General features: G+C 62.0%; 45 protein-coding genes, 1 tRNA gene and 1 pseudogene. 23 read left to right on the top strand and 24 right to left on the bottom strand.

All coding sequences use genetic code 11. The annotated features are described in order from the left end of the window. Positions 1 to 101: 101 nt before the first annotated feature. From araD1 to chvE, 4 genes are all read right to left on the bottom strand, one after another. Positions 102 to 1,094: an AraD1 family protein gene (gene araD1 / locus AC0L3N_RS13740; protein WP_473548065.1), complete on the bottom strand. Its 993-nt coding sequence runs from the start codon at positions 1,092 to 1,094 to the stop codon at positions 102 to 104. Positions 1,095 to 1,381: 287 nt separating this feature from the next. Further along, positions 1,382 to 2,674, bottom strand: coding sequence for a multiple monosaccharide ABC transporter permease (mmsB, locus tag AC0L3N_RS13735; RefSeq protein WP_123146578.1), 1,293 nt, complete (start codon positions 2,672 to 2,674; stop codon positions 1,382 to 1,384). Beyond that, entirely contained in the window at positions 2,671 to 4,203 is a 1,533-nt protein-coding gene (mmsA, locus tag AC0L3N_RS13730; RefSeq protein ID WP_123146579.1) for a multiple monosaccharide ABC transporter ATP-binding protein, read from the bottom strand. The genes mmsB and mmsA overlap by 4 nt, the downstream gene beginning before the upstream one ends. A gap of 100 nt (positions 4,204 to 4,303) precedes the next feature. Further along, entirely contained in the window at positions 4,304 to 5,368 is a 1,065-nt protein-coding gene (gene chvE, locus AC0L3N_RS13725; protein WP_473548063.1) for a multiple monosaccharide ABC transporter substrate-binding protein, read from the bottom strand. A gap of 316 nt (positions 5,369 to 5,684) precedes the next feature. On the opposite strand from chvE, the gene AC0L3N_RS13720 reads away from it, so the two are divergent. From AC0L3N_RS13720 to AC0L3N_RS13710, 3 genes are all read left to right on the top strand, one after another. Next, positions 5,685 to 6,674 (top strand): LysR family transcriptional regulator, encoded by a 990-nt coding sequence (locus AC0L3N_RS13720; RefSeq protein ID WP_473548061.1) that lies wholly within the window; start codon positions 5,685 to 5,687, stop codon positions 6,672 to 6,674. A 162-nt stretch (positions 6,675 to 6,836) separates the two neighbouring features. After that, complete coding sequence (locus tag AC0L3N_RS13715) at positions 6,837 to 7,841, top strand: L,D-transpeptidase family protein (protein ID WP_473548060.1); 1,005 nt, start codon at positions 6,837 to 6,839, stop codon at positions 7,839 to 7,841. Positions 7,842 to 8,069: 228 nt separating this feature from the next. Next, the gene (locus AC0L3N_RS13710) at positions 8,070 to 8,516 is read left to right on the top strand and encodes a lipocalin-like domain-containing protein (RefSeq protein WP_473548058.1); all 447 of its coding nucleotides are present in this window, start codon (positions 8,070 to 8,072) and stop codon (positions 8,514 to 8,516) included. 242 nt (positions 8,517 to 8,758) lie between these two features. On the opposite strand, the gene AC0L3N_RS13705 is transcribed toward AC0L3N_RS13710, so the two are convergent. After that, positions 8,759 to 8,832 (bottom strand) — tRNA-Gly (locus tag AC0L3N_RS13705). A 79-nt stretch (positions 8,833 to 8,911) separates the two neighbouring features. Then, entirely contained in the window at positions 8,912 to 10,783 is a 1,872-nt protein-coding gene (locus tag AC0L3N_RS13700; RefSeq protein ID WP_473548057.1) for an acyltransferase family protein, read from the bottom strand. 260 nt (positions 10,784 to 11,043) lie between these two features. Between AC0L3N_RS13700 and AC0L3N_RS13695 the strand changes: the two genes are divergently transcribed. From AC0L3N_RS13695 to AC0L3N_RS13680, 4 genes are all read left to right on the top strand, one after another. Beyond that, positions 11,044 to 11,307, top strand: coding sequence for a DUF6460 domain-containing protein (locus tag AC0L3N_RS13695; protein ID WP_473548056.1), 264 nt, complete (start codon positions 11,044 to 11,046; stop codon positions 11,305 to 11,307). Between the two features lie 179 nt (positions 11,308 to 11,486). Next, on the top strand, positions 11,487 to 11,804 hold the full coding sequence (locus AC0L3N_RS13690) for an ArsR/SmtB family transcription factor (protein WP_292191413.1): 318 nt from the start codon (positions 11,487 to 11,489) through the stop codon (positions 11,802 to 11,804). Next, positions 11,801 to 12,286, top strand: coding sequence for an SRPBCC family protein (locus AC0L3N_RS13685; RefSeq protein ID WP_473548055.1), 486 nt, complete (start codon positions 11,801 to 11,803; stop codon positions 12,284 to 12,286). Before AC0L3N_RS13690 ends, AC0L3N_RS13685 begins: the two co-directional genes overlap by 4 nt. A gap of 96 nt (positions 12,287 to 12,382) precedes the next feature. Continuing rightward, positions 12,383 to 12,796 carry an MAPEG family protein gene (locus AC0L3N_RS13680; protein ID WP_123146586.1) on the top strand — a complete coding sequence of 138 codons (414 nt, stop codon included), beginning with the start codon at positions 12,383 to 12,385 and terminating at the stop codon, positions 12,794 to 12,796. A gap of 100 nt (positions 12,797 to 12,896) precedes the next feature. On the opposite strand, the gene AC0L3N_RS13675 is transcribed toward AC0L3N_RS13680, so the two are convergent. After that, complete coding sequence (locus tag AC0L3N_RS13675; RefSeq protein ID WP_123146587.1) at positions 12,897 to 13,799, bottom strand: histone deacetylase family protein; 903 nt, start codon at positions 13,797 to 13,799, stop codon at positions 12,897 to 12,899. Between the two features lie 128 nt (positions 13,800 to 13,927). Between AC0L3N_RS13675 and AC0L3N_RS13670 the strand changes: the two genes are divergently transcribed. After that, a complete protein-coding gene (locus AC0L3N_RS13670) occupies positions 13,928 to 15,256 on the top strand; it encodes an MATE family efflux transporter (protein ID WP_473548053.1) in 1,329 nt (442 codons plus the stop codon). A 12-nt stretch (positions 15,257 to 15,268) separates the two neighbouring features. On the opposite strand, the gene AC0L3N_RS13665 is transcribed toward AC0L3N_RS13670, so the two are convergent. Both AC0L3N_RS13665 and AC0L3N_RS13660 read right to left on the bottom strand, forming a co-directional pair. Then, a complete protein-coding gene (locus AC0L3N_RS13665) occupies positions 15,269 to 16,345 on the bottom strand; it encodes a quinone-dependent dihydroorotate dehydrogenase (protein ID WP_123146588.1) in 1,077 nt (358 codons plus the stop codon). Then, entirely contained in the window at positions 16,342 to 16,692 is a 351-nt protein-coding gene (locus AC0L3N_RS13660; RefSeq protein WP_123147403.1) for a DUF952 domain-containing protein, read from the bottom strand. Before AC0L3N_RS13660 ends, AC0L3N_RS13665 begins: the two co-directional genes overlap by 4 nt. Before the next feature lie 110 nt (positions 16,693 to 16,802). Here AC0L3N_RS13660 and AC0L3N_RS13655 point away from each other — a divergent pair, with 110 nt between their 5' ends. Together AC0L3N_RS13655 and AC0L3N_RS13650 are read left to right on the top strand one after the other, a co-directional pair. Beyond that, the gene (locus AC0L3N_RS13655; RefSeq protein ID WP_123147404.1) at positions 16,803 to 17,240 is read left to right on the top strand and encodes a hypothetical protein; all 438 of its coding nucleotides are present in this window, start codon (positions 16,803 to 16,805) and stop codon (positions 17,238 to 17,240) included. A 126-nt stretch (positions 17,241 to 17,366) separates the two neighbouring features. Continuing rightward, positions 17,367 to 18,026, top strand: a complete 660-nt coding sequence (locus AC0L3N_RS13650; RefSeq protein ID WP_123146589.1) for a response regulator transcription factor — start codon at positions 17,367 to 17,369, stop codon at positions 18,024 to 18,026. 12 nt (positions 18,027 to 18,038) lie between these two features. Here AC0L3N_RS13650 and AC0L3N_RS13645 read toward each other — a convergent pair whose 3' ends face one another. Next, the gene (locus AC0L3N_RS13645) at positions 18,039 to 21,527 is read right to left on the bottom strand and encodes a PAS domain-containing hybrid sensor histidine kinase/response regulator (protein ID WP_123146590.1); all 3,489 of its coding nucleotides are present in this window, start codon (positions 21,525 to 21,527) and stop codon (positions 18,039 to 18,041) included. A 233-nt stretch (positions 21,528 to 21,760) separates the two neighbouring features. On the opposite strand from AC0L3N_RS13645, the gene mscL reads away from it, so the two are divergent. Both mscL and AC0L3N_RS13635 read left to right on the top strand, forming a co-directional pair. Next, complete coding sequence (gene mscL / locus AC0L3N_RS13640) at positions 21,761 to 22,180, top strand: large conductance mechanosensitive channel protein MscL (RefSeq protein WP_123146591.1); 420 nt, start codon at positions 21,761 to 21,763, stop codon at positions 22,178 to 22,180. Between the two features lie 110 nt (positions 22,181 to 22,290). Beyond that, positions 22,291 to 23,457: a pyridoxal phosphate-dependent aminotransferase gene (locus AC0L3N_RS13635; RefSeq protein WP_473548052.1), complete on the top strand. Its 1,167-nt coding sequence runs from the start codon at positions 22,291 to 22,293 to the stop codon at positions 23,455 to 23,457. A gap of 24 nt (positions 23,458 to 23,481) precedes the next feature. On the opposite strand, the gene hemA is transcribed toward AC0L3N_RS13635, so the two are convergent. Continuing rightward, positions 23,482 to 24,759 (bottom strand): 5-aminolevulinate synthase, encoded by a 1,278-nt coding sequence (gene hemA / locus AC0L3N_RS13630; protein ID WP_473548051.1) that lies wholly within the window; start codon positions 24,757 to 24,759, stop codon positions 23,482 to 23,484. A gap of 276 nt (positions 24,760 to 25,035) precedes the next feature. Between hemA and galE the strand changes: the two genes are divergently transcribed. The 3 genes from galE (at position 25,036) to AC0L3N_RS13615 (ending at position 29,221) form a co-directional block, all read left to right on the top strand. Further along, on the top strand, positions 25,036 to 26,031 hold the full coding sequence (gene galE, locus AC0L3N_RS13625) for a UDP-glucose 4-epimerase GalE (protein WP_473548050.1): 996 nt from the start codon (positions 25,036 to 25,038) through the stop codon (positions 26,029 to 26,031). A gap of 109 nt (positions 26,032 to 26,140) precedes the next feature. Continuing rightward, positions 26,141 to 27,391, top strand: coding sequence for a D-amino acid dehydrogenase (locus AC0L3N_RS13620; protein ID WP_473548049.1), 1,251 nt, complete (start codon positions 26,141 to 26,143; stop codon positions 27,389 to 27,391). 3 nt (positions 27,392 to 27,394) lie between these two features. Beyond that, a complete protein-coding gene (locus AC0L3N_RS13615; protein WP_473548047.1) occupies positions 27,395 to 29,221 on the top strand; it encodes an alanine racemase in 1,827 nt (608 codons plus the stop codon). Here the strand turns inward: AC0L3N_RS13615 and AC0L3N_RS13610 are convergent, their stop codons facing one another. The 7 genes from AC0L3N_RS13610 to AC0L3N_RS13580 form a co-directional block, all read right to left on the bottom strand. After that, positions 29,222 to 30,592 carry an FGGY-family carbohydrate kinase gene (locus AC0L3N_RS13610; protein WP_473548046.1) on the bottom strand — a complete coding sequence of 457 codons (1,371 nt, stop codon included), beginning with the start codon at positions 30,590 to 30,592 and terminating at the stop codon, positions 29,222 to 29,224. It abuts the gene before it with no gap. Continuing rightward, complete coding sequence (gene rhaM / locus AC0L3N_RS13605; protein ID WP_123146597.1) at positions 30,589 to 30,906, bottom strand: L-rhamnose mutarotase; 318 nt, start codon at positions 30,904 to 30,906, stop codon at positions 30,589 to 30,591. Before rhaM ends, AC0L3N_RS13610 begins: the two co-directional genes overlap by 4 nt. Beyond that, complete coding sequence (locus AC0L3N_RS13600) at positions 30,906 to 31,907, bottom strand: ABC transporter permease (protein WP_123146598.1); 1,002 nt, start codon at positions 31,905 to 31,907, stop codon at positions 30,906 to 30,908. The genes rhaM and AC0L3N_RS13600 overlap by 1 nt, the downstream gene beginning before the upstream one ends. Continuing rightward, positions 31,904 to 32,881, bottom strand: coding sequence for an ABC transporter permease (locus tag AC0L3N_RS13595; RefSeq protein ID WP_123146599.1), 978 nt, complete (start codon positions 32,879 to 32,881; stop codon positions 31,904 to 31,906). The genes AC0L3N_RS13600 and AC0L3N_RS13595 overlap by 4 nt, the downstream gene beginning before the upstream one ends. Then, entirely contained in the window at positions 32,878 to 34,419 is a 1,542-nt protein-coding gene (locus AC0L3N_RS13590; RefSeq protein ID WP_123146600.1) for a sugar ABC transporter ATP-binding protein, read from the bottom strand. Before AC0L3N_RS13590 ends, AC0L3N_RS13595 begins: the two co-directional genes overlap by 4 nt. Before the next feature lie 83 nt (positions 34,420 to 34,502). After that, complete coding sequence (rhaS, locus tag AC0L3N_RS13585; RefSeq protein WP_473548044.1) at positions 34,503 to 35,498, bottom strand: rhamnose ABC transporter substrate-binding protein; 996 nt, start codon at positions 35,496 to 35,498, stop codon at positions 34,503 to 34,505. Positions 35,499 to 35,547: 49 nt separating this feature from the next. Next, positions 35,548 to 36,357: a DeoR/GlpR family DNA-binding transcription regulator gene (locus tag AC0L3N_RS13580; protein ID WP_123146601.1), complete on the bottom strand. Its 810-nt coding sequence runs from the start codon at positions 36,355 to 36,357 to the stop codon at positions 35,548 to 35,550. Positions 36,358 to 36,549: 192 nt separating this feature from the next. On the opposite strand from AC0L3N_RS13580, the gene AC0L3N_RS13575 reads away from it, so the two are divergent. From AC0L3N_RS13575 to AC0L3N_RS13560, 4 genes are all read left to right on the top strand, one after another. Then, on the top strand, positions 36,550 to 38,652 hold the full coding sequence (locus tag AC0L3N_RS13575; RefSeq protein WP_473548042.1) for a bifunctional rhamnulose-1-phosphate aldolase/short-chain dehydrogenase: 2,103 nt from the start codon (positions 36,550 to 36,552) through the stop codon (positions 38,650 to 38,652). 168 nt (positions 38,653 to 38,820) lie between these two features. After that, positions 38,821 to 40,113, top strand: a complete 1,293-nt coding sequence (rhaI, locus tag AC0L3N_RS13570; protein WP_473548040.1) for an L-rhamnose catabolism isomerase — start codon at positions 38,821 to 38,823, stop codon at positions 40,111 to 40,113. A gap of 489 nt (positions 40,114 to 40,602) precedes the next feature. Next, on the top strand, positions 40,603 to 42,336 hold the full coding sequence (gene ggt, locus AC0L3N_RS13565; RefSeq protein WP_473548038.1) for a gamma-glutamyltransferase: 1,734 nt from the start codon (positions 40,603 to 40,605) through the stop codon (positions 42,334 to 42,336). 415 nt (positions 42,337 to 42,751) lie between these two features. Continuing rightward, the gene (locus AC0L3N_RS13560) at positions 42,752 to 43,474 is read left to right on the top strand and encodes a phytochelatin synthase family protein (RefSeq protein WP_473548036.1); all 723 of its coding nucleotides are present in this window, start codon (positions 42,752 to 42,754) and stop codon (positions 43,472 to 43,474) included. A gap of 69 nt (positions 43,475 to 43,543) precedes the next feature. On the opposite strand, the gene AC0L3N_RS13555 is transcribed toward AC0L3N_RS13560, so the two are convergent. Continuing rightward, a complete protein-coding gene (locus AC0L3N_RS13555) occupies positions 43,544 to 44,077 on the bottom strand; it encodes a recombinase family protein (RefSeq protein ID WP_473548082.1) in 534 nt (177 codons plus the stop codon). 14 nt (positions 44,078 to 44,091) lie between these two features. Between AC0L3N_RS13555 and AC0L3N_RS13550 the strand changes: the two are divergent. After that, positions 44,092 to 44,742, top strand: a pseudogene (locus tag AC0L3N_RS13550) (gamma-glutamyltransferase); the annotation flags it as partial. 144 nt (positions 44,743 to 44,886) lie between these two features. Here the strand turns inward: AC0L3N_RS13550 and AC0L3N_RS13545 are convergent. Then, entirely contained in the window at positions 44,887 to 45,231 is a 345-nt protein-coding gene (locus tag AC0L3N_RS13545) for a hypothetical protein (protein WP_036267505.1), read from the bottom strand. On the opposite strand from AC0L3N_RS13545, the gene AC0L3N_RS13540 reads away from it, so the two are divergent. Beyond that, on the top strand, positions 45,208 to 45,429 hold the full coding sequence (locus AC0L3N_RS13540; protein ID WP_473548035.1) for a hypothetical protein: 222 nt from the start codon (positions 45,208 to 45,210) through the stop codon (positions 45,427 to 45,429). The two genes, AC0L3N_RS13545 and AC0L3N_RS13540, sit on opposite strands and share 24 nt — an antisense overlap. A 511-nt stretch (positions 45,430 to 45,940) precedes the next feature. Here AC0L3N_RS13540 and AC0L3N_RS13535 read toward each other — a convergent pair. The 4 genes from AC0L3N_RS13535 to AC0L3N_RS13520 all read right to left on the bottom strand — a co-directional run bounded on the left by AC0L3N_RS13535 (position 45,941) and on the right by AC0L3N_RS13520 (position 49,393). After that, positions 45,941 to 46,381 carry a hypothetical protein gene (locus tag AC0L3N_RS13535; RefSeq protein WP_473548034.1) on the bottom strand — a complete coding sequence of 147 codons (441 nt, stop codon included), beginning with the start codon at positions 46,379 to 46,381 and terminating at the stop codon, positions 45,941 to 45,943. Positions 46,382 to 46,538: 157 nt separating this feature from the next. Beyond that, on the bottom strand, positions 46,539 to 46,835 hold the full coding sequence (locus AC0L3N_RS13530; protein WP_287307752.1) for a hypothetical protein: 297 nt from the start codon (positions 46,833 to 46,835) through the stop codon (positions 46,539 to 46,541). 753 nt (positions 46,836 to 47,588) lie between these two features. After that, positions 47,589 to 48,410: a hypothetical protein gene (locus tag AC0L3N_RS13525; protein WP_473548033.1), complete on the bottom strand. Its 822-nt coding sequence runs from the start codon at positions 48,408 to 48,410 to the stop codon at positions 47,589 to 47,591. Positions 48,411 to 48,862: 452 nt separating this feature from the next. Next, the gene (locus AC0L3N_RS13520) at positions 48,863 to 49,393 is read right to left on the bottom strand and encodes a class I SAM-dependent methyltransferase (RefSeq protein WP_133254699.1); all 531 of its coding nucleotides are present in this window, start codon (positions 49,391 to 49,393) and stop codon (positions 48,863 to 48,865) included. Between the two features lie 733 nt (positions 49,394 to 50,126). On the opposite strand from AC0L3N_RS13520, the gene AC0L3N_RS13515 reads away from it, so the two are divergent. After that, entirely contained in the window at positions 50,127 to 50,771 is a 645-nt protein-coding gene (locus AC0L3N_RS13515; protein ID WP_473548032.1) for a patatin-like phospholipase domain-containing protein, read from the top strand. Between the two features lie 152 nt (positions 50,772 to 50,923). Further along, entirely contained in the window at positions 50,924 to 51,208 is a 285-nt protein-coding gene (locus tag AC0L3N_RS13510) for a hypothetical protein (protein ID WP_473548031.1), read from the top strand. The last annotated feature ends 174 nt before the right edge of the window (positions 51,209 to 51,382 follow it).

The following is a 51,382-nucleotide window of genomic DNA, read 5'->3' as shown; positions in this document are numbered from 1 at the left end:
GAACCCCCTCGCGCACAATGCGCAAAACTGTTCGCGATGTCCTCGCACACCTGTTCGCGATGTCCCCAGTCCAAACAAAGGGGAGAAGGAGAGGTGCCACCTTACAGCGCCTTCACCGCCACCTTCACCGGCTGCTCGATTTCAAGCGGGTTGCGTAGCGGCAGGCCGAAATCCTTGGCCTCGATCTCGAACACGTCGCCGGCCTCGGTCCTGACGCCGTCGGCGAAGGACAGCGTTGCCGTGCCGAACATGTGCACATGCACGTCGCCCGGCTGGCGGAAGGCCGAATATTTGAAGTGGTGATGTTCGAGATTGGCGATGGTATGCGACATGTTCGCCTCGCCCGACAGGAATGGCTTTTCCCACAGCAGCTTGCCGTCGCGGACGATGCGCGAGGTACCCCTGACGTCGGACGGCAGTTCGCCGATCAGGATCTCCGGCCCGAACGAAGCGTTGCGCAGCTTGGAATGCGCGAGGAAAAGATAGTTCACGCGCTCGGTGACATGGTCGGAAAACTCGTTTGACAGCGTGAAGCCGACGCGGAAAGGGGCGCCGTCGTCGCCGATGACATAGATGCCGGCGACTTCCGGCTCCTCGCCGGCATCCTCGGCGAAGGCGGGCGACAGAAGTGCCGCACCGGGCGCCACCGACATGGTGCCGTTGCCCTTGTAGAACCATTCCGGCTGCACGCCCGTCTGGCCCTTGGCCGGCTTGCCACCTTCCAGCCCCATGCGGAACATCTTCATGGAATCGGTGAGCTGCTCCTCGCCGTCGGTGCTGAGCTTCTTGTGCATGGAATCGCGGGTCGCGGCGGAGCCGAGATGTGTCAGCCCGGTGCCGGTGAGGTGGAGATGCGCCGGGTCGGGATGGTTGATTGGCGACAACAGCCGCCCCTTCTTGTAGGCGGCATCGAGGTCGACCGCTTCACCGAAGCCCTTGCGTTCGATGAGGGCGACAAGTCCGGTGCCTGTGCGCGCGGCCTCCATCGCCAGCGAATAGACGCTGCGGGCGCCGTTGATGATACGGGTCTTGCCGCCGTTGCGGGCAACGACGCGGATGGTCTCTGCGTCGTCGAGGATCTGGGAGATCAGCATGATGTACCCTCTCTCAATTGCCTTTGGCCTGGCTGCCGGGTTGGCAAACCTTGACCAGCGCGGCTCGGATAGTATCCGCGCCACTGGTGAACTGTTCGTCCGGATTGCGCTCGCGGGCCCGGTCCCTGAGGGACTTCTTTGCGCCGCCCGGCAGCGCCGCGATGTGACCCGTGCCTCCTAAACGCGCGCCGCGTTTGAAAGGCGGCCCGCTTTAATCCTTGTTTTTATGCATGTCGTTGTCCCAACACGCTGCACACGTTTGGCGACCTGCATGAGTTCCCTCGCCCTCAAGCCTTGTTCTTGTTGTAGACGTCGAAGACCACGGCGCCGAGCAGCACCAGGCCTTTGACCACCTGTTGCCAATCGACATTGACGCCCATGATCGACATGCCGTTGTTCATGACGCCCATGATGAAACCGCCGACCACCGCGCCAATAACCTGACCGACGCCGCCCATCGCCGAAGCGCCGCCGATGAACACGGCGGCGATGACGTCGAGCTCGCTGCCGAGGCCGGCCGCCGGCACCGCCTGGCCAAGGCGCGCCGCAATGATCAGCCCGCCGAGCGCCGAGAGCACGCCCATATTGATGAACACCATCAGGGTCAGCCGCTCGGTCTTGATACCCGATAGCTGCGCCGCCTTGGCATTGCCGCCCATTGCGTAGATACGGCGGCCGACCGTCATGCGTTTGGTGACGAAGACGAACAGCGCGATCAGCACGCCCATCACCACGAGAACGATTGGCAGACCTCTGTAGGTGGCGAATTGGTAGACCAGAAACAGCGCCAGAGCGCTGGTCACCAGGGTCTTGACGACGAACAGCGTGAAGGGTTCGGCTTGGTAGCCATGCCGCTCGCGGCTGCGCCGTGCCCTGAGTCCGAAATAGGCATAGGCGAGCACGGCAACGAGGCCGATCACGATCGTCGTCATGTGCAGCGTCAGCCCGCTGCCGACGATGGTCTTGCCGGCGGCGTTCACGACCGGCGGGATCAGCGTCAACGAGCCGATCACGTCCGGAATGAAGCCGGAACTGAGCGCCTTGAAGCCGGCTGGAAGCGGCCCCACGGAAGACCCGCCACCCAGCAGCGCCTGGCAGATGCCGCGAAAGATCAGCATCCCCGCCAGCGTGACGATGAAGCTCGGTATTCGGTGATAGGCGATCCAGTAGCCTTGTCCCGCGCCGATCGCGCCGCCGATGATCAGGCAGATGATCGACACCACCAGCGGATTGCTGAAAGGGCCGAGAGGCCAGATGACCATCATCATCGCCGCCAGCGCGCCGATGAAACCGGCGACGGACCCGACGCTGAGATCGATATGGCCGGAGACGATCACCAGCAGCATGCCCAGCGCCATCACGATGATGAAGCTGTTCTGCTGCACCAGGTTACTCAAGTTCACCGGCTTGAACAGCGTTCCGGACGTCGTGTACTGGAAGAATACCATGATGGCGATAAGCGCCAGGATCAGGCCGTATTCGCGCAGGTTGGTGACCAGCGCCGAGACGGCAACGCGCGGGCCCTGCTGCACATCTTCGGCGACGCCGCTTTTCGGGACGGGAGCGCTTTCGGTGCTCATGATGCTTTTCCTTCTCCGCGAACGATGGCGCGCATGATCTTTTCCTGGCTGGCATCGCTCGCCGCCATTTCGCCGACGATACGTCCTTCGTTCATGACATAGATGCGGTCGGTGATGCCGAGCAGTTCGGGCATCTCCGACGAGATGACGATGATCGCCTTACCCTCCGAGGCGAGACGCGCGATGATCGTGTAGATTTCATACTTGGCACCAACGTCGATGCCGCGCGTCGGCTCGTCGAGGATCAGCACCTCCGGATTGGCGAACAGCCACTTCGACAGCACCACCTTCTGTTGATTGCCGCCCGATAGATTGCCGGTCATCTGATAAACGCTGGACGAGCGGATGTTGGTTTTGGCCTTGTAGTCGTTGGCGACGGCGAGCTCGCGCATGTCGTCGATCACGCTATGGCGCGACACGCCGGGAAGATTGGCCAGCGTGATGTTGTGCTTGATGTGATCGATCAGGTTGAGACCGTAGGTCTTGCGGTCCTCGGTGACGTAAGCAATGCCGTGTTCCACTGCCTTGCTGACAGAGGAGACATCGATGGGCCTGCCCTTGAGCAGCACCTCGCCCGTGATGCGGCGGCCATAGGAGCTGCCGAACAGGCTCATCGCGAATTCGGTGCGTCCGGCGCCCATCAGCCCGGCGATACCCACCACCTCGCCCTTGCGGACGTCGATGTCGATGCCCTTGATCACTTGCCGCTCGGCATGGATCGGGTGATAGACCGACCAGTTCCTCACCTGGAGCACGATCTCACCGATCTCGGGCTCGCGCGACGGATAACGGTCGTCTAGCGAGCGGCCGACCATCGAGGTGATGATGCGGTCTTCCGAAATGTCTTTCTTAGGCAGCGTCTCGATGGTCCGCCCGTCGCGGATGATCGTGACCTTGTCGGCGACCCGGTTGATCTCGTTGAGCTTGTGTGAGATCAGGATCGAGGTGATGCCCTGCCGCTTGAATTCGAGCAGCAGGTCGAGCAGCGCCTGGCTGTCCTTTTCGGACAGGCTCGCCGTCGGTTCGTCGAGGATCAGCAGCTGCACTTCCTTGCTGAGCGCCTTGGCGATCTCGACCAACTGCTGCTTGCCGACACCGATATTGGTAATCAGCGTCTTGGGGTCTTCCTTAAGGCCCACCTTCTTGAGCAGAGCGCTGGTGCGCGTCTCGTTGGCGTTCCAGTCGATGACACCGTATCTGGCGTGCTCGTTGCCGAGAAAGATGTTTTCGGCGATCGACAGCATCGGAACCAGCGCGAGTTCCTGGTGGATGATGACGATGCCGCGGCGCTCGCTGTCGTGGATGCCCTTGAAATGGCACTCATCGCCGCGATAGATGATTTCGCCGTCATAAGTGCCGGATGGATACACGCCCGACAGCACCTTCATCAGCGTCGACTTGCCGGCGCCGTTCTCGCCGACAACGGCGTGGATCTCGCCTTCCTCGACGCTGAGGTTGACATTCGACAGCGCCTTGACGCCGGGAAACGTCTTGGTGATGTCACGCATCTCCAAAATCGTCGAGGCCATCAGGAATACCACTCCTCCGAGGTCCGCAAACAATACCGGTGTCGCTCGCTAACGAAAAGGGGTCCTGCGCTGCGCAGGACCCCGGTTTTTACAACTGCGGTTACTTCAGCTCTTCGGCCTTGATGTAGCCGGAATCGACCACCAGCGCCTGGTAGTTCGACTTGTCGACCTCATGCGGCGTCAGCAGGATCGAGGGGACGACCTTGACGTCGTTGTTGTAGGTCGTGGTGTCGAGGCCTTCCGGCTTGCCGCCCGAGAGCACCTTGTCGACGAGTTCGACCGTCGCCTTGGCGAGTTCGCGGGTGTCCTTGAACACCGTCGAGTACTGCTCGCCGGCGATGATCGCCTTGACCGAAGCGGTTTCGGCGTCCTGGCCGGTGACGATTGGCCAGCGCTGATCGGCCGTGCCGTAACCGACGGCGCGCAGCGAGGCGATGATACCGCGCGACAGACCGTCATACGGCGAGAGCACGCCATCGACGCGGCTGCCATCCGAGTAGTTGGCGGAGAGCAGATTGTCCATGCGGGCCTGGGCGGTCGCTGCCAGCCAGCGGAGCGTGCCGACCTTGTCCATGCCCATCTGGCCGGACTTCACCACGAGGGTCTTGTCGTCGATCAGCGGCTGCAGAACGGACATCGCGCCGTCGTAGAAGAAGAAGGCGTTGTTGTCGTCCGGCGAACCGCCGAACAGCTCGATATTGAATGGACCCTTGTTTTCGGGATAGCCGAGGCCCTTGAGCAGCGATTTCGCCTGGATGACGCCGACGCCGAAATTGTCGAACGTGGTGTAGTAGTCGACATTCGCGGTCTTCTTGATCAGCCGGTCATAGGCGACGACGACGACGCCGGCGTCAGCCGCTTTCTGCAGCGCGTCCGACATCGTGGTGCCGTCGATCGAGGCGATGATCAGTGCCTTCGGGCCCTTGGTGATTTCATTTTCCAGCTGGCTGAGCTGATTGGGGATATCGTCCTGCGCATATTGCAGGTCGACAGTGTAGCCCAGAGCCTCGAGCTGGGACTTGACGGCGTCGCCGTCGTTGATCCAGCGCTGCGAGGTCTTGGTCGGCATCAGCACGCCGATGAGGCCTTCGCCTGCCTGCACTGGGACCGTCATGGCCGCGATGCTAAGGGCCGCGACGGCGGCCAGTGTCTTGATGATCTTCACATTAACTCTCCCTGGTTGATGGACGCGCACCCTGGGTTTCGTGGGCCGCGCGATCGTGCAGGAGCGCCAAAACGCGCCGCTGCCGCCATATCGATCTCCGGTATCCTCCCAATCGGCCCTGAGACTCTGCTTCCAGTCGATGCGATTTTTCTCGCTCGCGGCGGTCAAGCCTCAGGACGCGCCAAGGGTGTGGCTCTTTGCCATAACTGTCAAATGCGATCTTTGGTGGTTGCTATACCCAAACTGATATACTGAAAGTGGACAAAAGATCTGGCCGGATTGCCGGCCGGCCACGAGCGAGGAGCAAACGGAGATCATGGCGGCGCTACGGGATCCTACTGGACTTTCAGATGGTTATGGCGAAAGTCCCGGCAGGAGTGAGACCCTACTGCGCAGCGGCCTCAGTCTTCGCCACATGCGTATGATCGCAGCCCTCGATGACCATGGCCGGGTCAGCGCGGCAGCCCAGGTCATGAACATTTCCCAGCCCGCCGCCTCGCGGATGATCGCCGAGATGGAGGCGGTGCTCGATGTCAAGCTGTGCGAAAGGCTGCCGCGCGGCATCACGCTGACGCCCTACGGCAAGGCGTTGGCGAGGCGCGCGCGTTCGATCCTGCTCGAGATGCGTGAAGTCGACCGTGAGATATCCGAGCTCAAGGCTGGCAAGGGCGGCTCGGTGTTCCTCGGCGCGGTGACGGCCCCTGCGATCGAGCTTGCCGTGCCGGCGATCCGCGAAATCCGGCGCATCTATCCACGTATCGAGATCACCATGCAGGTCGAGACCTCCAATGTGCTGGCGCGCGAGCTGATCGCCACACGTCACGATTTTATCATCGCGCGCATCCCCGACGACCTTAATCCACGGCTGTTCGAGGCCCGCGTCATCGGCGTCGAAAAAGCCTGCCTGATCGTGCGCCGCGGCCACCCGCTGGCTAAGGGCAAGGCGGTGCGGCTCGAGGAGACCGCCACCTACGACTGGGTTTTCCAGTCGGGCGGCTCGCCGCTGCGCCAGGCGATGGAGAGCAATTTCCTGAACCGCAACATCGCGCTGCCGGACCGCATCCTCAACACCAGCTCGCTGCTCCTGACCCTGGTCATGGTCGCGCAGTCGGACGCCATCGCGCCGGTGTCGATCCAGGTGGCGAAATTCATTCAGAACCCCGAGGGGCTGGCCGGCGCCATCGACGTCGTCCAGACCGAGTTCGACATCGAGGTCAGGCCTTACAGCCTGATCACCGTAAAAAATCGCGCGCTGTCGCCGGCAGCCAAGATGCTGCACGACTTCATTTTGAGAGAGGTAGGCTGACAGCGTTGAATCAAGCAATCCATTGCAGATCCACTGCATAGCTATCGCACGGCTCTTCGGTCATGTCGCTTCAATTCAGAATATCGCTCGAGCGAAGGAACCACACAGGGCGGTGCCGCGTCATAGAAGCGGGCTCCTGTTGCAGCCCCAGCGAGGCTATCGATGATCAGGCTCCTCCTCGTTTTCGCCGCGGTGCTAGCCCTGGCATGCGGCGGGGCGCGGGCGGCCAAGCTGGACCTAACCACCGTCAATCAAGCCCAGTTCGCCGCCGGCGAACCGAAGGGTGTCGATCCGACCGTGCTGAAGGCGCAGATTCTTTTGGATCGCGCCCGCTTCTCGCCGGGCCTGATTGACGGTCGCCTTTCAGCGAACTTCGCCAAGGCGGTCGGCGCCTTTCAGCTGGCGAACGGACTCCCATCCGATGGCAAGCTCACTCCGGAGACCTGGAGCAAGCTCACGGCAACCTCCGCCGAGCCGGTGCTGGTCACCTATGAGGTGACGCGCAAGGATGTGCGCGGACCCTTCACCAGGCGTATCCCTGCTCGGATGGAGAGGATGGCCCGTCTGCGGCGGCTCGGCTATCGCACCGCGGCGGAGAAGCTGGCGGAGCGCTTCCATATCAGCGAACAGTTGCTCAGGATGCTCAATCCGGGCATCGGCTTCAGGAAGGCCGGCACGACCCTGGTGGTGCCTGATGTTGGCCGGGGCGATCCTCCCGCTGGCGTAGCCCGCATCGAGGTCGACAAGGGCGCTCGCCTGGTGCGCGTGCTCGATTCTTCCGGCAAATGGCTCGCAGTCTACCCCGCCTCGATTGGCAGCGATGAAAACCCGGCGCCAAGCGGCATGGCGGAGGTCAAGCGCGTGGTGCGCAACCCCACCTATCACTACGATCCGGACTTCGCCTTCAAGGGTGTCAGGACCAAGCGGCCCTTCACCATCGCTGCCGGGCCGAACAATCCCGTGGGATCGGTCTGGATCGATCTCTCGATCGAAAGCTACGGCATCCACGGTACGCCCGACCCGGGCAAGATCGGCACGACCTTCTCGCATGGCTGCATCCGACTGACCAATTGGGATGCCGAAGATCTCGGCTCCATCGTGCAGCCGGGCACGAAAGTCGAGTTCAAGAACGAGATCGCCCACGCCGTCGACGAGCTTGCTCCGTAGCAATATGGATTGGCCACCCTCGAGATGCCAAGTCGAAAGGGATTGAGTCGGGAGTTCCAGATCCATTGAACATCGACTTCGGGAAGAGAATTCGATCGAGGAAAGTCCGCTGTTGGTGGTTTGCAGCAGTCTGCCTTGCCATGTCGCCAATCGGATCGAGTTCCACCGGAACTTTGGCAGGGTCAGGCTTCATGCTAATTTGATCCACCCTTCGTGGAGGTCAGTGCCGTGTCGCAATTGGCAACTTTGCTGCTGGGATCGTGGAGGATGATTTCCTGGACTTATGAGGTCCTTGAATCCGGCGAAGTCAGAGACGCTTTGGGAAAGAATCCCAGAGGCGTTATCACCTATGCTGCGGATGGCCGAGTGATGGTCCTCGTGCTTAATGAAGATCGCATTACACCCAACGACCTTGTCCCTACGCCTGAAGAAAAGATCGAACTCTACGATTCGATGTTTGCCTATGCAGGGACATACACGGTCGAAGATGATCGAGTTAATCACCATATTGACATGAGCTGGAACGCGACGTGGGAGGGCACCCAGCAAGTTCGTTTCGTCGATACGGACAGTCGAATGCTGACTTACAAATCAGCCCCAGCGAAAAACCCCCTTGACGGTCGCGACTGCATTCACACCGTCAGGTTCGAGAAGATCGTTTCGCCTCATGACTAACGGTGCAACTCGCATAAGTCCGCTCGCGGGCGACGATAATGGCCCATCCGCATGACGACCGGAACGGGTGAGCGGTCGTTTGATCGTGTGCACCTGAAGGCGCGCAAGGGTGGACATGCGATCTCGCCGAAGCGCCGACGGCGATTCCAGGAACCGAAGCAAAACTAAAACCGTAAAACTGCCTGTAAAACTGGTGGGTTTCAGCTCTTGCTAAATCAGGCACAAACCTTTGCGGAACAACCTGGAGCGGGTAGCGGGAATCGAACCCGCGCGTTCAGCTTGGGAAGCTGACAAGCTACCATTACATCATACCCGCGCAGCAGCCTCGTTACCACGCAAGCCGGCGTTCGGGCAATGGTTAAGCGTGCACTCGTGCCTTGCCAGCCGCCCGACTGTTACTCCGTCGTGGCAAGGGCATCGTCTGCGGCAAAAGCCGGCCAGTATTTCGAAATTGCCAGCGTGGCCCCGATTGAAGAGAAATGGCCATAGTCGAAATAAAGAAACTGGCCTGCGTCGGCGTAGGAGCAGCGTCCTGCACTACAGAGGAAATTCAGCGGATCGATAAAGGTGGCGCCTTTGGTAAATGCGCGCACACGGTTGTTGATGTCGGGATCCATGGCCATTGGCCACGATGTATCATCGAGATTTTCGCGCTTTGCGAAGAACGCGATTTTTCGAACATCGGTTATGAACTGCGGGGACTGGCCGATGACAAACACGCGCACGCCCAGACCACGAAGCGTATCGATCGTTTGCTGGAGACCGTCGAAACTTCTGGCCTCGTAGTCGGTCCACCGACCGCTGAGTACAACCGTCTTGATGCCGGCGTCCTGGACGATCTTCAGGGCTTGCTGATTGAACGGCATGCAATCCGGGCGTGCATAGGAGAAGTAAGAGAGGATCGGTGGACAGCCTGCGTAAGTATACTCCACGATGTTGGCCTGGAGCTGATTTATGTTGGCGTCCAGGCCTGAAACATAGTGGGCGGCGAACGAGTCGCCCCACAACAAAACGGTTGTTGGGAAGCCGCGAGTGCGCGTGCAATCCTCGATATTCCAGCTTTCGATCCGGCTGGAGCCCTCGTTGAAACAGGTGCCATTGCCCCAGTCCCCGACAGAAATCCGCTGTTGGGCATAGTCCGGAAACCGTTGCGGAAAGCCGTTGCCGAGCGCCCCGGCCGCCCCGCCAACGCAAAGAAGAGCGATTGCGCCCGCTGAAAAGGCGAAGATCGGCACCGGGGCGGTGAAGCTCCTTTTCTGCCGAAACGGCTGCTCGATGTACTTCCAGGAAAATGCAGCCAATGCGAAGCTTGCAACCGTCATCGCAACGGTCATCGACAGGTCGAGTTTTTGTAACGAAAGATAGTGCGCGAACGCATTGATCGGCCAGTGAACAAGATACAGCGAATAGGAGATGAGGCCGATCCAGACCAGCGGCCGAATTTCGAGTATGCGGCTGGCGATCGTCGAGGGGCTATTTTGGCCGACATAGATAAGGAGGGCCGTTCCGAGGCAAGGATACAAAGCGTTGTAGCCCGGGAACGGGTCGCTCTCCGAGATCGCAAAGAACCCGATGGCGAGAAGGCCAAATCCGGCCAGCCCGACCAGTTCCATAAGGAACCGGTTGCTCAAGGGCGGGGGCCGTTTCAGCATGAGCACCGCGCCCAGCATGAGTTCCCAGACTCGTGTCGGCAGCAGGTAGAATCCCGCGTTTGGCGCCAGCCATGTCGCCATGACCGCCAGCACGAAGCTGCCGAGAATGATCGGCAGGAGTATCGTCAGCCAGCGCTTGGCAAAATAGCGATAGATCAGGAACATCAGGATTGGGGCAAAGATATAGTACTGCTCCTCGACCGAAAGCGACCAGGTGTGCAACAGCGGTCGGAGCTCGGCATCGATGGAGAAGTAATTTGACGTCTTCCAAAAATAGATGTTCGACCAGAAAGTCGAGGCCGCTATGACGCTGAGACTGAATTCGTGCAGATCTGACGGCAGAAGAATGAACAATGCCGCAATGCAGCTGAGAAGCGTGACAAAGATCAGAGCCGGCAGGATGCGCCGGGCACGGCGCCAATAGAAGCTGATGATCGAAAACTGGCCGCGTTCAAGGTCGTCCAGAAGGCTTCCGGTGATCAGGTAGCCGGATATGACGAAGAAGATATCGACGCCGGTAAAGCCGCCTGGAATTGCCGAGATTCCGAAATGGAAGAGTACAACCGGCAGGACCGCAACGGCCCGAAGACCATCGATATCGCGCCTGTACTTCATTCAAAAAGTCCTGTGTTCGCAGGTCACGGCGAGACGGCGCAGTCCGTCCATCACCGGGCGATACGAGTGGGTCTGGCAGATCGATATCAACGGGTCACCCTCTGTCGCCTAATTTTGCTGCACTGCAGCATCGGTGTCAAGACTGGCGAGCAGACAATCCGGCCAACCCGCTGTCCGGCGCAACTGGAGTTGGTGACCGCCTTGATGCCAGCGCGGCAAGTGCGTATTTCTGGACCTGTAACCGAATCTGGAGACACGCCTTGTCCGCACTAACGCGCTTTCTCGGCGATACGCCGCTCCGGGTTTTCCTGAAGCTGCTGGTGGTATCGTTCCTCGTCGGGCTGGTCATGAACGCATTCGGCTGGTCGCCGATGGATGTGCTCTACGGCATCCGGAATTTCTTCGTCGATCTCTGGAATCTGGGCTTCCGGGCTATTGACCGTTTTCTCGGTTATATCCTGCTGGGCGCGGCGATCGTCATTCCGGTCTTCATCCTGCTCAGGATCGCCAACTATCGGAAATGAGCCGACAGCTAGCCTATAGCCTAGCATCCCAATATGAAGGATTCCCGTGCTTCGGACCGTGATGCAGCTTCATCAGGAAGGGTTCTGTTGCAGGAATGGCAGCACAGGGCCGGACTGACGATCCGCGCCGTTGATCAACGCTGTTTGACATAATCATCAGTTTGCACTAATCATAAGTCATGACTGTTGGTAGTGCCCAGTTTGCTGCGCTTGGCGACCCGACGCGCCGCGCGATCGTCGAGCTGATCGCGGCACGCCCGCGTTCGGTGGCTGAAATCACGCGGGAGGTGACGGTCTCCCAATCGGCCGTCTCTCAGCATCTCAAGGTGTTGCGCGAATCGCGCCTGGTTCGGGCCGAGCCGAAGGGTGCCAGCAACGTCTACCACATCGATCCGGCTGGGCTTGGCCAGATGCGTGCCTGGCTCGACCGGTTCTGGAGCAAGACCCTGTCGGCCTACAAGGTGGCCGTCGAGCAACCGCCAGAGGAGTCACAATGAACACTCATGTACCAGTTACGTCCGTGAAACAGTCCATCGTGGTCGAGGCGCCGATCGAACGCGCATTCAAGGTTTTCACCGAAGAATTCGGCAGCTTCAAGCCGCCCGAGCACAACATGCTCGCCGTCCCGATAGCCGAGACTGTGTTCGAGCGTCGGGTCGGCGGCTACCTCTACGATCGTGGCACCGACGGCAGCGAGTGCCGCTGGGCGCGCGTGTTGGCCTATGAGCCGCCCAACCGGGTGCTGCTCAGCTGGGATATCAGCCCGCAATGGCAGATCGAGACCGATCCGGACAAGACCAGTGAATGGGAGGTGCGGTTCACCTCTGAGACGGCTGAGAGGACTCGCGTCGAGCTCGAGCATCGAAACCTGGAACGTCACGGCCAAGGCTGGGAAAGCGAGCGCGATGGTGTCGCCAGCGATCAGGGCTGGCCGCTGTACCTCAAGCGGTTCGCCGATCTGCTGGCCTGCAAGGCCTGACGGCGGAGCGTTGGGATGCCCTAAGACGGGGACATCTCACCCACCGGGATTGCCTCCGTCCCGTTCTCACTGTGATCCTAAGGAGCGGAGATCAGCATGGAAGCCTACACCCTCAGCTTCGTCGGGGTGCTCGCGCTCTGTCTTCTATCCATTCTTTTGGCGATCTATTCGGGATCGTCCAAAGGCCGTGCCGGAGCGCTCTCCGGTCCAGTGGTCCCGGCCGACGACGACAACCTGCTCTACCGCATCGACCGTGTGCACATGAACTCTGTGGAGGCGCTGGCACCTTTCGTTGTGCCGGCCGTGCTGGCGATGATGGTAGGTGTTGGGGCGACCACCCTGGCAGTGCTAGTGTGGGCCCACATCGTAATCCGGCTGATTCATTTTGTGGTCTATTTGCGCGGCGGCAACGCCGCCAAAGGTGGTAGCGTCAGAACCATTCTCTATGTCTCGGGGGCACTGGTCACCCTAGTTCTTGTTGTCGTGACCGGCTGGGCAGCCATCCACTGAGGCATCGACGTGGGCCTGGGCTGAGAAGACAAAGCGGAACTTCGCCTCCTTCGTCGCTCTCGCCGCAGGCTTTCATCTTGCTCAAATCCGTCCCCACGATCTAAGCGTAGTCCGAAGCCACTTCGAACAGGATGGCATGGCGCGCGGCGAGGGCCGCCACGTCAGTCGAATAGCCACCGCCGATAACGCCGCAGACCGGGATGCCGAGCGCGCGGAAATGACGGATCACAATGTCGTCGCGGGCACGCAGCCCCTCGTTCGACAGCGACAACCTGCCAAGCCGGTCCTCGGCATGAACGTCGACCCCTGCATTGTAGAAAACGATGTCCCAGCGCGCTCTGGCGGTGAGTTCCGGCAGGATGCCGACCAACCTTTCGAGATAGGCCGCATCGCCGCTGCGGTCGGGCAGGGCGATGTCGAGGTCGGAAGCGATCTTTCGTGTCGGATAGTTGCGGTCGCCATGCATGGAAAAGGTGAACACGCGCCGCTCGTCGCCGAGAATGTCCGCCGTGCCGTCGCCCTGATGCACGTCGAGATCGACGATCAGGATATTGCGGGCGGCAGCTTCCGCAAGCAGCACCAGTGAAGCCACCGCAACATCGTTGAAGGTGCAGAAGCCGGCGCCTTGCGCGCGCCGCGCATGATGGCTGCCGCCGGCGGTGTTGCAGGCGATGCCGTCCAGCAATGCCAGCCGCGCCGCCAGCACGGTGCCACCCGTTGCGAGCTGCGCCCTGAGCGAGACGCGCGGGCTCACCGGAAAGCCGATCTCGCGCTCGATTTTTTCAGGCACTTCGCAGGCCAGCACCTGGTCGACATAGCCGGTGTCATGGGCAAGCTTCAGCCATGATGCCGGCGCCGGTTCGGGCACGTTGAGCGCGGCGGGGCCGGTCAGTCCGCGCGCGCCCAAGGCTTCCATCAGCAGCTTGTATTTGCTCATCGGGAAGCGATGGTTGACGGCGAAGCCGGCGTCGTAGTCGGGATGATGAACGATCTGCAGGGGCATGAGCGGCAGGTGAGCCAGAGGCGGGTTTCGGTTGGCCGTACTGGGATGAGTGGTTGCGCGGCGTCCGGAAATTGGGGCACATCGGCTGTTCGATCAAGCCGCAATGGGGAAGCGGGATCCTGGATCAGGTGTCAGCAACGGCCAACAGCCGGTCTTTCGTCGTCACCAATCGCTCGGTGCTCGCCATCGCGGTGCCGATGACGCTCGCCTATCTGACGACGCCGCTGCTCGGCATCGTCGACACTGCGGTGGTCGGGCAGTTGGGCGACGCTGCCCTTCTCGGCGGCCTGGCGGCTGGCGCCCTGGTCTTCGATGTCGTCTTCACCTCCTTCAATTTCCTGCGCTCCGGCACCACAGGCCTCGTCGCCCAGGCTGTCGGACGCGGCGACGAACTGGAGGAACAGGCGGTGTTCTGGCGTGCCGTGCTGATCGCGGTCGTCGCCGGCATCGTGCTTGCCGCGCTTGCGCCACTGGTCGCCATCGCCGGACAATGGTTCATGAGCGCCGAGCCGCGCGTCAGCGAAGCGATGGCCGTCTACATCCGCATCAGGCTGCTTGCAGCACCGTTCTCGCTGATCAACTACGCCATCCTCGGCTATGTGCTGGGGCGTGGCGAGGGCGGGCTGGGACTGATGCTGCAATTGGTGCTGAACGGCATCAACATTGCGCTCTGCATCCTGCTGGGGCTGGAACTCGGCTGGGGCGTTGCCGGCGTCGCCTGGGCGACCGTCACCGGTGAATTCGTCGCCATGCTGCTTGGTCTGGCGATCATCGGCCGGCGTTTCTGGGCAGCGCCCCGGCTGCCGCGCCATCGCATCCTCGACCTGTCGGCATTCCTGCGCATGATGTCGCTCAACCGTGACATCATGATCCGGTCGTTCTCGCTGCTCGCCGCTTTCGCGCTGCTCACCCGCCAGGGCGCACAGTTCGGCACGGTGACGCTGGCCGCCAACGCCGTGCTGATGAACGTCTTCCTCATCGCCGGCTATTTCCTCGATGGTTTCGCCACGGCAGCCGAACAGCTCGCCGGGCGGGCCGTCGGTGCGCGTGCCGCCATGCAATTCCGGCAGGCGGTTCGGCTGACCCTGTTGTGGGGCTTCGGGCTGGCCGCCACGGCGACGCTTGTCCTTTTGCTGGGCGGAACTGATCTGGTCGCCCTGATCACGACGTCACAGGATGTTCGCGCCATTGCTGACATCTATCTGTCCTGGGCAGCGTTCACCGCGCTCAGCGGCGTGCTGGCGTTTCAGATGGATGGTGTCTTCATCGGCGCGACCTGGTCGCGCGACATGCGCAACATGATGCTTTTGTCGTTCCTTGTGTTCAGCGCGGCCTTGCTCATCCTGGCGCCGGCCTTCGGCAATCACGGCCTGTGGGCGGCGCTGCACGTCTTTCTGCTGGTGCGCGGCTTCAGCCTGCTTATCATTTTGCGTGTGCGGATGCGGACGGCGTTTTAGAGCGACTTCGGGTCAGAGCGGCTTGGACGACCATTGATCGAGGCTGCTATCGCGCAACTCGCGCAGCGACTTGAGCCGTTGCATATCCGCAAAACGCGCCATCCCCGCAAGAATGCGGCCCGGCAGTGCCGGCCCGGCATAGATCATGCCGGTGTAGAGCTGGACGAGATCGGCGCCGGCGCGGATCTTTTCAAGTGCCGTCTCAGCGGAATCGACGCCGCCGACGCCGATGATGGCGCGGTCCGGGCCAAGCAGTTTGCGGATCTTGGCCAGCACGATGGTCGAGCGCTCGAACAGCGGTTTTCCCGAAAGCCCGCCTGTCTCGCCGGCAAGATCGGCGCTGCGCAGCCCCGGTCGCGCGATGGTGGTGTTGGAGACGATGACACCGTCTATTGCCTTCTCGGTGACCTCGGCGGCGATATCCTCCAGTTCGGCCTCGACAAGATCCGGCGCGATCTTGAGGAAGACGGGCGGCTGCGCTGCAGCCGCCGTACGTGCGGCCGTGACGCGCGATAGGAGTTCGCCAAGCTGTTCACGGGCCTGCATGTTGCGCAGATCCGGCGTGTTCGGCGAGGAGATGTTGACCGTCAGATAGCTGGCGTATGGCGCAAACCTGACAACGCCTCGTTCATAGTCACTGCAGCGGTCGGTGCTGTCCTTGTTGGCTCCGATATTGACGCCGACGATGCCGGCGCGGCCCTTGCGGGCGGCAAGCCGTTGTTCGGCGGCCTCGTGACCCTCATTGTTGAAGCCCAGCCGGTTGATCACCGCTTCGTCCGATGTCAGCCGGAAGATGCGCGGCTTCGGGTTGCCGGCCTGCGGCAGCGGCGTGATCGTGCCGACCTCGGTAAAGCCAAAGCCGAGGCCAAGCAGCGCATCGGGAACCTCGGCGTTCTTGTCGTAACCGGCAGCCATGCCGAGCGGATTGGGGAAATCGATGCCGCAGACGCTGACTTTCAGCCTTTCGTCGCGCACAGGGCGCCGGGCGACCGGCAGCCCGCATTTCAGCGCGGCGATCGACAGGCCGTGGGCGGCCTCCGGATCGAATGCAAACAGGAACCTCTGGCCGAGCCGGTCGAGCACGCTCATTCGGCCTCCAGCGTCGGGAATTGGTGCAGGCCATCGGTGCCGAGCGGCAATGATTGGACCCAGACGACGGCCTTGAGGTCGAGCGGGCCGTAAAGATGCGGGAACAGCGCGCCGCCGCGCGAGACCTCGTATTTCAGCGCATCGCCGAGTCTGGCGCCATCGACGGCGACCAGCAGCAGCCCGGTCTGGCCGGCAAAGTGTTTTGCCGCCGTTTCCCTGGCCTGGCCGGCGGTGGAAAAATGAATGAAGCCGTCGGCGACATCGATCGGCGCGCCGGTGAAGCGGCCATTTCTTTCGGCCTCGCGCCACAGCGGCTCAGGCACTATCTTGTAGATAATCTGAGACATGGTTGCGCTATAGTCCGAACCAGCCATACGGGAAAGGGCGGGCCAGGGTTCTTCCCCATTTCCGGCGCAAACATGCGATAAATTGCACTTACTGGCCTATGGAGGACAATATGCGACCGCAGCACGTCTTGATCCCCGCAGCGCTCGTCTCGCTCGTCGCGGCATCGGCTTTTTCCGAGGAAACCGACCGCTACCGACTGGAAAAGTCGGCCACCGGCTATGTTCGCATGGACACGCAGACCGGTGCGATGTCGATCTGCGAGGAGCGTTCCGGCCAGCTCGTCTGCAAAATGGCGGCCGATGAACGCGCCGCCTTCCAGGACGAGATCGACCGGCTGGAAAATTCGGTGAAGGCGCTCGACCAGCGCGTCGTCAAGCTCGAAAACTCGCTTGCCGCCCGCTTTGAGTCGACATTGCCCAGCGAGGAGGATTTCAACAAGACGATGAGCTATATGGAGCGCTTCCTGCGCAGCTTCATCGGCATCGTCAAGGACATGGAAAAGGATAGCGGCGAGGATGCCGCCAAGCCCAATCCGCAAAAAACCTGAGCAACCGTTCGCCGGGGAGACCCGGCGCATAGCTTTGCCGCTTGAAAACGGCTGATATCGCCGCATAATCGTTCGACTGATCCCGTAAGAAGCAGACAATCATCAATGGGATTTGGGGAGGGCCACGTGCCGTCGGGCTACACATTCGTCATCGCCGACGATCATCCGCTTTTTCGCGGCGCGCTGAGAGAAGCGCTTGCCGGCATTGGCAACGTCGCCGGCATTCACGAGGCCGGCGATTTCGAAAGCGCCAAGGCGCTGGTCGTGGCCAATGAGGACGTCGATCTGGTGCTGCTCGACCTGTCCATGCCCGGCGCGAGCGGCCTATCCGGTCTGATCTCGCTGCGCGGCATCCATCCGACGGTGCCGCTGGTGGTGGTGTCGGCACATGACGACCCGGTGACCATCCGGCGCGCGCTCGATCTCGGCGCTTCGGGTTTCATCTCCAAATCGGCCAGCATGGAGGAGATCCGCAGCGCCGTGCAGTCGGTGCTTGCCGGTGACATCGCCGCGCCCGCGGGAATCGATCTCGGCGTCGAGCGCGATCCCGAGATCTCCGATCTGATCAAGCGGCTGCAGACGCTGACGCCGCAGCAGACGCGCGTGCTCGGCATGTTGGCGGAAGGGCTGCTCAACAAGCAGATCGCTTACGAACTCGGCGTCTCCGAGGCGACGATCAAGGCGCATGTCTCGGCCATCCTGCAGAAGCTTGGCGTCGACAGCCGCACCCAGGCGGTGATCCTGCTGTCGAAGATCGGCAGCGATCCGCTGCAGGCGACGGGTTGACCCCTTCCGGCTCTACTCTGCCGCCGACGCCAGCGGCCTGACCCTAGCCATCATCGAGCGCAGCACCGCTGGTTTGAGGGGCTTGTTGATCACCGGCACGTCGAGCCTGCCGGCGCTGGCGCGCACCTCGCTCGAGCGGTCGGCGGTGACCAGCACTGCCGGCATGTCCTGGCCGTGGATCGCGCGCAATTTGGCGATCATTTCGAGACCGGTCTCGCCGTCGAGATGATAATCGGCAAGCACGATGTCGGGTCGATGCATGCCGGACCCATCGAGTTCTTCCGAGCCGGAAAACGTCTCGACGCTGCAGCCCCAGCCTTCGAGCAGCAGTCGCATGCCGCCGAGGATACGGGCATCGTTGTCGATGCAGAGCACGCGAAGCCCGGCAAGCGAAGCAGCAGTGCGGACCGGCGCTTTCGCCGTGACCACGCGCCGTGGCTCCTGCGCTGCCGCGACCGGCAGGATGACGGAAAAGCGCGTGCCTTTGCCCGGGCTTGAAAAGATCCGGATTTCGAGGCGCAAGACGCGAGCGATGCGGTCGACGATGGAGAGCCCGAGGCCGAGGCCTTCAGCTTCGCGTGCGCCCTCATCGAGCCGGGTGAATTCGTGAAAAACCGTGTTTAGCTTGTCGCCGGCAATGCCGATGCCGGTATCGATCACCTGGATCTCGACCAGTTCGCCGCGCCGCCGCACGCCGACCAGGACGCGGCCGTGGCGCGTGTATTTGATGGCGTTGGACACCAGGTTCTGGATCAGGCGGCGTAGCAGATTGCGATCCGTCATCACGCTGAGTGACGACGGCATGATCGTCAGGCCGAGCTTCCTCTCGGCGGCAAGCGGCTGGAAGTCGTTGCCGATCTGCCGCAGCAGCTCGTCCAGGCTGAAGACGGTGTCGTCCGGTTTCATCGCGCCGGCATCGAGGCGGGAGATGTCGAGCACCGCACCGAGAATGGTCTCGACCGATTCCAGCGAAGATTCGATGTTGTTTGCGGCCTTGCCGGTCGGGCCCCTGCCGGCTTTTTCGATCAGCGACGAGCAATAGAGGCGGGCGGCGTTCAGGGGCTGCAGGATATCGTGGCCGGCGGCGGCAAGGAACCGCGTCTTGCCGAGATTGGCCTCCTCGGCCAGCATCTGCGCCTGTGCCAGTTCCTCGTTGACGCGGGTCAGTTCGACGGTGCGGTCCTTGACGCGTTGTTCCAGCGATTCATTGGCGCGTTTGAGCGCCAGATCCTGCTCGACGCGTCCTGAGATGTCGGCATAGGTGGCGACGATGCCGCCATCTGGCATTGGGTTGGAGCGCAACTCCAGGATGCGGCCGCTGGTCTTCAGCTCCATCTGCCAGGGGCTGACGAAGCTGGTGAGGCGGTTGAGCATCGCCACCCGCTGGTCGGCCGGAATGTCGCCGCGCTCGGCCAGGTGGCGCAGGATGCGGTCGAGCGAGACGCCGACCTGGCCCATCTCGTCGGGCAGGTCGAACAGCGCCCGATATTGGCGATTCCAGCAGATCAGCCGGAAATCCCTGTCGAAGACGGTGATGCCTTGTTCCATCTGGTCGAGCGCGATCTGCAGCAGGTCGCGGTTGTGCTGGAGCGCCTCGGTGGCGTCGTCGAGCAGGCGGAAGGCGTCCTTGGATTCGCGATCGTTGCGGCGCAGCAGCAGCGACAGGATCAGCCGCGCCGAGGAGGAGCCGACGGCACTTGCCAGAAGCTGCTCGGAGAAGCGGATGACGTCCATGCTGGCCTGCTCGTTGCCGTGCAGCGAAGCGCCGTTGCTCGTTTCGAACGACTGAAAGGACCGTTCAGTGCGTTCGACGCCAAGATAGCGCGCGATGGTGTCCTTGAGATCGTTGACGGTGACGGTGGTGCGGAAGCGGCGCAGGCTCGGCATCGGGCTCGCCTCGCGCGGCACGAAGATCGACGCCTGGATGCGTTCCAGCGGCACCGACGCGCGCGACAGCGAGCCGAGCACGAAGAACAGCGTGTTGACCGACAGGCTCCACAAGACGCCGTGGTTCAGCGGCTCGGCGATGGTGCCGAACAGCGCTTGCGGCCGCAATGCCTCGAAGCCGAACAGGCCGTGGACAACAATGCCGGTATCGGACGAGGCAAGCGAAGGAAGCAGCAGCGTATAGCTCCAGACGACGATGCCGGCGACCATGCCGAGCGCCGCCCCCCTGCCGTTGGCGCCGCGCCAGATCAGTCCGCCGATCAGGGCCGGCGCGAACTGCGCGATCGCGGCGAAGGACATCAGGCCGATCGAGGAGAGCCGCGCGCTGTCGGTGCTCTCGCGATAGTAGAGGAAGGCGATGAACAGCATGATGAAGATCGCCGCACGTCGCACGTTGAGGATGAGCGCTGACCAGTCCTCGTTCTCGGACGTCGTGGTCTTGAGCAGGCGGCGCACAAACAGCGGAATGACGAGGTCGTTGGAGATCATGATCGACAGTGCGACGCTTTCGACGATCACCATCGCGGTCGCCGCCGACAGGCCGCCGATGAACGCCGCCATGGCCAACACATCGTGACCGCTGAGCAGCGGCAGCGACAGGACATAGAGATCGCTGCTGGTTCTGGTGCCGACCAGCGCCAGGCCGGCGAGCGCGATCGGCAGCACGAAAAGGTTGATCGCCACCAGATAGAGCGGAAACACCCATGTCGCGGTGCGCAGTTCGGCCTCGCTGCGGTTCTCGACGATGGTGACGTAGAACTGGCGCGGCAGCATGATGATGGCGAAACCGCTCAAACATGTCAGCACCAGCCAGGTGGCGAGCGACGTGCGGTAGCCCATTGCTTGCTGAACTTGCGAATTCTGGGCGAGCTTGTCGACCATATCGCCTGGGCCGCCGAAGATCAGGAAGGTGACCATCAGGCCGATCGCCAGAAAAGCGGCGAGCTTGACCACGGTTTCCACCGCTACCGCCAGCACCAGCCCATCCTGGTGTTCGGTGGCGTCGGCATGGCGCGTGCCGAACAGCACCGCAAACAGCGCCAGCAGCATGGCGACGACCAGCGAGATGTCGCTGACGAACGGATCGAAGGAAGGCGGCGAGCCGGTATAATGCTCGACCATCAGGCTGACCGAGCCGGAAATCGCCTTCAACTGCAGCGCCATGTAAGGCACCGCGCCGATCGTCGCGATCAGCGTGGCGATCGCTGCTACGGCAAAACTCTTGCCATAGCGGGCGCCGAGGAAATCGGCGATCGAAGTGATCTTCTCTGTCTTGGCCAGCCTGACGATGCGCCGAAGCAGCGGAAAGCCGAATACGAACACCAGCACTGGGCCGATATAAATGCCGAGGAATTCGAGGCCGCGCTCGGAGGAAAGGCCGACCGAACCGAAGAACGTCCAGGAGGTGCAGTAGATCGCCAGGCTGAGCGCATAGATGAAGGGCCGGGCCCGGTCAGGCCCGGATGTCGTTGAGCGCCGGTCGCCGAGGCTGGCGATGGCGAACAGCAGCGTCACGTAGGCAATCGCGATGATGACGACGAACCAGCCCTGCACGGCCTGACAATCCTCCCTTGCCGGTTTTCCATCCGGCCTGCTGAGACGCAATCACAGCTTGGCGATCAAGTCCATCGCGGCTTTCGCCGCAGGATGGCTGCGGCTTCGGGAATTTTGGCCGGCGGAGACGATCTTTTGTCCATGCTGCAACCGCAGGTTTTTGCTATTGTGCCAGTGGGGCGAACGAAGCGGGCAGAGGCGGCGGCCTGGCCCGTCAGAACAAGGAGGGTCGAATGCTGAAAGAATTCCAGGAATTCATTTCCCGGGGTAATGTCATGGACCTGGCCGTCGCCGTGATCATCGGCGCTGCCTTCAGCAAGATCGTCGATTCACTGGTCAGCGACATCATCATGCCGATAATCGGGGCGATTTTCGGCGGACTCGACTTCAACAATTATTTCCTGCCCTTGTCCTCAGCCGTCAACGCCACATCGCTGGCGGAAGCCAAAAGGCAGGGCGCGGTCTTCGCCTATGGCAGTTTCATCACCGTGGCGCTGAACTTCATCATCCTCGCCTTCATCATCTTCCTGATGGTCAAGGCGGTGAATAATCTGCGTCGGCGGCTGCAACGGGAAGAGCCCGCCGCCCCGGCCGCTCCGCCGGCCGATGTTGCGCTGCTCACCGAAATTCGCGATCTCCTCGCCAGAAAATAGTCAGAAGACAGATTCCCTGGACCAAAACCCCGGTCGGTTTCGGCCGGGTTTTCTATTTTCGCCTGTTGCAAAACACGCTAGCAGTCCAGCAGACGAAAACGGATCTATCCATGACCCTGATCGAGAATTTGCGCGCCGAGGCCCGGGCCGCGCCGGAAAGCGGCATTGTCGCCGTCATGAACCGCGGCCGCGACCGCGACGGCATGATCCCGCTCTGGGCCGGCGAGGGCGACCTGCCGACGCCCACGTTCATTACCGATGCCGCTGCCCGTGCACTGGCCGGCGGCGAGACCTTCTATACCTGGCAGAAAGGCATCCCCGAGCTGCGGCAGGCGCTCGCCCGCTATTATGTCAGACATTTCGGCAGGAGCTTCGCCGAGGAAGAATTCATCGTCACCGGTTCAGGCATGCATGCCATCCAGCTGGCGATCGATGCCGTCGCCGGGAAGGGGGACGAACTCGTCTATCTGTCGCCGGCCTGGCCGAACTTCGCCGCAGCCGCCGGCGTGGCGGGCGCGGTCCCGGTCGCTGTCACGCTCGACCAGTCCGGCAATGGCTGGTCCTGCGACGTCGGCAAGATCGAGGCGGCGATCACGCCAAGGACAAAGGCGCTGTTCGTCAACTCGCCGTCCAACCCGACCGGCTGGACCGCCGACAGGGAGACGCTGCAGGCGATCCTCGACCTTGCCCGCGAAAGGGGGCTGTGGATCATCGCGGACGAGATCTATTCGCTGTTCCATTACGGCGATGGTCGCGCGCCGTCCTTCATCGACATCATGGCCGACGAGGATCGCATTCTGTTCGTCAACAGTTTTTCCAAGAACTGGGCGATGACCGGCTGGCGGGTCGGCTGGATCAAGACCCATCCTTCGCTGCAGCAGGTGTTCGAAAACCTGGTCCAGTATTCGACCTCCGGCGTTGCCCAGTTCATGCAGCGCGGCGCGGTCGTGGCGCTCGACGACGGCGATGCCTTCATCGTCGAGCAGGTGGAGCGGGCGAGGGCGGCGCGTGACCTGGTCTGCGGCATCCTGGCTGCGACCGGGAGGGCACGCTTCACCGTGCCGCAGGGAGCCTTCTATCTGTTCTTCGCGGTCGACGGCATCACCGATTCACGCGCCGCCGCATTCGACATCGTCGACCGCGCCAATGTCGGCCTGGCGCCCGGAACCGCATTCGGCCCCGGCGGCGAAGCCTTCCTCAGGCTGTGCTTCCACCGCCGCCTCGACCAGCTCGAGGAAGCCGCACACCGGCTGGCGAAGTGGATGAGAACTGTTTGAAGGTGCCTGAGCCTGAGGCGACCTTCAACCGCCCGACTTCGGCACCAGCAGCGGAATGACGCGGTCGCTTTCCCTCACCGCCGGCCGGCCCGCAGAACCGTAAGAGATACCCAAAGCATCCCAGGTCTCGACTAGAGCGTTCTGAAGTTCCGCGATCAGTTGATCCGAATGGAACGGCGTCGGTGTGATCCGTAGCCGTTCGGTGCCACGCGGCACGGTCGGGTAGTTGATCGGCTGGATGTAGATGCCGTGGACGCCGAGCAGGCGGTCGCTGGCCATCTTGCAGAGCTCGGGATCGCCGACCAGCAGCGGCACGATATGGGTAGCGGAGTCCATCACCGGCAGGCCGGCGGCGGTAAGAACCTGCTTGGTCCGCGACGCCTGGCGCTGCTGCGCGTCGCGTTCGGCCTGCGAGCGCTTCAGATGGCGGATCGACGTGGTCGCCGCGGCGGCGATGGCCGGCGGCAGCGCCGTGGTGAAAATGAAGCCCGGCGCATAGGAGCGCACGGCATCGATCACGGCACTTGTGCCGGTGATATAGCCGCCGAGCGTGCCGAACGCCTTGGCCAGCGTGCCTTCGATGATGTCGATACGGTCGGCCAGTCCTTCGCGCTCGGTGATGCCGCCACCGCGCGGCCCGTACATGCCAACGGCATGGACCTCGTCGATATAGGTCATGGCGTTATAGCGTTCGGCGAGATCGACGATCTGCTTGATCGGCGCGATGTCGCCATCCATCGAATAGACGCTCTCGAAGACGATCAGCTTGGCGCGTTCGCGGCCCGCCGCCTGCAGCAGGCTTTCGAGATGCGCAACGTCGTTGTGGCGGAAGATCTTCTTCTCGGCGCCCGAACGCCGCACGCCTTCGATCATCGAGGCGTGGTTCAACTCGTCCGAGACGATCAGGCAGTTGGGCAGAAGCCGCGCAATGGTCGAGATCGAGGCTTCGTTGGAGACGAAGCCGGAGGTGAAGACGAGTGCGGCTTCCTTGTCGTGCAGGTCGGCCAGTTCCAGTTCGAGCTCGACCAGCGGGTTGCTGGTGCCGGAGATGTTGCGGGTGCCACCGGCGCCAGATCCCATCTTGCCGGCAGCGTTCTGCATCGCGGCGATGACGTCTGGATGCTGGCCCATGCCGAGATAGTCGTTGGAGCACCAGACGGTGATTTCCTGGGCGCGGCCGTTGGCGCGCCAGATGGCGCGTGGGAATTTCCCCACGATGCGCTCGAGGTCGGCGAAGATGCGATAGCGACGCTCTGCGTGGAGCTGGTCGATCGCGTCTTCGAAGAACCGCTGATAGTTCATTTCGGCTTCCCAATTTTTGCGTGGGATCATAATCATTGCCCTAATCGACGTCTACTTGGCCTTTTTGGTCAAAATGCCACGCCCCAAGCCTGTTCCTAACGACCACGGATCATGGCCTATTCCCTTGATGTGGATCAATTTTGTTTCAGGACGATGCCATGCGCCGATGAGACCGGTTACCGCAGACACTAATGGTACTAATGGCCTAGTGGCAGGCTTTCCAGTAAGGCGGGTGTTGAGACAAGTTCCGATAAATCCTGAGCAGCGAGGACACGGATGACGGTTTTGGTGACAGGCGGTGCCGGCTATATCGGCAGCCATATGGTCTGGGAGCTGCTGGACGCGGGCGACAGCGTCGTCGTCCTCGACCGGCTTTCGACCGGCTTCGAGTGGGCCGTGGCGCCCGAGGCAAAGCTGGTCGTCGGCGATGTCGCCGACAGGGAATTGGTCGGTTCGATCATCCGCGACAATCATGTCGATGCGATCATCCATTTTGCCGGCTCCATCGTGGTTCCCGAATCGGTCGCCGACCCGCTCGGCTACTACGAGAACAACACCTGCAAGACGCGCACGCTGATCGAGACCGCGGTGCGCGAAGGCGTGCCCAATTTCATCTTTTCCTCGACCGCCGCCGTCTATGGCGGCGCCGGGCTGGAGCCGGTGCGCGAGGATGCGCGCCTTGCACCGGAATCCCCCTACGGCCTGTCCAAGCTGATGAGCGAATGGATGCTGCGCGACGCCGCAATTGCCTATGGTTTGCGATATACGGCGCTGCGCTACTTCAACGTCGCCGGCGCCGATCCGAGGGGCCGCACCGGCCAGTCGACGCCGGGCGCCACGCATTTGATCAAGGTTGCCGCCGAGACGGCGCTCGGCAAGCGACCGTTCATGCAGGTGTTCGGCACCGACTATCCGACACCGGACGGCACCTGCATGCGCGACTACATCCATGTCAGCGATCTGGCGGCGGCGCATCGGCTGGCGCTGGAACGGCTGCGCGCCGGTGGGGCAAGCCTCGTCGCCAATTGCGGCTACAGCCACGGCTATTCGGTGCTCGAGGTGATCGACAGCGTGCGGCGCGTCTTTGGCCATGATTTCGACGTGCGGATCGGCGAACGCCGTGCGGGCGACGCCGCCGCGGTGGTCGCCAATTCCGAGCTGGCGCGCAGCGAACTCGGCTGGACCCCGCAGCACGACGACCTCGACCAGATTGTCGCCGACGCGCTGGCCTGGGAGCGCATCCTGACCGGCAAGAATTCGGCGCGGAGCTGAAGCCCCGCTTTTCCCTCCGTGGGCTCGTAGATCGAGCGTAGAAGCGCTATTGAAGGAGCTGCGCGGCTGAAACGTGGAGGTCGGCCGTATTTGATCCCTTGGGGGCGGCATGAAGATATTGGTCCTTGGCGCTGGCGTCGTCGGCACGGCCGCCGCCTATTATCTGGCGAGCGACGGCCACGAGGTGACCGTGATCGAGCGCCATCCGATGGCGGCGCGCGGCACCAGCCAATCGAATGCCGGGCTGGTGTCGCCCGGCGACGCCACCGCCTGGGCCTCGCCCGCTGCGCTGAAGACGTTCCTGCGCGCGCTTTACAACCATGATCTCGGCATCAAAGTGCGGCTGCGCTTCGATCCCTATTTCTTCGCCTGGAGCTTGCGCTTCCTGCGCCAGTGCACGCAAGCGCGTTTGCGTGCCAACACCGACATCAAGCTGCGCCTGGCGCTTTATTCGCGCGACTGCATCAATGCCATTTCGGCCGACACCGGCATTCACTATGACGAGCGCAAGAAGGGCATTCTCTATTTCTTCCGCTCACAGCAGAGTCTTGACACCGGCACCGACAATTACCGCTATCTCGCCGAGCACGGTCTGCCGATCGAGATCGTCGGCCGCGACCGGCTGGTCGAGCTCGAGCCAGGCCTTGCCGGGGCCAGGGACAAGATCGCTGGCGGCGTCTATTCGCCGATCGACCAGACCGGCGACTCCAGCCGGTTCACCCAAAACCTCGCTGTCTATGCCGCCGAGAAACTCGGCGTCCAATTCCGCTACGGCACGATGGTCGAAGGCCTCGACATCGAAGGCGATCGGGTGCGTGCGGTGATGACCTCGGTCGGTCCGATAACAGGCGACGCCGTGGTCATGTCGATGGGACCGGAAAGCGGCCTGCTCGGTCGCCGCTACGGGATCGACCTGCCGGTCTATCCGGTCAAGGGCTACACCGCGACCGTGCCGCTGGAGGACGAGAGCAAGGGTCCGACCATGGGCGGTGCCGACGAGGATCAGCTCATCGCCTATTCCAGGCTCGGCAACCGGCTGCGGCTCGCTTCGACCGCCGAGTTCACCGGCTTCGACCGCACCCACAAGCCGAGCGATTTCGCCGCCATGTTCAGGACCGGCAAGGAGCTTTTCCCGGGCGCCTTCGACGAGAACAAGGCCGAGCTCTGGGCCGGCTTGCGGCCGATGATGCCGAACTCGGTGCCGGTCATCGGCAGGGCCCGTTACAAAAATCTCTACCTCGATACCGGCCACGGCCATGTCGGCTGGACAATGGCCTGCGGTTCCGGAAAATTCCTCGCCGATGTGGTCGCCGGCCGCAAGCCGGAGATCGATCCGCAAGGTCTGGTCTACAAAGGCTAGATCATGTCCGGACCGCAAGTCGCCATCGACCTTGGCCGTATCGAGCGCAATGCGCGCACGATCGTCGACCGCTGCGCCCTGTCCGGCATCAAGGTCTTCGGCGTCACCAAGGGAACTTGCGGCATGCCGCAGGTGGCGCGCGCCATGCTGCGTGGCGGCGTCGCCGGCATCGCCGAATCGCGCTTCGAAAACATCCGCCGGCTGCGCGACAGCGGCATAAATGCGCCGATCATGCTGCTGCGCAGCCCGCCGATGGCACGCATCGAGGAGGTGGTGCGCACCGTCGATATCAGCCTGCAATCCGAACTCGCCACCATCCGCGAGCTATCACGCATCGCCGAGCGCATGGGCCGCGTCCACGACGTCATGCTGATGATCGACCTTGGCGACCTCAGGGAAGGCATCTGGCCGAACGATCTCATCCCGACGGTCGAGCAGATATTGGCACTCAGGGGCGTACGCATCGCCGGCATCGGCACCAATCTCGGCTGCTTCGGCGCCATTATGCCGACGGAGGAAAATCTCGGGCAACTTGTCGCCCATGCCTACAAGACCGAGCGCCTGTCCGGCGCCAGGCTCGACTGGATATCGGGCGGGGCGTCATCGTCGCTGACGCTGCTGCTCGAAGGCAGGCTGCCCGCCGGCATCAACAATCTGCGGGTCGGCGAGGCAATCCTGCAGGGTGGCGTCGAGACCTTCCGCGAGACGCCGTGGGCCGAACTGGAGCCCGATGCCTGCCGGCTGACCAGCGACATCATCGAGGTCAAGCTGAAGCCGTCGCGGCCGATCGGCCAATCCGGCTACGACGCTTTCGGCAACCAGCCGGTATTTGCCGACGATGGTGACAGGTTGCGCGCCATCGCCAATATCGGCCGCGAGGACGTGTTGATCGAAGGTTTGACGCCAATCGCCAAGGGCGTGCGGGTGCTCGGCGCCTCCAGCGATCATCTGCTGCTCGACGTGACCGACGCAGAGCCGCCACCCGCCGTCGGCGACCGTGTCGCCTTCCGCATGAGCTATGGCGCCATGCTGCTGGCGATGACCTCGGAATATGTCGAAAAGGCGCCGATGCACGACGTCGAGGATTTCTCCGGCCGCAAGATGGTGTCGATATCAGCCGAACCGGCGGCCGCCGGTATTCTGGCCAGGGAAGCGACCGGCGCCCGGCTGGAGGCGATGAATTTCGACGTCATCGAGTTGGCCGATATCGAGCGGCCGCCATCCGGCCTGGTCCGGCTCACCGCCGGCAGTGACCGGCGCATCGCCCACAAGGCGCTGACGACGACCGCGCGGGCGACGCACTCGTTTGGCCTGATCTGGATCGATTCCATCGCCGCGCTCATGCCCGAGGAAGAGGATGGCATCGACCTGCCGGAACGTTCGGTGCTGGCGCGGGCGCTGGGTCTCGATCACAAGCCCGGCGCGCTGCAGCCGCAGCTGTCGCCGGAGAACGTCGTCATCGTCGGGCTGCGCCATGCCGATCCGGCCGAGGCCCGGGTGCTGAAGGATTCGCGCGTCTCCGCCTTCACCATGACCGACATCGACGCCATGGGCATGCGCGACCTGATGCACGAGGCGATCCGCATCGCCACCTCCGGCACGCAGGGCTTTCATGTCAGCTATTCGCCTGAGGTGACCGAATTCGCCGGCTGGGCGGCGGGCTCCGGCGGCATCACCGTGCGCGAAACGCATCAGGCGATGGAGGCGATCGCGCTGTCCGGCGGGCTGTTGTCGATGGATGTCTCCGGCCTGACATCAGGTTTGGAACCGCGGATTGCGTTAGACACCGTCAACTTCGTCATGTCGGCCTTCGGCAAGCGGATTTTGTGATCAGCCTCGCGCCTCGACCGCCGCACGCCACGAGCGCGCATAGTTTGTCCAGGCTGGGTCGGCTGGCGGTTCGACCCTTTCGCCTTTGCCTTGGATTTTTCCTTGGTCCGACGCCAGCAAGGCAGCGCCGATGCTGGTGCCGGTGGCTGCCTCGGATGCCATGACGGCACGCGCCGTGGCCGCAGCCAGCATGCGCGTGAAAAGCCGGTTGCGGGCGAAAGGGCCCTCGACGATGGCCGGGCCGTCGGCGCCGATCAGATCGAGGCAGGTCGCGGTCATCAGCGCCAGGTAGAAAGAGACGGTGGCAAAGCGCTGGCCATTATTGATGCCGTCGGCGTTTAGCCACGCGGCGGTGTGATGCGGAAACGGCCCCGAACCCTGTTGGGTCGAAGGCAGCAGCAGGGTTGTCCTGGCGAATACCGTCCCAATATCCTCGTCGGTCCAGTCTTCCGATTGGCCTTCCGTCAGCAGCGAAAACTCGCGGCCGCCCATGAAACGCGCCGAGGGCACGGGATCACCGAGCGCGTTGACGTTGACCAATGTGTCGCGGGCCGGGTCGAGCGCGATCTTGTTGCCGCCGACCGCCATCGACACCACCCAGGTGCCGGTCGAGACGACGGAGAAAGGCGGTCTGTCCGACAGGAGATGCGGCAGCAGCGAGGCATTGGAATCGTGCAGGCCGCACAACACCGGCGTTTGCGGATCGAGCCCGGTTAGCTTGGCAAGGGCGGGCAGGATCGGGCCGAGGCGATCCTTCGCCGGCCGCACGGGCGCCATCAGCCGGCGCCACTCCATTTTGTCGACCAGCGACGAAAAATCCGCTTTCCACGGGTTCCACAGATCCGTGTGGCAGCCCAGCGAGGTCACTTCATTGGCGGCGACGCCGGTCAGGCGCAAGGCCCAGTATTGCGGGTACGTCAGGATCGCGGCGGCCTTGCCGAACTCCAGCGGGAAGCGCTTCTGCTGCCAGAAGAACTGTGCGCCGAGATTGAGACCGACCGGCAGGCGCGGCGTGCCCGTCTCGGCGAAGGCTGGGCGGATCGCGTCATAGTCCGTGGCGAGCGCGTCGGGCCCGGTGAATTCATAGTCGAGCACCGGCAGCGCCAGCTCACCGGCAGCGTCCACCAGCACGCCCGTCGCGCCATGGGTGGTGATCGATATCGCATCGATGCGCTGTTCGCGATTGATCCCGGCGAGGCTGTCGAGGGTGAACGACCACAGAAGCTCGACATCATGATGCGGGTAGGGACCGTCGGCAACGGGTGCGTTCGCCATACGGCGCAGCGCGACTTCGCGCATGCCGGCAAGATCGACCAGCGCCACCTTGGCATTGGTCTTGCCGATATCGATGACGGCGACGTGACGGGTCATTCCATATGGAACATTGTTTCCAGCGGCACCGCCACCGGCTCGTTATCAGGCTTGGTTTCCATGATGTCGGCCATCTCGGCCCACCAGCGCTGCATCACCGGGTGCTTCGGCAATTCGTCCATGCCGTGGTCGTCGAGCCGCCACAGCACGCCGAACAGTATGTTGGTCTCTTCGTCGAGATGGATCGAATAGTCGGAAACGCCGGCCTGTTTCAGCAGTGCGACCAGCGACGGCCAGATGTCGTCATGGCGCCTTTTGTATTCGGCCTTCATGCCGGGATTGAGCTTCATCTTGAACGCGTATTTCTCGGCCATCAGGTAAAACGCTCCCGCCGCACCCGCCGCCAGACGATGGGCAGCGCGATGACGATGATCAGCAGCAGGCCGATGAAGATCGACATAACGATCCCTGGCACATTGAGCAGCCCCAAGCCAAAAGTCACCAGCCCCATGATGAAGGCGGCGAGCACCACGCCCACTATACTGCCGGCGCCGCCCAGGATGCTGACGCCGCCGAGCACCACCATGGTGATGACTTCCAATTCATAGCCTTGCGCGATCGATGGCCGGGTCGAGCCGAGCCGCGAGGTGATCAGCACAGAGGCGATGCCCGCCATTAAGCCGGTCAGGCAGAACAGGGTAAACTTGATGCGGCCGACCCGTACGCCGGAAAACTGCGCCGCAACCGGATTGTTGCCGATGGCGAAGACGCGGCGGCCGAAGCTCGTCCTGTGCAGAAGGAGCCAGTAGATGACGGCCGCGACAAGGAACAGCGTCAGTTCGAACGACACCACCCACCAGACATAGCCCTGGCCGAAGAACGCGAAGCTCGAGGGATAGCCCTTGTAGGCCTGGTCGCCGAGGACGATGAAGGCGATGCCGCGAAACAGGCTCATCGTGCCGATGGTGACGACGATCGACGGCAATCCCAGCCTTGTGACGAGCAGCCCGTTGAAGGCGCCGCAGCCGAGCCCGACAACGATGCCGATCGCCGCCAGCACCGGCGTGCCGGCGCCAGCCTGCACCGCCATGCCCATCATCGTCGAGGCAAGCGCAATGATGGCGGCGACCGACAGGTCGATCTCGCCGGAAATGATCAGCAGCGCCATGGCGAGCGCGATCAGCGCCTTTTCAGTGAAGTTGAAGGTCAGGTCCGACAGCGACCACGCGTCGAGGAAATAGGGCGAGGCGAAGCTGTTGACGGCAAAGATGGCGACCGCCACAGCGACCAGCAGCGCCTCCCATGAGAAGATCGCCGAGTTCAGCGGCTTGTCGAGCCGGTCGGGAATGTGGCGTGGAGCAGGAGTGTCGGTCATGCCGCTTCCGCCTTTTTGAGGATGATGCGACCTTGCCGGCGTTCGCCGCGCGCGTTGAGCACCACGGCCAGGATGATGGCGCTGCCCGAAATCGCCATCTGCCAGAAGGGTGAGATGTTGATGACCGGCAGCGCATTGGAGATGATGCCGAGGAACAGCGCACCGAGCACCGCGCCGCCGACCGAGCCGATGCCGCCGGCGATCGAAATGCCGCCGATAACGCAGGCGGCGATGATGTTGAGCTCGTAGCCGTTGGCGACCTCGACCGAGGCGATGACGTAGCGCGAAATCCAGAGATAACCGCAGAGACCGCCGATCATCCCCGAGATGCAGAAGACGATGAATTTGGTCCGGCCGACATCGATGCCGGCATAGACCGACGCGGTCGGGTTGACGCCGATGGCGTAGATCGAGCGGCCAAGCGCGGTGCGCGTCATCAACAGGAAGAACAAGGCGATGGCCAGTATGGCAATCCACGACAGGACCGGAATGCCGAGGAAAGCCGCACGCTGCAGGCCGATGAAATCAGGGCTCATCTGGTCGGCATTGACCCAGGCGCCGCCTGATATGACGAAGGTGGCGCCACGGTAGATGGTGAGCGTGCCGAGCGTCACCACGATCGACGGGATGTTCAGCCGCCATACCAGCAGGCCGTTGATGGCGCCCAGCACCAGTCCGACCAGCAGGGCGATGACGATCAGCAGCGGGATCGGGATTGCCGGATGCGCGGCGTTCAGCATTGCCACCACCATGCCGGTGAAGCAGAGGTTGGACGCCATCGACAGGTCGATCGAGCGAGTCAGGATCACCACCATCTGCCCCAGCGCCAGGATCATCAGGATCGAGGTGTCGTTGAACACTTGGCGCAGATTGGCCGGATTGGCAAAACCCGGAAAGCGCATCGAGATCAGCCCGATCAGCACGACGATTGCGGCGAGCAGCCAGACTTCGCGATACTTGAGGAAGACCTTCATGCTGCGATCCCCGCTGCTGTCTTGACCAGCGTCTCGGCGTCGAGCCCCTTGTTGTCATAGACCGCGGCGATGCGGCCCTCGCGCATGACGACGACGCGGTCGGACATGCCGAGGATTTCGGGCAGTTCGGACGACACCATGATCACCGACAGGCCTTGTGCGACGAGCTCGGCCATAAAGCCGTGCACAGCGGCTTTCGAGCCGATATCGATGCCTTTGGTCGGCTCGTCGAGGATGATCACCTTGGGCGCTGTCGCCAGCCATTTGGCGATGACGATCTTCTGCTGGTTGCCGCCCGAAAGCGTGCCGACATCCTGGCTCAGCGACGAGGCGCGCAAATCGAGCCGCTCGGTATAGGAGCGGGCCAGCGCGAACTCCTCCGCCAGCCGCAACATGCCTGATTTGGACGTGCGCTTGAGCGAGGGCAGCGAGATGTTCTGGAAGATCGGCAGGTCGATCACCACGCCTTGCTTGCCGCGTTCTTCCGGCACGTAGACGATGCCGGCGTCGATCGAATCCGCCGCCGATTTCGGTACGATCGCCTTGCCTTCCAGCGTGATCGTGCCGCTGCTGGTGCGGGTGATGCCTGATATTGCCTGCATGACCTCGCTGCGGCCGGCGCCGACGAGGCCGTAAAAGCCGAGGATTTCGCCCTTATGCAGCTCGAAGCCGATGTCGTCGAACTCGGTCGGATGCGACAGGCCGGAGACAGTGAGTACCGGCGCGCCGATCTCGGCCTTGCGCTGCGGAAAGATGTGATCGACGGCGCGGCCGACCATCATGCGCACGATCTGGCTCTGGCCGGCGTCCCTGATCAGGCCTTCGCCAACCATCTCGCCGTCGCGGAACACCGTATAGCGGTCGGCGATGCGGTAGATCTCATCGAACTTGTGGCTGATGAACAGGATCGCCTTGCCTTCGCTCTTCAGGAACTCGACCAGCAAAAAGAGCTCCTCGATCTCCTTCAGCGACAGGGCTGCGGTCGGCTCGTCCATGATGACGATCTGCGCATCGATCGACATGGCGCGGGCGACGGCGACGAGGTGCTTGTTGGCGATGCCGAGATCCTTCAGCCGCGCATCGGCGTCGATGTGGCCAGCGCCCATGGTGTCCAATACTTCACGGGCTTGTCTGCGCATGGTGCGCCAGTCAATGATGCCGAAGCGCGATCGCGGCGCATGGCCGAGAAAGATGTTCTCGGCCACCGTCAGATCGTCGAACAGCACGGTTTCCTGATGGATGGCGGTGATGCCATGCCCGAAGGCGGCATGGGCGCTGGGCAGTGTGACGGCCTGGCCATCGATGCTGATGGTACCCGCGTCGGGCTGGTAGATACCGGTCATGATCTTGACCAGCGTCGACTTGCCGGCGCCGTTCTCGCCGATCAGCGCGGTCACCTGGCCGGGGTAAAGCGACAGGCTGACATCGTGCAGTGCGCGCACGCCGGGAAAACTCTTCGAAATGCCTGATAGGGTCAGGCGCGGAACCGGAGCCAGAGGCTGCTCGGTCGTCGGGCTGAGTTGGGCTGTCGTGTCCATAGTCGTATCAAGCCCTGAAGCAAGGTTCGTTTGAAGGCGCGGCGGAACCTCTGCCCCGCCGCGCCGGCTTGAAGGCTCCAGGATCAATAGATCTTGGAGAACTCTTCGATATTCGACTTGTCGAACTTGAAGGGCGGAGCCATCGCAGCCGAATTGGTGTCGTCGAGCGTGACTTTTCCAACGCGGCCGATCGACAGCGTCGCACCCGGCTTGGCTTCTTCCTTCTTCACCGCCAGATCATGGGCGAGGTAGACGGCTGAGTAGCCGAGATCGATCGGGTTCCACAGCGCAACCGCTTGGCTGGCGCCGTTGTCGATGAACTTCTTGAACTCCGACGGCAGTGCCAGGCCGGTGACGTTGACCTTGCCGATCAGGCCCTGGTCGGTCACCACCTGCGCGGCGGCAACGACGCCGACCGTGGTCGGTGCGATGATCGCCTTGAGGTTCGGATAGGATTTCAGCAGGCCCTTGGCCTCGTCCGTGCTCTTGGCCGAGTCGTCATCGCCATAGACGGTGGCGACGAGGTTGATCTTGGGGAACTTCTCCGGCAGCACCTTCTTGGCCGCGTCGATCCAGGCGTTCTGGTTGGTCGCGGTGGACGAAGCCGACAGAATGGCGACATCGCCGCCTTCCGGCAGGTAGTCGGCGGCAAGCTTGATGATGGTCTCGCCGATCAGGTTGGTGTCCGAGGGGTTGAGGTGGAGCTGGCGGCCTTCCGGAGCGACGCCCGAATCCCACGAGATGACGGTGATGCCGCGATCCATCGCCTTCTTCAGCGCCGGCACCAGCGCGTCGGCGTCATTGGCCGAAATGGCGATGGCGTTGACCTTCTGGGCGATCAGCGAGTTGATCACCTCGATCTGGGCTTCGGCGGTCGCCTTGGTCGGGCCGGTGTAGATGATGTCGACACCGCCGAGTTCCTTGGCCGCCTCTTCGGCGCCCTTGTTGGCGGCGTCGAAGAAGCCGTTGCCGAGCGACTTCACCACCAGCGCGATCTTGACGTTCTCGGCATAGGCGGCATTCACGAACATGGCGGCCGACAACGCCGCCGTCACCATCAATTTCTTCAAGATGCTCATTCGAATATCCTCCCTTGAGCGTTGCATTCCATCGCCGCTGCGGGTCGTCTCAGGCCTGCAGCGAAGATTCTTCCTTATTGCCTAGCGTTGTGCGGGCGACGACCAGCGTCACACCGGCGGCCTCCAACATCTTGGCCTCGCGATCCTCGATGCCGTCGTCGGTGATGACGGTGGCGATGCGCGACAGGCCGCAAAGGATCAGGCTCGAGCGTTTGCGGAATTTCGACGAATCGACCAGCACCACCAGTTCGTCGGCCTGATCGATCAGTTTCTGCTCGGCCTGGATCAGCAGCGGATCGCCTTCCATCAGGCCGAGCGGCCCGAGCCCTTGCGCGCCCATGAACATGCGGCGCGCATAGAAATTACGCGTCACGTCATTGTCGAATGGCGACAGGATGATGTTCTGCTCGCGGTAGATGGTGCCGCCCGACAGCATCACCGTATTCTTGGAGTGCTTGAGCAGGTGCTCGGCGATCGGAAAGGAATTGGTGAAGATCGGCATGCGGCGGCCGGTCAGGAAATGCACCATCTGGAAGGTGGTGGTGCCGCCATTGATGATGATCGGCTCGCCGTCCTTGCACAGTTCCACGGCGTCCCGCGCGATCGCCCGCTTCTGCGACGCGTTGATCGTCTCGTTGACGGAAAAGGGCCGGCCGGCAAGACCGATGAATTGCGGTGGGGTGATCGCTTCGGCGCCGCCACGCACGCGGCGCAGGCGCTTTTGCACATGCAATGCGGCGATGTCGCGCCGGATCGTCGCCTCGGACGAGTCTGTCAGGTCGACCATCTCCTGCACCGTCACCACAGGCTTTTCCTGGACGGCGGACAAAATGATCCTGTGGCGCTCTTTCTCGTGCATGGTTCCTCCCTGCCAGCACATCTAGGCACTCAAAACGCGCAGTGTCAATCATTTCCGATCAGATAAATCCATTGTGCAGTGCAATATGATCGATGTTGATCGTTTGTGATTGACAACGCCGCCGCTTGCGTAGAAATTCGGACCAAAGGGCTCGCGCCTTTTTGCGCGTCTCACGTCACGGGAGGATTACCTATGCTCGACAAGCGCTCCGGCACGCGCCTCGCCAACCTCTGGGATGAGGCGAAAGCCCTGGGGATGAGCGAGCCGGAACGTCTCGTCTATCGCTCGAATGTTCTCGGCTCCGACAAGCGCGTCACCAACTATGGCGGCGGCAACACCTCTTCCAAGATCTGGCAAAGGGATCCGCTCACCGGCGAGAGCGTGGAAGTGCTGTGGGTCAAGGGCTCGGGCGGCGACAGCGCCTCGATCAAGCTCGACGGCTTCGCCACGCTCTACATGGACAAGCTGCGCGCGCTGAAGGGTCTCTATCGCGGCCTCGAGCATGAAGACGAGATGGTCGGCTATCTGCCCCACTGCACCTTTAATCTTAACCCACGCGCGGCCTCGATCGACACGCCGCTGCACGCCTTCGTGCCGAAGCCCTATGTCGACCATATGCATCCCGACGCGATCATTGCGATCGCCGCCGCCAGGGATTCGAAGGCGCTGACCAAGGAGATCTTCGGCGAGACGATCGGCTGGCTGCCATGGAAGCGTCCGGGCTTCGAACTCGGCTTGTGGCTGGAAAAATTCTGCGTTGAAAACCCTGAGGCCAAGGGCGTCGTGCTGGCAAGCCATGGACTGTTCACCTGGGGCGAGACGCCTCGGGAATGCTACGAGACGACGATCTCGGTGATCAACCAGGCGATCGAATGGTTCGAGCGCAAGTCTGAAGGCAAGCCGATCTTCGGTGGCGAAGTCGTCAAATCGCTCGACGCGCCGGCGCGTCGCGCCGTGGCCGCAAGGCTGATGCCGAGGATCCGCGGCCTGATTTCGGAGAAGAGCCACAAGCCTGGCCATTTCGACGATTCGCCCGCCGTGCTCGAATTCGTCAATTCGAAGGATTTGCGCCCGCTGGCGGCACTCGGCACATCCTGCCCGGACCATTTCCTGCGCACCAAGATCCGGCCGCTGGTCATCGAATTCGATCCCAACAATCCCGATGTCGATGCCGTCATCGCCCGTCTCGCCGACGATGTGGCGGAGTATCGCGTTGGCTATCAGGCCTATTACAACAGGTGCAAGCACGTGGATTCGCCGCCCGTGCGTGATCCGAACGCCGTGGTCTATCTGATGCCTGGCGTCGGCATGTTCACCTTCGCCGGCGACAAGGCGACGGCGCGCATCTCGGGCGAGTTCTACGTCAATGCCATCAATGTCATGCGCGGCGCCTCGACGGTGTCGACCTATGTCGGACTGCCCGAGCAGGAAGCCTTCGACATCGAGTACTGGCTGCTCGAAGAGGCAAAGCTGCAGCGCCTGCCGAAACCGAAGGCTCTTGCCGGCCAGATCGCGCTGGTCACCGGTGGCGCCGGCGGCATCGGCCGGGCGACGGCCAACCGGCTGCTGCGCGAAGGCGCCTGCGTCGTGCTGGCCGATATCGACGAAACCGCCCTTGCCAGCGCCAATGACGAGTTGGCCAAAGCCTATGGCAAGGATTTCGTGCGACCGGTGGTGATCAACGTCACGTCAGAGGACCAGGTCATCTCCGGCTTCGCCGAGACGGCGGTCGAGTTCGGCGGCATCGATATTCTGGTGTCGAATGCCGGCCTGGCAACCTCGGCGCCGATCGAGGAGACGACGCTGGCGCTGTGGAACAAGAACATGGACATCTTGTCGACAGGCTATTTCCTGGTTTCGCGGGAAGCATTCCGGTTGTTCCGGGCGCAGAATATCGGCGGCAACGTCGTCTTCGTCGCCTCCAAGAACGGGCTTGCCGCCTCGCCCAACGCCGCCGCCTATTGCACGGCCAAGGCCGCCGAGATCCATCTGGCGCGCTGCCTGGCGCTGGAGGGCGCGGAAGCACAGATCAGGGTCAATGTCGTCAATCCCGACGCCGTGCTGCGCGGCTCGAAGATCTGGACCGGCGAGTGGAAGGAACAGCGCGCCGCCGCCTACAAGATGTCGACCGACGATCTGGAGGAGCATTACCGCTCGCGCTCGATGCTGAAGCGTTCGGTGTTCCCCGAAGACATCGCCGAGGCGATCTATTTCTTCGCCTCCGACATGTCGGCCAAGTCGACCGGCAACATCGTCAATGTCGACGCCGGCAACGCGCAGAGTTTTACGCGATAATAGTTTGAAGGCGGCGCTGCCCCTCACCCTTACCCTCTCCCCGTAAGGACGGGGAGAGGGGGTCGCCAACGCCGGAGCACTTCCCTTCTCCCCGTCTCTATACGGGGAGAAGGTGCCGGCAGGCGGATGAGGGGCAGCGCCAACCGAACGCATTTGGGAGGAAACGCAGTGTCCGAAACCATCATCTCCGCCGACATAGTCGACAAGGACAATGCCGCGCGCACGGCCGACCTCGAGCGCGATTACGACACGCTCGGCGAACGCCTCGACCGTCGCGGCATCGCCATCGACGCTATCAGAGACAAAGTCGAAAAATTCGCCGTGGCGATCCCGTCCTGGGGCGTCGGCACCGGCGGCACCCGCTTTGCCCGCTTTCCCGGCGCCGGCGAGCCGCGCGATATTTTCGACAAGATCGAGGACTGCGCCGTGATCCGGCAGTTGACGCAGGCGACGCCGACAGTCTCGCTGCACATTCCGTGGGACAAGGCCGACCCGAACCGGCTGAAACAGGCGGCATCCCGCTACGGCCTCGGCTTCGACGCCATGAATTCGAACACGTTTTCCGACGCCAGGGACCAAAAACTTTCCTACAAATTCGGCTCGCTGTCGCATGCCGATGCCGCAACGCGCCGGCAGGCGGTCGAGCACAATCTCGAATGCATCGAGATCGGCAAGACGCTGGGCTCGAAGGCGCTGACGGTGTGGATCGGCGACGGCTCGAATTTTCCCGGCCAGGTCAATTTCGCCAAGGCGTTCGAGCGTTATCTCGACGCGATGAAGGAGATCTACGCCGGACTGCCGGACGACTGGAAGCTGTTCACCGAGCACAAGATGTACGAGCCGGCCTTCTATTCGACGGTCGTGCAGGATTGGGGCACCAACTACATCATCGCCAAAGAGCTCGGCGACAAGGCGTTCTGCCTGGTCGACCTCGGCCATCACGCGCCCAACGTCAACATCGAGATGATCGTGTCGCGGCTGATCCAGTTCAAGAAGCTCGGCGGCTTCCATTTCAACGATTCGAAATATGGCGACGACGATCTCGACGCCGGCTCGATCGATCCCTACCGACTGTTCCTCGTCTTCAACGAACTGGTCGATGCCGAGCTTTCCGGTGCCGAAGGTTTTGATCCGGCTCACATGCTCGACCAGAGCCACAACGTCACCGATCCGATCGAAAGCCTGATGCTGTCGGCGGTCGAGGTCCAGCGCGCCTATGCGCAGGCGCTGCTGGTCGATCGCAAGGCACTGGAAGCCTATCAGGACGCCAATGACGCGCTGATGGCGACGCAGACGCTGAAAACCGCCTATCGCACCGATGTCGAGCCAATCCTCGCCATGGCGCGGCTGAACACGGGCGGCGCCATCGATCCGGTCGCCGCCTACCGCGCCGCCGCCTATCGGGCCAAGGTCGCGGCGGAACGGCCGCCGGTTGCGGGTGGCAGCGGCGGGATTGTTTGATACCGGCCTGAAACGAAAAAACCCGCCTGAGGCGGGTCGCGGCGCAAATCAGCACTATCTTTAAATCACTAGCATAATTGCCGGCACAAAGCAAGAACAAGCTTTGCTTGCCTTCAGCCTTGAGGTTGTCGAAAGCCGAAGCGACATCCGATCTCCCCCCTTGCGGGGGAGATGTCCGGCAGGACAGAGGGGGTGGGAAGGATCGCCGCTTCATCCAGCTTGGGTTCCTCGCCCCCACGAAAGTGGGGGCGAGGTGGCTCGGCGAAGCCGAGACGGAGAGGGGGACCGCGCTCTACGATGCCCCCTCTCCGGCCGCTGCGCGGCGGACACGCCAACGTCACCGCTGAATGCCACGCCATTTTTGCAGAACTTGACGCACACAACTTCGCCGACGGCGCATGACAGCATCCCGAATCTTTCCCTCACAGCCATGGACTCGCCCGCTCCGACAGGGTCTTCTAGGCGCATCCAATGCCTCGGAGAACGGCCATGCACCGCCGCACCCTAATCGCGATCAGTCTTTCCCTCACCTTGACCTTTGCGCCGCTGGCAGCCGCATTCGCCGCCTCGCCGCAGCCGGCGAAGGGCGAGCACGGCATGGTGGTGACCGCCCAGCATCTGGCGTCGGAAGTCGGCGTCGAGGTGCTGAAGAAGGGCGGCAATGCCGTCGATGCGGCGGTCGCCGTCGGCTATGCACTGGCTGTGGTCTACCCGAACGCCGGCAATATCGGCGGTGGCGGCTTCATGACCATCCGCTTCAAGGACGGCCGCTCGACTTTCCTCGATTTCCGCGAGCGCGCGCCGCTCGCCTCGACGAAAACCATGTATCTCGACAAGGATGGCAAGCCGGTGAAAGGCGCCAGCCTCGACGGCTATCTCGCGGTCGGCGTGCCGGGCTCGGTGGCCGGCTTCGAGACGGCGAGGGAAAAATACGGCACGCTGACGCGGCAGGACTTGATGGCGCCGGCAATCCGCTATGCCAAGGACGGCTTCGTGCTGGAGCAGGGCGATGTCGCCTCGCTCGAAGGCGGCGCCGCGCGGCTCGCCAAGGACCCGGCCGCGGCCGCCATCTTCCTGAAGCCTGACGGCGAGCCTTATGCGGTCGGCGAGCGCCTTGTCCAGGCCGATCTCGCCGCCTCGCTCTCGGCCATTTCGGAGCGAGGTCGCGACGCCTTCTACAAAGGACCGATCGCCGACGGCATCGTCAAGGCGAGCGCGGAGAAGGGCGGCATTCTGACCAAGGCCGATTTCGAGACCTACGCGGTTCGCGAGCTCGAGCCGGTGACCTGCAACTACCGCGGCTATGAGATCACCTCCTCGCCGCCGCCGAGCTCGGGCGGCGTCATCATCTGCGAGATTCTCAACGTGCTGGAATTCTACCCGCTGTCCTATCTCGGCGCGGGTTCTGCCCAGACGGTCCAGATCATGGTCGAGGCGATGCGCCACGCCTATGTCGATCGCAACTTGGCGCTCGGCGATCCCGACTTCGTCGACAACCCGGTCGAAAAGCTGCTCGACAAAAATTATGCGAAGGAAATCCGCGAAAAGATCGATCCGTTCCGGGCCGGCGTCTCGCAGGAATTGATGCGGAAGGGTTTTGGCGAGAGCCAGGAGACGACGCATTATTCGATCATCGACAATGACGGCAACGCCGTCGCGGTGACCTACACGCTGAACGGTTCGTTCGGCGCCGGCGTCGTCGCCGACGGCACCGGCATCCTGCTCAACAACGAGATGGACGATTTCACCCAGAAACCGGGCGTGCCCAATCTCTACGGCCTCGTCCAGGGCGAGGCGAATGCCATCGTGCCGAAAAAGACGCCGCTGTCGTCGATGAGCCCGACCATCGTCGCCAGGGACGGCAAGCCGTTCATGGTCATAGGCAGCCCCGGCGGCTCGCGCATCATCACCATCACGCTGGAGGCGATCGTCAACGTCGTCGACCACGGCATGAACATCCAGGAGGCGATCGACGCGCCGCGCATCCACCACCAATGGCTGCCCGACACGGTCTATATCGAGCCGTTCGGCCTGTCGCCGGACACCGAAAAACTGCTTGCCAGCATGGGCTACCACCTCGATCTCGCCGACGCGAGCTGGGGTGAGGCGGCCGGCATTCTGGTCGGCGGAAAGAGCCTGGCGGAAATCGAGAAGGGCGGCGGCGGCCGCTACAACGGCGCCATCGACAGCCGCGCCGCTTCCGGCGAGGCCATCGGATATTAGGTTATTCTCTTGAGTTAAGTGACCAGCGCAATGGTCGACGCGATCCCCCCGCTTCGCGGCGGGCGAGGAACCCAGGCCTTGAGAGGTCGAGGGACAGCACCCTGCCAGCCAATTTCCCCCGCGGGGAAATTGGCAGCTTCGCGGAAGGTGCAAGCGGTGTCCAGTTCTCCGGCTCTAGCCTTCGAGGCGAGGAAAAATGCCGCCGCAATGACGACCAGGAGGCCCGTTCCCGATAATGAAGGATCCGCCTGTAAACCGTGCCAGCTTCCGTTGTCGGAGAAACGCCGCAAACCACCTGGGTCGCTCACATCAGGGGTCACAGATGGCTCTCGTTGCGCCGAAGCTCCTCTGGACAGTTGCGAAACGTAGGAGCAAGTTTGTCAAGCCGAAGGGTGATCAGCCAAGGAGCGCGACGATGTTCATGAAGCATGTCATTCGACTCGCACTGTTTGCCACGTTATTGGCCTCGATGGAGGCCAGAGCCGAGACGTTGCCACTGCCGGCAAATCTCATCGGGGCGGCTTCCGATGCCGGTGAAACGCTCCTGATCGAGGCCGATGCCCGGGAAGCCTATTTTCCGCTGGCCATAAATTTCGTCACCCAGAAGAACCAAGCTTTTTGTGGGGTGGCCAGCAGTGTCATGGTTCTGAATGCCATTGGCGTTCCAGCCCCACCAGTGCCCGAGTACGACCCCTACAGCACCTTCACTCAGGACAATCTTCTGGATGCCCGCAGCGAGCGGGTCATTCCGGCTGAGACAATCAAAAAGCAGGGCATGACCTTAGATGAATTGGGTGGCCTTCTTGCCTTGCAGCCCGTGCAGGTTCAAGTGCGACATGCTGCTGACAGCAGCCTGGACACCTTCCGCAAGGAAGCCCGAGGCTATCTCGCGACCAAAAAGCAGTTTGTCATCGTCAATTACTTGCGCAAAGCCATGGGCCAGGAAAAAGGCGGCCACATCTCGCCCTTGGCCGCCTATGATGCCGAGACCGACCGTTTCCTCATCCTCGACGTTGCCCGCTACAAATATCCCCCCGTCTGGGTGACGACAGCCGACCTATTTAACGCGATGAACACGCAAGACTCGGACAATGCCAACCGTACGCGGGGTTATGTTCTGATTGCTGCCAAGCCCTGATGTTGGCTAGCCCGGGTTGCAAATCGATTCTATGAGGGGTCGGAATAAGAACTGTTCCCCCCAGACACGCTAAGGTCGAACGGATCGTGAGCTTTCGTCACGAATGCGCATGATCGTCTGCCGGCTGGTCGCAAACTTTCTGGCTGCGGCCGAAACACTCATTCCCGTCGCCAGATCGTCGCGCACGTCCTGCTTCTGCTTTTCGCTGAGGGTCGAGGGGCGACCGAGAGCCTTGCCTTCCGACTTGGCGCGTTTGAGGCCGGACTGGGTGCGTTCGATCAGCAAATCCCGCTCGAACTGTGCGACAGCATTGAGCACGTTCATGGTCATCGTCCCGGCCGAGCTGGTAAGGTCGACGCCGCCAAGAGCGAGGCAATGAACGCGCTCGCCCATTTCGGCCAGCGTCCGGACCGTGGAACTGACGTCGATGGCGTCGCGGCCGAGACGATCAAGCTTGGTCACGATCAGTATGTCCCCTGATTCCAGCCGATCGATAAGCCGCGTGAAGCCCTGCCGTTGCGCAATGGCCGTGCTTCCGGAAACCGTCTCGGTGATGATGCGGCGCGGCTCGACGTGGAAGCCTGCGGCTTCGATTTCCTGAATCTGGTTCTCGGTGGTCTGCCCGGTTGATGCCGAAGGGCTTTGGCGAGAGCCAGGAGACGACGCATTATTCGATCGTCGACAATGACGGCAACGCCGTCGCGGTGACCTACACGCTGAACGGCTCGTTCGGCGCCGGCGTCGTCGCCGTCGGCACCGGCATCCTGCTCAACAACGAGATGGACGATTTCACCCAGAAGCCGGGCGTGCCCAATCTCTACGGCCTCGTCCAGGGCGAGGCGAATGCGATCGCGCCGAGGAAGACGCCGCTGTCGTCGATGAGCCCGACCATCGTCGCCAAAGACGGTAAGCCGTTCATGGTCATCGGCAGTCCCGGCGGCTCGCGCATCATCACCATCACGCTGGAAGCGATCGTCAACGTCGTCGATCACGGCATGAACATCCAGGAGGCGATCGACGCGCCGCGCATCCATCACCAATGGCTGCCCGACACGGTCTATATCGAACCGTTCGGCCTGTCGCCCGATACCAAAAAACTGCTTGCCGGCATCGGCTATCGCCTCGACGTGACCGATGCGACCTGGGGTCAGGCGGCCGGCATCCTGGTCGGCGGCAAGAGCCTGGCCGAGATCGAAAAGGGCGGCGGCGCCCGCTACAACGGCGCCATCGACAGCCGCGCCGCATCCGGCGAGGCGATCGGATATTAGAATTCGAGCGCCCGGACGGCCGCGAAGCGACCAGACTGCGTGGTTTCCGAGAACCGGAACAGAGCCTACTTTCGGTACGTGAGTACCGGAAGCGCAAGGGACCACCATTCGCAGGCCGGCATCACCTGAATATCGGCAGACCCGTCAGATGACCAGCGTGATGGTGGACGCAATCAGCATCACCGCCGCGATGCCGACGAACAACGCATAAATACGCGGCCGATCGAGCAGAAGCGCATTTCCCGATATCCACGCCGCGGTGGCGCCGCCAAGCGCGTACAGGAAGCCGTTACGGTGCCCCAAGGCCAGGGTTGCGGCCATCAAGCCGCCAATGATGAGAGCGCCGAACACGATGATCACGGCGACCGCGTATTTCTCGAAATCGTTACTGGCCACCCCCGGACCCATCACGTTCAACGTCGTCAGGTCGTCCGGGTCGAAGGGGTTGGCCGACCCATATTCGTCTTGACCGACAGGCTCGCGCATCATTCATTCTCCTTGAAGCGGCAACAAATCATCAAGCCTCGCCGAGCGCAACCGGGTCGCGCCGCGCTCAATGCGATCGGCACGGTCTTCAACACTTTCTGGCCGCGGCTTGCTACCGGTTTTTTTGGATTTATGTCGGGTGGTGCTGCCGTTCCAGGCGATCTGTCGGACTGGAATGCCAGTTGGGGCATTTCGACCTGAAAGTCACGCCGCTCTCGAGGCGCATTCGAATCGCTGCCCCTGGCTATCGGCCTGACGATCGCCCGCGAGTTTCCCGCTCGCAGGGCGTGCTTGACGATACCGATGGCGAAGATTGGGTCGGAGGCAAAGATCGGCCGGCGCCACTTTGGGGGGCGTTGGGGTAGATTGCCTGATGGGCGCCGGCCAGGCGGAAATCAGGTCCGCCGCAAGGAAATATAACAGGAATTGCGCGGTATGGCAGTGGTGTGATCGCGGAGGATGGTTCGCGCTTCCCGGTGCGGTGACCCATTATGGGCCAGTCGTCTGGCACGTGAATTGCACGGCAAGCAATGCCGGGCAACAGCCCGGAAATCGTCCCCAAATATGGGGCCGCCGCTTCGCAAATGGAGCGGCGGGCTTTTTTGGCTGGCGCATCGGAGCGGCGATACGATTGGATTCACCCATCGGCGCGCCGATATGAGCGCGGCGCCACCGGAACTCGACGGCAGGTTTCGCAGCACGCCGAGATTTCTTAGGCGGAGCGAGCCGGCGGCAGTTCGAACAGGTTGGCGCCGTTCTCCTGGCCTCGCTCGACATAGCCGATTATCCGGAACCATTTTGCGACGTCCGGTCTGTGGAGCCAGCTGCGCGAGTGAATGGGAAGGTTGCCGGCGAGCGCCTGGATATGGCGAATGTGCCGCTTGCAGAAGCGAACGGTCGCGGCGCTGAAGAAATCCTCCTGCGCGGCGAACAGCGTATCAGCAGCGTCGCTATTCTCGTGCCACGCGATGAGCGCTACCGTTTTTTCGCCCTGCACGAGCGCATGAGCACGGCCTTCTTTCAAGTTCATCATCAGATTGTCGTAGGCGATCTTGCTGTCCTTGCCGGCCGCGACGTACTCGTCCGATATCCGCTTGGACAGATCACTGAAAACATTTTCCAGATCTCCAACCGTTGCTGCGCGTGCTCTCATTTCGCCTCCTCGAGCCCCAGCAGGCAGTTTGCCCTAAGGATAGGGGATCACCAAGCAAATCAAATCCGTCATCCGCCCAATGCGAGCAAAGTCGTTTCGCCGGGCGAGGCCGCCATTCTCTACTATGGACCAAGTCCGGCGCGCGCTTTCCTTATGCCTACGGGTAGACCTCAAAGTGCTCAAGAGAGGACGACTCAATTAACGCCTTTTCATCGCCCATATAGATCGATTGATTCCAGCTTGGTCCAACGGCCGCCTCTATGGCCTCGACGCTCTCCCAGACCATGCACATGCAAAAGGTTCGGCTCCCGCTCTCAACCATCGGTTTGCCCGGATAGAATGCTACCAATCCGGCTTGCTTCTTCAGCCAGGGTATCGAAAGCCTTTCGACGCGATCCTGCCAGAGGTGTTCCTTGCCGGCGAAAACCGTGCCCCTGTAAATTCGGATGATCATTGCTAAGCCTTCCTGCTCAGCCTGACGCCAGCCCCGCCGCCATCGCACATGGCACCAAGCCATCGAGACGCAGCTTAAACGACCTCCTGGAGCGTTCTATGTCGCTCCATCACGGCACTGGATCTCATGGAGGTCGACTGCGACCTAGAAGACAGCGCTGACGACGAGCATTCGTTAGGCTGGCCGGATCGCGGTCCAGGCAGTGCGATGACCGCGAACTTGACAACTGCGACGACGAGGACAGCCACGACGCAGAGCCGTCCGAAGGAAACGGTTATGTGGACCGAGAACCCCGATGCGCCGCAGGAAGGTCAGCGCTGGCACGGCCACTTCTGATCAAAACTGCAAATTTGCAGGATTGCCCGCTGCCTCACGCGATTTTCTCGACGTGCCGGTTTATGTCGCCGATCGGACCGCTCTGAAGGCGATCGACCCGGCCAAGGACACTGCGGCCTTTCTGAAAGAGCCGGGCCGAGAGGGAATGCTCAAATGGATGGCTGGCGCAGCGCCGTTCTCCGATCCGGCGAGGCCAATTTCGCTACTGGCAACGCCGCCGGACTGCAGCACGTCGGCCGATGACGCCAATAGCCCTCGGTGCGTGGTGACGCCGACCCTAGGGCAGGTGACGCCCACAGGAACCTTTTGGCGCTGGCGGGACAGCGCGCCCCTCTTCCGTCGTGCCGTCAAAAAAAGCCGCCGGGCGAAACCCGGCGGCTTGATCGTTCGACTGGGCCGTTTCAGCCGCGATCGGCTTTACGGCGCCGGAGCCAGCTTGGCGGCCATCTGGTCGATCTTGTCGGCAAGCACACCCTTGGCCCAGTCCGTGACCTCGGCGTCGACGGGCTTGTTGGCCATGTCGGCCAGTGCCGCGTCGAGCGATGCATCGTCGGTGCCGACAGCGGCCTGGTCGGCAGCCGTCTGGGCTGCGGCAGCCGCTGCTTCGGCATCCGAGACCGTGGTTTCCTGGGCCGCGACCTGCGCTTCCAGATCCGCGATCTGTCCCGGCAGGGCCGCCTGTTCCTCGGGCGTCATGGCTGCAATCTGGTCAGGCGTAAGCCCGTTCAGCGTGTCGAGCTGCGCGTTCAGGGCATCCAATTGGGCCTGAGCGTCGACCGCCGCCGCGGCCGCCTTGTCAGCCGCGGCCTGTGCGTTCTGGGCGTTCGCGGACGCCAACGCAAAGGCCTGTACGGCAGCGAACCTCTTGCTCTTGGAGTTCATATAGGCGTTGACGTTGCGCTGCAGCGAGTTCAACCGGCCGAGCTTGGCATGGATATTCTTTTCCTTGGACATAGGGGCGGTCTGCTCAGTGTCGTCAACGCTTGCAACAGTCTCCGTTTCGGCCTTGGCCACCTGCCCCTTGGCTGACGCCGACTTGCCATGCGAACCGCTATTGCCGGAATTGCCGCCAGCATTGCCGTTGCCGCCGCCGCCGTTACCGTTGCCGCCACCATGGCCGTTGCCGCCACCATGGCCGTTACCGCCACCATGGCCGTTACCGCCTCCACCGGCCAGCGCCGGAGATGCCAGAAGCGCGAACACGGCAAACGCGGCGAAAAGAGTCTTTCGGGATGTCATAATTCCTCCTTTTGAATCGCACCTCCGCATATAACTGCCAAATATAACGAAGAGCTAATTTATATCTGAGAAACTTTATGCAAATGCGAAAGTCCGGCGGGTTGCGACGCCGACCTGCACCGAGGCCCTCGAAATTCCCCCGGGCAGAACTGTCTCAATCAAAGCCAAAAAGACTCTAACCGTTCGTTTCTGCTAAATTCCGGACGGAAGACCGTTCTTGGAATTGCGCTAGAGCGGATGCAGGATATCGGCGCCCGCCTGTTCGTCGAACAGAACCGCGCAGCCGCGCTTGAGTGCCACCGCTGAAAGGGCGTTCGCCATCGCATCATCCGGCGACACAAAATCCACCGGTCAGCACCCTCAGCTCTTCCACCGCCCTGACTATCGAGCGGCGACCGTCCTCTCACAACGTCTGGTCCGTAGGTCGCGCAGGCAATCGCCATCCGCCCGGCCTAGTGGCGATGATACGCCAGAACTGTACTGCCGCGTGGCGATTTGTGGCGATCAGATAAGGTGAACCCAGCACCCTCGATCAAAGACTGAAGCCGGATGTCGTCTTCGTCGGGGACTCGCGCCACAATCGTCTGTGCGCGGTTGATGATGTCGGTGAAGATGCGATCGGCCTCCTCCTGACCCAACCCCCTGCGGACATGCTGGTACACAGCGAGAAGAAGCACGATATCGTAACTGTCATTTAGAACAGATTGAAGCTTTCGGCTGCCTAGGTTCATGGCGTCAAATCGACTTTCTACGTTCGATCCTAGAAAGATGGAACGCGCCACGCGGGTGTGTGGCTTCAGAATGTCAATGCCGTGGATGTAGGCCGGTCTGCGTTTGGCGATTTCATAAGCGACGATGCCCATATTGCAGCCAACATCAAGGATCGTCTTACCGGAGTAGTTTACCCCGCATGAAAATAATCCATCGAGCCGATCGTCCCACGTTCCTGCGCTATATTTCTTGTGCGATTTCCAAAAAGGCACGACTATCCTTCCGTGTCCTGGACCAAAGTCGAATTTTATCTGCGCCCGTTAGCATTTTCCGGCAAAGTCCAACGAAACGTCTGTCGGACGGTTAAGCAATTGCCATGGAAAATGGTGCCCAGAGGCGGAATCCAAGCGATGGAAAAACTCGCTCTGTTTCAGATGGATAGGACTCACGCCATAGCGAGACTAGCCAACAAAAATACCAACAAAATATTTCTGTGGATTGGTTCGGTTCCCAGATATCGCTCTATTCTCTCAATGCCATTGCGTCCCAACCTTATATCAAATGGCCATTGCTGTCGCTACTCGAGTTTGGTCAGATAAGCCCTCTCGATCGCATTCCATGGTGCGTGAGCAAATCGCAGGTCCGCTGCCTCCGATTTCCCGACCTCTGATCGCTCACCAATTGAAGATGGCGAAGAGAGCATCTTTCGATTTCAGGCGTGCACCGTTGTTACACAATTTGTTACACGGCTATAACGACGAAACAAGCTTTCGGCTTCTGAGCTCGCCGCCCGATCGATCCGACCTGATGGAACCGCCGGCAGGTAGACACTCCTGCATGTGTACGTTGGGCTTGGTCCAGAAGCTCACGTAACGCAGATACGGGGCAGGTGAGGGATTGCTTCGGATGCGAAATATCCCCCAAGGAACGCCTTTGACCTCTGACCAATAACGACTCTATGGAACGATGCCCGCTTTGCGCCGATTGAGGTCGTTGGATGCCTCTGTGCTGAAACTTGGAAGCGGCTATTCGTTGCCGCATGCGGCCGCTTCCAATTCTGTAGCGGATAGCTGCTCTACCTGGCAGAAGGTACATGTGGACAGCGAAGGCGCTGCCGTGTTTGTCGGCATTTTTCGGACGGGTAGGGAGCTTCTTGCAACGCAAACTGCACTCAGCCGCTTGGAGATGCCGAGCATCGGCAGCATCGATACGCTGGTGGTCCCGGGGACCCACACGGCGCCAGTGCTACTGAAAGGCACGATACAAATCGCTTGGGCGGACCAAGCTTTTGCATCGGTCGTCGCAGAGAGCCAGCGCCTTAGAGACCTGTTGGCGAAGCTTGCCCGTACCCGGGTGCGCTATTGTGTGTTCGGTGGATGGCTACGCGACACCTTTGCCTCCCGCGCGTTCGGCGCACCTCGGCAACTGCCCGACCGCCCGGTCCCTTTCAAGGATTTGGCGCTGCCGCTCTATATTGTTGCAACGGATATCGCGCAGAAGCAGCCCAAGCTGTGGAGCTGCGGTGCGACGCCCGATGAATCCGTTGCACTCGCAGTGCAATCCTCCTGCGCGATCCCGGTATACTTCCAGCCGGTGACCGTGGGCTCTTCCGTCCTGGTCCGACGGCGGCGCGGTCAGCAATCTTCCTAAGTTTGTGTTTCCCGCCGGCAAAGGCCATCCGGGCCGCTTTTCGGAGAAGACGTTAGCCTTCCGACTCAAATCTAAGGCATCGCCGCGACCGAGTCAGTTCGAAAACGCGAAAGAGTATGCGCTCAATGTCGTCGAGACGTTGGTCGCACCGCGTGGCAAAGCTGTTCGAGGGTTTTGACGAACGCCTGTATGCCTACGTTCATGCTTTTGCCGAAGCTCGCTCGACCATCTGGATTTCTGACGCTTCGACCTATTGGTTATGGTTTATCTTCCCCGTGCTGGCTTCGGCGATCCGGCGCGGCGTCCAAGTGCGCATGGCGGGCGGGGTCGCCACTGCCAACCGGGCACAAGTGGAGGCTAAGCGCCGTGCTCTACTCCAATCCATGGGATCTGAGGTCATCAGCTCTGAGCGTGGCATGGTCGGCGAGGATTTTTAATACGAGACCGAGATCGTCCGAATCTACACAGCCGAAGATGATCTCCCATCATCAATAGCCTAGGCGCGCGGCTTGCCGAACAGATAGGCGCGGAAAGCTCGCAACTGCCGACCACTCAGTTCGCGATCGAGCCAATGCCGCATCACGAGGTGTTACCACGCCCAACGATCTCGC

It is taken from the genome of Mesorhizobium sp. WSM4807, assembly GCF_055811615.1.
This window is presented reverse-complemented; position numbering and strand designations above follow the sequence as displayed.

Coding starts and splice junctions, on each gene's coding strand:
- araD1 (WP_473548065.1), bottom strand. CDS start 1,094: ATGCTGATCTCCCAGATCCTCGACGACGCAGAGACCATCCGCGTCGTT.
- mmsB (WP_123146578.1), bottom strand. CDS start 2,674: ATGAGCACCGAAAGCGCTCCCGTCCCGAAAAGCGGCGTCGCCGAAGAT.
- mmsA (WP_123146579.1), bottom strand. CDS start 4,203: ATGGCCTCGACGATTTTGGAGATGCGTGACATCACCAAGACGTTTCCC.
- AC0L3N_RS13720 (WP_473548061.1), top strand. CDS start 5,685: ATGGCGGCGCTACGGGATCCTACTGGACTTTCAGATGGTTATGGCGAA.
- AC0L3N_RS13715 (WP_473548060.1), top strand. CDS start 6,837: ATGATCAGGCTCCTCCTCGTTTTCGCCGCGGTGCTAGCCCTGGCATGC.
- AC0L3N_RS13700 (WP_473548057.1), bottom strand. CDS start 10,783: ATGAAGTACAGGCGCGATATCGATGGTCTTCGGGCCGTTGCGGTCCTG.
- AC0L3N_RS13690 (WP_292191413.1), top strand. CDS start 11,487: ATGACTGTTGGTAGTGCCCAGTTTGCTGCGCTTGGCGACCCGACGCGC.
- AC0L3N_RS13685 (WP_473548055.1), top strand. CDS start 11,801: ATGAACACTCATGTACCAGTTACGTCCGTGAAACAGTCCATCGTGGTC.
- AC0L3N_RS13680 (WP_123146586.1), top strand. CDS start 12,383: ATGGAAGCCTACACCCTCAGCTTCGTCGGGGTGCTCGCGCTCTGTCTT.
- AC0L3N_RS13675 (WP_123146587.1), bottom strand. CDS start 13,799: ATGCCCCTGCAGATCGTTCATCATCCCGACTACGACGCCGGCTTCGCC.
- AC0L3N_RS13665 (WP_123146588.1), bottom strand. CDS start 16,345: ATGAGCGTGCTCGACCGGCTCGGCCAGAGGTTCCTGTTTGCATTCGAT.
- AC0L3N_RS13660 (WP_123147403.1), bottom strand. CDS start 16,692: ATGTCTCAGATTATCTACAAGATAGTGCCTGAGCCGCTGTGGCGCGAG.
- AC0L3N_RS13655 (WP_123147404.1), top strand. CDS start 16,803: ATGCGACCGCAGCACGTCTTGATCCCCGCAGCGCTCGTCTCGCTCGTC.
- mscL (WP_123146591.1), top strand. CDS start 21,761: ATGCTGAAAGAATTCCAGGAATTCATTTCCCGGGGTAATGTCATGGAC.
- AC0L3N_RS13635 (WP_473548052.1), top strand. CDS start 22,291: ATGACCCTGATCGAGAATTTGCGCGCCGAGGCCCGGGCCGCGCCGGAA.
- hemA (WP_473548051.1), bottom strand. CDS start 24,759: ATGAACTATCAGCGGTTCTTCGAAGACGCGATCGACCAGCTCCACGCA.
- galE (WP_473548050.1), top strand. CDS start 25,036: ATGACGGTTTTGGTGACAGGCGGTGCCGGCTATATCGGCAGCCATATG.
- AC0L3N_RS13620 (WP_473548049.1), top strand. CDS start 26,141: ATGAAGATATTGGTCCTTGGCGCTGGCGTCGTCGGCACGGCCGCCGCC.
- AC0L3N_RS13615 (WP_473548047.1), top strand. CDS start 27,395: ATGTCCGGACCGCAAGTCGCCATCGACCTTGGCCGTATCGAGCGCAAT.
- AC0L3N_RS13610 (WP_473548046.1), bottom strand. CDS start 30,592: ATGACCCGTCACGTCGCCGTCATCGATATCGGCAAGACCAATGCCAAG.
- rhaM (WP_123146597.1), bottom strand. CDS start 30,906: ATGGCCGAGAAATACGCGTTCAAGATGAAGCTCAATCCCGGCATGAAG.
- AC0L3N_RS13600 (WP_123146598.1), bottom strand. CDS start 31,907: ATGACCGACACTCCTGCTCCACGCCACATTCCCGACCGGCTCGACAAG.
- AC0L3N_RS13595 (WP_123146599.1), bottom strand. CDS start 32,881: ATGAAGGTCTTCCTCAAGTATCGCGAAGTCTGGCTGCTCGCCGCAATC.
- AC0L3N_RS13590 (WP_123146600.1), bottom strand. CDS start 34,419: ATGGACACGACAGCCCAACTCAGCCCGACGACCGAGCAGCCTCTGGCT.
- rhaS (WP_473548044.1), bottom strand. CDS start 35,498: ATGAGCATCTTGAAGAAATTGATGGTGACGGCGGCGTTGTCGGCCGCC.
- AC0L3N_RS13580 (WP_123146601.1), bottom strand. CDS start 36,357: ATGCACGAGAAAGAGCGCCACAGGATCATTTTGTCCGCCGTCCAGGAA.
- AC0L3N_RS13575 (WP_473548042.1), top strand. CDS start 36,550: ATGCTCGACAAGCGCTCCGGCACGCGCCTCGCCAACCTCTGGGATGAG.
- ggt (WP_473548038.1), top strand. CDS start 40,603: ATGCACCGCCGCACCCTAATCGCGATCAGTCTTTCCCTCACCTTGACC.
- AC0L3N_RS13560 (WP_473548036.1), top strand. CDS start 42,752: ATGTTCATGAAGCATGTCATTCGACTCGCACTGTTTGCCACGTTATTG.
- AC0L3N_RS13545 (WP_036267505.1), bottom strand. CDS start 45,231: ATGATGCGCGAGCCTGTCGGTCAAGACGAATATGGGTCGGCCAACCCC.
- AC0L3N_RS13535 (WP_473548034.1), bottom strand. CDS start 46,381: ATGAGAGCACGCGCAGCAACGGTTGGAGATCTGGAAAATGTTTTCAGT.
- AC0L3N_RS13530 (WP_287307752.1), bottom strand. CDS start 46,835: ATGATCATCCGAATTTACAGGGGCACGGTTTTCGCCGGCAAGGAACAC.
- AC0L3N_RS13525 (WP_473548033.1), bottom strand. CDS start 48,410: ATGACATCCCGAAAGACTCTTTTCGCCGCGTTTGCCGTGTTCGCGCTT.